The sequence below is a fragment of the Micromonospora sp. NPDC006766 genome, assembly GCF_040636055.1.
Classification (GTDB): domain Bacteria; phylum Actinomycetota; class Actinomycetes; order Mycobacteriales; family Micromonosporaceae; genus Micromonospora.
Genome location: NZ_JBEYIX010000013.1, coordinates 57672 through 113243, shown reverse-complemented (window position 1 = coordinate 113243; position 55572 = coordinate 57672). Strand labels below are relative to the sequence as shown.

The 55572-nt window shown below is 71.1% G+C and carries 56 protein-coding genes, 1 tRNA gene and 1 riboswitch (2 of these 58 running past the window's edge); of the genes, 26 read left to right on the top strand and 31 right to left on the bottom strand.

Annotated features, from left to right (window positions below; genetic code table 11):
• Positions 1 to 549, top strand: the 3' portion of a protein-coding gene (gene dcd, locus ABZ671_RS15035; protein ID WP_357857087.1) for a dCTP deaminase. 30 nt of this gene lie to the left of the window's left edge; the window shows 549 of its 579 coding nt (coding positions 31-579); its start codon lies off the left edge, out of view; the stop codon is at positions 547 to 549.
• Positions 550 to 618: 69 nt separating this feature from the next.
• On the opposite strand, the gene ABZ671_RS15030 is transcribed toward dcd, so the two are convergent.
• On the bottom strand, positions 619 to 1653 hold the full coding sequence (locus tag ABZ671_RS15030) for an NlpC/P60 family protein (RefSeq protein WP_357857084.1): 1035 nt from the start codon (positions 1651 to 1653) through the stop codon (positions 619 to 621).
• 12 nt (positions 1654 to 1665) lie between these two features.
• A riboswitch (cyclic di-AMP (ydaO/yuaA leader) is annotated at positions 1666 to 1803 on the bottom strand.
• A gap of 236 nt (positions 1804 to 2039) precedes the next feature.
• Here ABZ671_RS15030 and ABZ671_RS15025 point away from each other — a divergent pair.
• Entirely contained in the window at positions 2040 to 4082 is a 2043-nt protein-coding gene (locus ABZ671_RS15025) for a peptidoglycan recognition family protein (protein ID WP_357857081.1), read from the top strand.
• Between the two features lie 56 nt (positions 4083 to 4138).
• Here ABZ671_RS15025 and ABZ671_RS15020 read toward each other — a convergent pair whose 3' ends face one another.
• From ABZ671_RS15020 to ABZ671_RS15010, 3 genes are all read right to left on the bottom strand, one after another.
• On the bottom strand, positions 4139 to 5143 hold the full coding sequence (locus ABZ671_RS15020) for an NlpC/P60 family protein (RefSeq protein ID WP_357857165.1): 1005 nt from the start codon (positions 5141 to 5143) through the stop codon (positions 4139 to 4141).
• A 326-nt stretch (positions 5144 to 5469) separates the two neighbouring features.
• Entirely contained in the window at positions 5470 to 7668 is a 2199-nt protein-coding gene (locus ABZ671_RS15015) for a (Fe-S)-binding protein (protein WP_357857078.1), read from the bottom strand.
• A gap of 366 nt (positions 7669 to 8034) precedes the next feature.
• Positions 8035 to 8298: a cell division protein CrgA gene (locus ABZ671_RS15010; RefSeq protein ID WP_357857075.1), complete on the bottom strand. Its 264-nt coding sequence runs from the start codon at positions 8296 to 8298 to the stop codon at positions 8035 to 8037.
• 230 nt (positions 8299 to 8528) lie between these two features.
• On the opposite strand from ABZ671_RS15010, the gene ABZ671_RS15005 reads away from it, so the two are divergent.
• The 4 genes from ABZ671_RS15005 to ABZ671_RS14990 are packed head-to-tail and all read left to right on the top strand — an operon-like array spanning position 8529 to position 11758.
• Complete coding sequence (locus ABZ671_RS15005) at positions 8529 to 9326, top strand: DUF881 domain-containing protein (protein ID WP_357857071.1); 798 nt, start codon at positions 8529 to 8531, stop codon at positions 9324 to 9326.
• On the top strand, positions 9323 to 10822 hold the full coding sequence (locus tag ABZ671_RS15000) for a class E sortase (RefSeq protein ID WP_357857068.1): 1500 nt from the start codon (positions 9323 to 9325) through the stop codon (positions 10820 to 10822). Before ABZ671_RS15005 ends, ABZ671_RS15000 begins: the two co-directional genes overlap by 4 nt.
• A 2-nt stretch (positions 10823 to 10824) precedes the next feature.
• On the top strand, positions 10825 to 11103 hold the full coding sequence (locus ABZ671_RS14995) for a hypothetical protein (RefSeq protein ID WP_357857065.1): 279 nt from the start codon (positions 10825 to 10827) through the stop codon (positions 11101 to 11103).
• A 4-nt stretch (positions 11104 to 11107) separates the two neighbouring features.
• Positions 11108 to 11758 (top strand): aminodeoxychorismate/anthranilate synthase component II, encoded by a 651-nt coding sequence (locus ABZ671_RS14990; protein ID WP_357857062.1) that lies wholly within the window; start codon positions 11108 to 11110, stop codon positions 11756 to 11758.
• Positions 11759 to 11848: 90 nt separating this feature from the next.
• On the opposite strand, the gene pknB is transcribed toward ABZ671_RS14990, so the two are convergent.
• The 7 genes from pknB to ABZ671_RS14955 are packed head-to-tail and all read right to left on the bottom strand — an operon-like array spanning position 11849 to position 20811.
• Positions 11849 to 13651, bottom strand: coding sequence for a Stk1 family PASTA domain-containing Ser/Thr kinase (gene pknB / locus ABZ671_RS14985; protein ID WP_357857059.1), 1803 nt, complete (start codon positions 13649 to 13651; stop codon positions 11849 to 11851).
• Positions 13648 to 15033: a protein kinase gene (locus tag ABZ671_RS14980; RefSeq protein ID WP_357857056.1), complete on the bottom strand. Its 1386-nt coding sequence runs from the start codon at positions 15031 to 15033 to the stop codon at positions 13648 to 13650. Before ABZ671_RS14980 ends, pknB begins: the two co-directional genes overlap by 4 nt.
• Before the next feature lies 1 nt (position 15034).
• Positions 15035 to 16537: a penicillin-binding protein 2 gene (locus ABZ671_RS14975; protein ID WP_357857053.1), complete on the bottom strand. Its 1503-nt coding sequence runs from the start codon at positions 16535 to 16537 to the stop codon at positions 15035 to 15037.
• Positions 16534 to 18024, bottom strand: coding sequence for an FtsW/RodA/SpoVE family cell cycle protein (locus tag ABZ671_RS14970; RefSeq protein WP_357857050.1), 1491 nt, complete (start codon positions 18022 to 18024; stop codon positions 16534 to 16536). Before ABZ671_RS14970 ends, ABZ671_RS14975 begins: the two co-directional genes overlap by 4 nt.
• A 28-nt stretch (positions 18025 to 18052) precedes the next feature.
• The gene (locus ABZ671_RS14965) at positions 18053 to 19534 is read right to left on the bottom strand and encodes a protein phosphatase 2C domain-containing protein (RefSeq protein ID WP_357857047.1); all 1482 of its coding nucleotides are present in this window, start codon (positions 19532 to 19534) and stop codon (positions 18053 to 18055) included.
• Positions 19531 to 20016, bottom strand: a complete 486-nt coding sequence (locus tag ABZ671_RS14960) for an FHA domain-containing protein (RefSeq protein ID WP_357857044.1) — start codon at positions 20014 to 20016, stop codon at positions 19531 to 19533. The genes ABZ671_RS14965 and ABZ671_RS14960 overlap by 4 nt, the downstream gene beginning before the upstream one ends.
• 6 nt (positions 20017 to 20022) lie before the next feature.
• On the bottom strand, positions 20023 to 20811 hold the full coding sequence (locus ABZ671_RS14955; protein ID WP_357857162.1) for a DUF3662 and FHA domain-containing protein: 789 nt from the start codon (positions 20809 to 20811) through the stop codon (positions 20023 to 20025).
• A gap of 208 nt (positions 20812 to 21019) precedes the next feature.
• On the opposite strand from ABZ671_RS14955, the gene ABZ671_RS14950 reads away from it, so the two are divergent.
• The 3 genes from ABZ671_RS14950 to ABZ671_RS14940 all read left to right on the top strand — a co-directional run bounded on the left by ABZ671_RS14950 (position 21020) and on the right by ABZ671_RS14940 (position 23090).
• Positions 21020 to 21105, top strand: a tRNA-Leu gene (locus tag ABZ671_RS14950).
• Between the two features lie 108 nt (positions 21106 to 21213).
• A complete protein-coding gene (locus ABZ671_RS14945) occupies positions 21214 to 22287 on the top strand; it encodes an NAD-dependent epimerase/dehydratase family protein (protein ID WP_357857041.1) in 1074 nt (357 codons plus the stop codon).
• Positions 22284 to 23090 carry a WecB/TagA/CpsF family glycosyltransferase gene (locus ABZ671_RS14940; protein ID WP_357857038.1) on the top strand — a complete coding sequence of 269 codons (807 nt, stop codon included), beginning with the start codon at positions 22284 to 22286 and terminating at the stop codon, positions 23088 to 23090. The genes ABZ671_RS14945 and ABZ671_RS14940 overlap by 4 nt, the downstream gene beginning before the upstream one ends.
• A gap of 201 nt (positions 23091 to 23291) precedes the next feature.
• On the opposite strand, the gene ABZ671_RS14935 is transcribed toward ABZ671_RS14940, so the two are convergent.
• From ABZ671_RS14935 to ABZ671_RS14925, 3 genes are all read right to left on the bottom strand, one after another.
• Positions 23292 to 23696 (bottom strand): hypothetical protein, encoded by a 405-nt coding sequence (locus ABZ671_RS14935; protein ID WP_357857035.1) that lies wholly within the window; start codon positions 23694 to 23696, stop codon positions 23292 to 23294.
• A 160-nt stretch (positions 23697 to 23856) separates the two neighbouring features.
• Positions 23857 to 24078: a DUF397 domain-containing protein gene (locus tag ABZ671_RS14930; RefSeq protein WP_357857032.1), complete on the bottom strand. Its 222-nt coding sequence runs from the start codon at positions 24076 to 24078 to the stop codon at positions 23857 to 23859.
• Entirely contained in the window at positions 24048 to 24929 is an 882-nt protein-coding gene (locus ABZ671_RS14925) for a helix-turn-helix transcriptional regulator (RefSeq protein WP_357857029.1), read from the bottom strand. Before ABZ671_RS14925 ends, ABZ671_RS14930 begins: the two co-directional genes overlap by 31 nt.
• Before the next feature lie 685 nt (positions 24930 to 25614).
• Here ABZ671_RS14925 and ABZ671_RS14920 point away from each other — a divergent pair.
• Positions 25615 to 25899: a hypothetical protein gene (locus ABZ671_RS14920; RefSeq protein ID WP_357857026.1), complete on the top strand. Its 285-nt coding sequence runs from the start codon at positions 25615 to 25617 to the stop codon at positions 25897 to 25899.
• A gap of 109 nt (positions 25900 to 26008) precedes the next feature.
• Positions 26009 to 26434, top strand: coding sequence for a hypothetical protein (locus ABZ671_RS14915; RefSeq protein WP_357857023.1), 426 nt, complete (start codon positions 26009 to 26011; stop codon positions 26432 to 26434).
• A gap of 3 nt (positions 26435 to 26437) precedes the next feature.
• On the opposite strand, the gene ABZ671_RS14910 is transcribed toward ABZ671_RS14915, so the two are convergent.
• Positions 26438 to 27148 carry a PASTA domain-containing protein gene (locus tag ABZ671_RS14910; RefSeq protein WP_357857020.1) on the bottom strand — a complete coding sequence of 237 codons (711 nt, stop codon included), beginning with the start codon at positions 27146 to 27148 and terminating at the stop codon, positions 26438 to 26440.
• A 188-nt stretch (positions 27149 to 27336) separates the two neighbouring features.
• On the opposite strand from ABZ671_RS14910, the gene ABZ671_RS14905 reads away from it, so the two are divergent.
• Positions 27337 to 28488: a hypothetical protein gene (locus ABZ671_RS14905; RefSeq protein WP_357857018.1), complete on the top strand. Its 1152-nt coding sequence runs from the start codon at positions 27337 to 27339 to the stop codon at positions 28486 to 28488.
• A gap of 11 nt (positions 28489 to 28499) precedes the next feature.
• Here the strand turns inward: ABZ671_RS14905 and ABZ671_RS14900 are convergent, their stop codons facing one another.
• Complete coding sequence (locus ABZ671_RS14900) at positions 28500 to 29978, bottom strand: glutamate--cysteine ligase (RefSeq protein ID WP_357857015.1); 1479 nt, start codon at positions 29976 to 29978, stop codon at positions 28500 to 28502.
• Positions 29979 to 30228: 250 nt separating this feature from the next.
• Entirely contained in the window at positions 30229 to 30810 is a 582-nt protein-coding gene (locus ABZ671_RS14895) for a YceI family protein (RefSeq protein ID WP_357857012.1), read from the bottom strand.
• A gap of 102 nt (positions 30811 to 30912) precedes the next feature.
• Here ABZ671_RS14895 and ABZ671_RS14890 point away from each other — a divergent pair, with 102 nt between their 5' ends.
• Positions 30913 to 31422 (top strand): MarR family transcriptional regulator, encoded by a 510-nt coding sequence (locus ABZ671_RS14890; RefSeq protein ID WP_357857009.1) that lies wholly within the window; start codon positions 30913 to 30915, stop codon positions 31420 to 31422.
• A 257-nt stretch (positions 31423 to 31679) separates the two neighbouring features.
• On the opposite strand, the gene ABZ671_RS14885 is transcribed toward ABZ671_RS14890, so the two are convergent.
• From ABZ671_RS14885 to ABZ671_RS14870, 4 genes are all read right to left on the bottom strand, one after another.
• The gene (locus tag ABZ671_RS14885) at positions 31680 to 34265 is read right to left on the bottom strand and encodes a helix-turn-helix domain-containing protein (RefSeq protein WP_357857006.1); all 2586 of its coding nucleotides are present in this window, start codon (positions 34263 to 34265) and stop codon (positions 31680 to 31682) included.
• Positions 34266 to 34415: 150 nt separating this feature from the next.
• Entirely contained in the window at positions 34416 to 35564 is a 1149-nt protein-coding gene (locus ABZ671_RS14880; RefSeq protein ID WP_357857003.1) for an acyl-CoA dehydrogenase family protein, read from the bottom strand.
• An 80-nt stretch (positions 35565 to 35644) separates the two neighbouring features.
• A complete protein-coding gene (locus tag ABZ671_RS14875; RefSeq protein WP_357857000.1) occupies positions 35645 to 37177 on the bottom strand; it encodes an acyl-CoA carboxylase subunit beta in 1533 nt (510 codons plus the stop codon).
• A 132-nt stretch (positions 37178 to 37309) separates the two neighbouring features.
• Positions 37310 to 37951, bottom strand: a complete 642-nt coding sequence (locus ABZ671_RS14870) for a TetR/AcrR family transcriptional regulator (RefSeq protein ID WP_357856997.1) — start codon at positions 37949 to 37951, stop codon at positions 37310 to 37312.
• A 35-nt stretch (positions 37952 to 37986) separates the two neighbouring features.
• On the opposite strand from ABZ671_RS14870, the gene ABZ671_RS14865 reads away from it, so the two are divergent.
• Entirely contained in the window at positions 37987 to 38325 is a 339-nt protein-coding gene (locus ABZ671_RS14865) for a rhodanese-like domain-containing protein (RefSeq protein ID WP_357856994.1), read from the top strand.
• 80 nt (positions 38326 to 38405) lie between these two features.
• Here ABZ671_RS14865 and ABZ671_RS14860 read toward each other — a convergent pair whose 3' ends face one another.
• From ABZ671_RS14860 to ABZ671_RS14850, 3 genes are all read right to left on the bottom strand, one after another.
• Positions 38406 to 39326, bottom strand: coding sequence for a hydroxymethylglutaryl-CoA lyase (locus ABZ671_RS14860; RefSeq protein WP_357856991.1), 921 nt, complete (start codon positions 39324 to 39326; stop codon positions 38406 to 38408).
• 64 nt (positions 39327 to 39390) lie between these two features.
• The gene (locus ABZ671_RS14855; RefSeq protein ID WP_357856988.1) at positions 39391 to 40728 is read right to left on the bottom strand and encodes a biotin carboxylase N-terminal domain-containing protein; all 1338 of its coding nucleotides are present in this window, start codon (positions 40726 to 40728) and stop codon (positions 39391 to 39393) included.
• A gap of 42 nt (positions 40729 to 40770) precedes the next feature.
• The gene (locus ABZ671_RS14850) at positions 40771 to 41394 is read right to left on the bottom strand and encodes a TetR/AcrR family transcriptional regulator (protein WP_357856986.1); all 624 of its coding nucleotides are present in this window, start codon (positions 41392 to 41394) and stop codon (positions 40771 to 40773) included.
• A 134-nt stretch (positions 41395 to 41528) separates the two neighbouring features.
• On the opposite strand from ABZ671_RS14850, the gene ABZ671_RS14845 reads away from it, so the two are divergent.
• Positions 41529 to 42836 carry an MFS transporter gene (locus ABZ671_RS14845; RefSeq protein ID WP_357856983.1) on the top strand — a complete coding sequence of 436 codons (1308 nt, stop codon included), beginning with the start codon at positions 41529 to 41531 and terminating at the stop codon, positions 42834 to 42836.
• A gap of 29 nt (positions 42837 to 42865) precedes the next feature.
• Positions 42866 to 43306 carry a hypothetical protein gene (locus ABZ671_RS14840; RefSeq protein ID WP_357856980.1) on the top strand — a complete coding sequence of 147 codons (441 nt, stop codon included), beginning with the start codon at positions 42866 to 42868 and terminating at the stop codon, positions 43304 to 43306.
• Here ABZ671_RS14840 and ABZ671_RS14835 read toward each other — a convergent pair.
• The 3 genes from ABZ671_RS14835 to ABZ671_RS14825 form a co-directional block, all read right to left on the bottom strand.
• Positions 43278 to 44918: a hypothetical protein gene (locus ABZ671_RS14835; protein ID WP_357856977.1), complete on the bottom strand. Its 1641-nt coding sequence runs from the start codon at positions 44916 to 44918 to the stop codon at positions 43278 to 43280. The two genes, ABZ671_RS14840 and ABZ671_RS14835, sit on opposite strands and share 29 nt — an antisense overlap.
• Positions 44919 to 45017: 99 nt before the next feature.
• Positions 45018 to 45920, bottom strand: coding sequence for a sulfurtransferase (locus tag ABZ671_RS14830; protein ID WP_357856974.1), 903 nt, complete (start codon positions 45918 to 45920; stop codon positions 45018 to 45020).
• A gap of 87 nt (positions 45921 to 46007) precedes the next feature.
• Positions 46008 to 46775 (bottom strand): SGNH/GDSL hydrolase family protein, encoded by a 768-nt coding sequence (locus ABZ671_RS14825; RefSeq protein ID WP_357856971.1) that lies wholly within the window; start codon positions 46773 to 46775, stop codon positions 46008 to 46010.
• A gap of 213 nt (positions 46776 to 46988) precedes the next feature.
• Here ABZ671_RS14825 and ABZ671_RS14820 point away from each other — a divergent pair, with 213 nt between their 5' ends.
• The 6 genes from ABZ671_RS14820 to ABZ671_RS14795 are packed head-to-tail and all read left to right on the top strand — an operon-like array spanning position 46989 to position 49534.
• Positions 46989 to 47450, top strand: coding sequence for an Asp23/Gls24 family envelope stress response protein (locus ABZ671_RS14820; RefSeq protein ID WP_357856968.1), 462 nt, complete (start codon positions 46989 to 46991; stop codon positions 47448 to 47450).
• On the top strand, positions 47447 to 47785 hold the full coding sequence (locus ABZ671_RS14815) for a hypothetical protein (RefSeq protein WP_357856965.1): 339 nt from the start codon (positions 47447 to 47449) through the stop codon (positions 47783 to 47785). The genes ABZ671_RS14820 and ABZ671_RS14815 overlap by 4 nt, the downstream gene beginning before the upstream one ends.
• Positions 47786 to 47801: 16 nt before the next feature.
• Complete coding sequence (locus ABZ671_RS14810; protein WP_357856962.1) at positions 47802 to 47984, top strand: hypothetical protein; 183 nt, start codon at positions 47802 to 47804, stop codon at positions 47982 to 47984.
• The gene (locus ABZ671_RS14805; protein ID WP_357856959.1) at positions 47981 to 48409 is read left to right on the top strand and encodes an Asp23/Gls24 family envelope stress response protein; all 429 of its coding nucleotides are present in this window, start codon (positions 47981 to 47983) and stop codon (positions 48407 to 48409) included. Before ABZ671_RS14810 ends, ABZ671_RS14805 begins: the two co-directional genes overlap by 4 nt.
• A gap of 13 nt (positions 48410 to 48422) precedes the next feature.
• Positions 48423 to 48959: a DUF6286 domain-containing protein gene (locus ABZ671_RS14800; RefSeq protein ID WP_357856956.1), complete on the top strand. Its 537-nt coding sequence runs from the start codon at positions 48423 to 48425 to the stop codon at positions 48957 to 48959.
• Positions 48959 to 49534, top strand: a complete 576-nt coding sequence (locus ABZ671_RS14795) for a hypothetical protein (RefSeq protein WP_357856953.1) — start codon at positions 48959 to 48961, stop codon at positions 49532 to 49534. Before ABZ671_RS14800 ends, ABZ671_RS14795 begins: the two co-directional genes overlap by 1 nt.
• A gap of 28 nt (positions 49535 to 49562) precedes the next feature.
• Here ABZ671_RS14795 and ABZ671_RS14790 read toward each other — a convergent pair whose 3' ends face one another.
• From ABZ671_RS14790 to ABZ671_RS14780, 3 genes are all read right to left on the bottom strand, one after another.
• Positions 49563 to 50156, bottom strand: coding sequence for a SigE family RNA polymerase sigma factor (locus ABZ671_RS14790; RefSeq protein ID WP_357856950.1), 594 nt, complete (start codon positions 50154 to 50156; stop codon positions 49563 to 49565).
• Positions 50156 to 50761 (bottom strand): permease-like cell division protein FtsX, encoded by a 606-nt coding sequence (locus ABZ671_RS14785; RefSeq protein WP_357856947.1) that lies wholly within the window; start codon positions 50759 to 50761, stop codon positions 50156 to 50158. Before ABZ671_RS14785 ends, ABZ671_RS14790 begins: the two co-directional genes overlap by 1 nt.
• Before the next feature lie 210 nt (positions 50762 to 50971).
• Complete coding sequence (locus tag ABZ671_RS14780) at positions 50972 to 51739, bottom strand: class I SAM-dependent methyltransferase (RefSeq protein WP_357856945.1); 768 nt, start codon at positions 51737 to 51739, stop codon at positions 50972 to 50974.
• A 178-nt stretch (positions 51740 to 51917) separates the two neighbouring features.
• Here ABZ671_RS14780 and ABZ671_RS14775 point away from each other — a divergent pair, with 178 nt between their 5' ends.
• From ABZ671_RS14775 to ABZ671_RS14760, 4 genes are read left to right on the top strand one after another with little or no spacing between them, the layout of a single operon-like run.
• A complete protein-coding gene (locus tag ABZ671_RS14775) occupies positions 51918 to 53687 on the top strand; it encodes a proline--tRNA ligase (protein ID WP_357856942.1) in 1770 nt (589 codons plus the stop codon).
• Positions 53688 to 53737: 50 nt separating this feature from the next.
• On the top strand, positions 53738 to 54100 hold the full coding sequence (locus ABZ671_RS14770; protein WP_357857159.1) for a CBS domain-containing protein: 363 nt from the start codon (positions 53738 to 53740) through the stop codon (positions 54098 to 54100).
• Between the two features lie 14 nt (positions 54101 to 54114).
• A complete protein-coding gene (locus ABZ671_RS14765; protein WP_357856940.1) occupies positions 54115 to 54540 on the top strand; it encodes a SufE family protein in 426 nt (141 codons plus the stop codon).
• A gap of 20 nt (positions 54541 to 54560) precedes the next feature.
• Complete coding sequence (locus tag ABZ671_RS14760; protein ID WP_357856937.1) at positions 54561 to 55193, top strand: DsbA family oxidoreductase; 633 nt, start codon at positions 54561 to 54563, stop codon at positions 55191 to 55193.
• Between the two features lie 40 nt (positions 55194 to 55233).
• Here the strand turns inward: ABZ671_RS14760 and ABZ671_RS14755 are convergent, their stop codons facing one another.
• Positions 55234 to 55572, bottom strand: the 3' portion of a protein-coding gene (locus tag ABZ671_RS14755) for a YbaK/EbsC family protein (RefSeq protein WP_357857156.1). 210 nt of this gene lie beyond the right edge of the window; only the last 339 of its 549 coding nucleotides appear in the window; its start codon lies off the right edge, out of view — the gene reads right to left on this strand; the stop codon is at positions 55234 to 55236.

Sequence of the window (55572 nt, the reverse complement as noted above, 5' to 3'; positions counted from 1 at the left end):
GAGATCGAGTCGGGCACGCTCGCGCTGGAGCCCTTCGAGCCGGCGCTGGTGCAGCCGTCCAGCATCGACGTACGCCTGGACCGGCTCTTCCGGGTCTTCAACAACCATCTCTACACCCACATCGACCCGGCCGCGCAGCAGGACGACCTGACCTCGATGGTGGAGGTGCCCGAGGGCGAGCCGTTCGTGCTGCACCCGGGCGAGTTCGTGCTCGCCTCCACGCTCGAGGTGATCTCGCTCGGCGACCAGCTCGCGGGCCGCCTCGAAGGGAAGAGCTCGCTGGGCCGGCTCGGGTTGCTCACCCATTCGACCGCCGGCTTCATCGACCCGGGCTTCTCCGGGCACGTCACGTTGGAGCTCTCCAACGTGGCGAACCTGCCGATCACCCTCTGGCCGGGCATGAAGATCGGTCAGCTCTGCATCTTCCGGCTCTCCTCGCCGGCTGAGCACCCGTACGGCTCGGCGGTCTACGGCTCGCGCTACCAGGGGCAGCGCGGCCCGACCCCGAGCCGCTCCTGGCAGAACTGGCGCACCTGGCCGACCCGCTGACGGCCAACGAGGTGTTAACAGGGGCCCCCTCCTCTACCGGAGGCGTTAACAGGGGCCCCTGCTTACACCTCAGGCGGGGCGGCCGTAGCTGTTGATCTGACCGTCGTCGGCGCGTTTCATCGTGATCGGCTTGCCCGACTCGGAGGCGTGCACCACCCAGCCGTCGCCGACGTACATCGCCACGTGGTGGATGTCGCTGTAGTAAAAGACCAGGTCGCCAGGGCGCAGGTCGGCGCGGCTCACCCGCTGGGTGACGTCGTGCTGCTGTCTGGCGTTGTGCGGCAGGGAGACGCCGGCCTTGGCCCAGGCCGCCATCGTCAGGCCGGAGCAGTCGTAGTGATCGGGGCCGGCGGCCCCCCAGACGTAGATCTTGCCGATCTGGGCGCAGGCGAACTTGACCGCCACCCCGGCGGGACCACCCGGGTAACCGGCGGGGCAGGGCGCCGGGCGCAGCGGGCCGCCGCCGCCGTTGCCGTACACCTTGAGCCGCAGCTTCTGCAGCCGGGCGATCTCGGTGTCGATCTGCTTCTTGCGGGCCGCGAGCTGGGCCTCGGTCCGGGCCAGCTGGGTGATCATGTCGTCCAGCGGCTTCTTCTTCGCGGCCAACTGATCGCGCAGGTCGGCCACGGCCTGCACCTGCTGCTGCTGGCGGTACGCGAAGCGGTCGAGCAGTTCCAGGCCGTCGACCAGTTCGCCGGGCGTTCGGCTGCCCAGCAGTGCGTTGACGGTGGAGATGGCGTCGCCCTTGTACGCGTTGGCGGCGAGACCGCCGACCTGCCCGAGGGCCTCGTCGACCTGGGCCTGCAGCGGGGCGATCTGCTTGGCCAGCGCGGCGGCCTGCTTGCGCTTGGCGGCGAGGTCTTCGCGGGTGGCGTTGACCTGCTCGATGATCGGTTCGAGCTTGTTCCAGTCCTGGTCGATCTGGCGCTCGATCTCGGTGACGGATGGATCGGCGTGGGCCGCCGTGGCGCCACCGGTCAGGACGACGGTGGTGCCGACCAGTGCGGCGAGGGCGGTGGTGAAGCGGGACCAGCGTGAACGCGGCGCAGCCGTCGACCGGTCGACCGACCGGACCGACGGTGGCCGCGGGGCATGGTGTGCCACCGGGCTCCGTACTCCTTCTTCCCTGACCGCCTACCGGGTTAGCTGACGGGTTCGGGCGGGAAGGGAGTCGCCCTACCGCACCGCGGTGCGGATTCACCCCAGGTACCTGGGTCCCCGGCTCGCCCGGAGGCGACTCGGCGGTGTCCGACCGTCACCGCCCGGGTTGGACGGTGGACCTACCGGTCGACGATTGACCAGAGTAGGGATCGTCGTTATCAATCCGCAACCCGCGACGCCGTGACACACCGTACGCGAATTTTCGATCACGAACGGAGAGAGTGAAGATTTCCTACGGGCTGCATCGTTATCCGGAAAGGTATTGACCGGAAGCCAGGTGCGGAGTGAGGGTGGACAGGCAGTGACCCCCATCTCTATCTGGAGGTTCGATGCACCTCACAGTCCTACCATCGCCCCGACGGGTGCTGTTGGCCGCCGCCGTCGCGGCGGCCACTGCCCTCGCGACCGGCGGCCCCACCGCGGCGGCGCCCCGCACCCCCGGGACCATCGACACCCAGGACCGCCAGCAACAGTACGCCGCCGCGGCAGCCGAGTACGGCGTGCCGCAGAGCGTGCTACTCGGCGTCTCGTATCTGGAATCCCGCTGGGACACCAACCCGGGCCAGCCCAGCACCAGCGGCGGCTACGGCCCGATGCACCTGACCGACGCCGTGCAGGTCGCCTCGACACCGTCCAGCGCCCACGTCGACGAGGACGAGGACCCCCGGGGCGACGAGTCCCGGCCGCTCACCCTCGACCCGGCGATCGCGGCCCGGCCGAGCGGCGACCTGCTGCCGCAGGCGTCGCTGCAGACCCTCGATGCCGCCGCCGACCTCACCGGCGAGTCGAAGGAGACGCTGCGCACGGACGCGGCGACCAACATCCGGGGCGGGGCGGCGCTGCTCGCGTCGTACCAGCGGCAGCTGGGTGGGCCGGTCGGCACCGGCAGCAACCCGGCGGCCTGGTACGGCGCGGTGGCCCGGTATTCCGGCGCGGACACCGAGGATGCCGCGGCGGCCTTCGCCGACGAGGTGTACGACCAGCTCGGCCAGGGTGCCAGCCGAACCACCGACGACGGCCAGCGGGTGACCCTCGCCGCCAAGGCGGTACGGCCGGACCTGTCCTGGCTGTTCCGGCTCGGGCTGCGCCGCGCCGAGCGGCCGGACGGCCTGGAGTGCCCGGTCCGGCTGGCCTGCGAGTGGATTCCCGCACCGTACGCGCAGCTCAGCGCGGATCCGGGCGACTACGGCAACTACGACGTGGGCAACCGGCCCGCCCAGCAGAAAATCGAGTACATCATCATCCACGACACCGAGGGCTACTTCGGTCCCAGCGTCGACCTCGTCCAGCGAGCCGACTACCTCGGCTGGCACTACACGCTGCGCTCAGTGGACGGCTACATCGCCCAGCACATCAAGGCGAAGAACGTCGGCTGGCACGCCGGCAACTGGTACGTCAACGCCAAGTCGATCGGCATCGAGCACGAGGGCTTCGCCGGCCACGGCACCTGGTACACCGAGGCGATGTACCGAACCTCGGCCAAGCTGGTCCGGCACCTGGCGCTGAGCTTCGGCATCCCGCTGGACCGGCAGCACATCCTGGGCCACGACAACGTCCCCGGCATCACCGCCGGGAATGTGGCCGGGATGCACTGGGACCCGGGCCCGTACTGGGACTGGTCGCACTACTTCGACCTGATGAAAGCGCCGTTGAAGGGTACCGGGACCTCGCACACCGGGCTGGTCACCATCGACCCGGACTACGCCACCAACCAGCCGGCCTTCACCGGCTGCAACCAGCAGCCGCCGGGCGTCCCGAAGCCGACGCCGCCGGCCGTGCCGTGCCCGCTGCGCGGCTCCTCGTCGGTCATCTTGCGCACCGCACCGAGCGCTGACGCGCCGCTGGTCAATGATCTCGGGCTGCGGTCGAACGGCACGCCGAACACCATGTACATCTCCGACCACGGCGCCCGCGCCTCGGCCGGCCAGACGTACGCCCTCGCGGACCGGCAGGGGGACTGGACGGCGATCTGGTATCTCGGCCAGAAGGCCTGGTTCCACAACCCGGCCTCCGCACCCACAGCGAAGTGGTCGGTTGGCTTCGTGGTGACCCCTAAGCCGGGGAAGAGCACCATCCCGGTGTACGGACGGGCCTACCCCGAGCAGGCGGCCTACCCATCCACTATTCCGTACCAGGCCATCTCCCCGCTGCAGTACACCTTCAAGGCGGGCCAGCGGTACGCGGTCGGCGGCGTCCTGCCGGGGGAGTACTACCGGGCCGTATCGTTCAACGGCTCAGCACCGGGTGACCGGACGGTCGTCCGCGGCAAGATGCAGTACGTGCAGATCCAGTTCGGCCACCGGATCATGTACGTCAACCTCGACGACGTGCAGATCGTGCCGTCGCCCCTGGGGGCCCCTGGTAACCCCTGACGACACGGAGGCCCTCGGTCCAGTCGGACCGAGGGCCTCCGTGCTGGTCGACCAGATCAGTAGGGCCGGCGGAAGCCGGCGACCGGCTGGTAGGCGATCTGCGCCACCTTCACCGGTTGCCCGGGCTGTGGCGCGTGCACCATCAGCCCGTTGCCGAGGTAGAGCCCGACATGGTGCAGGTCGCTGTAGAAGAAGACCAGGTCACCGGGGCGCGCCTCGGCGCGGGACACGGCCCGGCCCTCGTTCCACTGCGCACCGGTGAAGTGGGTGAGGTAGATGCCCGCCGCCTTGTAGGCGAACTGGGTGAGGCCGGAGCAGTCGAACGAGTTCGGGCCGGTGGCACCCCACACGTACGGGGCACCGGTTTTGCTGCAGGCCGTCTTGATGGCGATCTGGGCGGCGGCGGCGATCACGCCGTCGATCTTCGGGCAGCCTTCGACCCGCACCGACGATTTCGGCAGCATCGCCTTCAGCCGCGTCATCTCGGCGTCGATCTGCTTCTTCTTGGCCGCCAACTCGTCGCGCTGCTTGATCTGGGTGGCGATCAGCGCGTCCAGCTTCTGCTTCTGCGCGTTGTACTTGTCGCGGACGGCGAGCACTTTGGCGATCTGCTTGCGCTGCTGCTGGGCCAGCCGGTCGAGGATGACAAGTTGCTCGGCGAGGGTGCCCGGCTGGGTGTTCACCAGCAGGGCTCCGATCTCCTGCGACGGGCCCGTCATGTAGGAGCGGGCGGCGATGTCGCCGACCTTGTTCATCGCCAGGGCCGACTCCAGCTCCAGCGGCACCATCTTCTTTTCGAGCTCCGCCGACTTCTTCTGGTTGACCTTGAGCTGGGCGCGAACCTTGTTGTAGTTCTCAATGGTTGGCTCGAGCTGTTGCCACTGCTTGTCGATCTGCGCGTCGATCTCGTCCACCGACGGCGGCGCCGCGTGCGCCGGGGCCGCCAGCAGCCCGGCGCCGACCGCGACCGCCGCGACCATGGTGAGGAGACGACGTACGACCCGGCGCGCTCCGAACGGTCGAAGCGGGGGATGGCTCGGGGCGTGACGATCGGGAGGCATGGTTGCCACCGCACGGACTCCTTTTGCACTCGACCGCCGGGCGCCTCGGGTGAGGGAGAATCGAGGCAGACGACCACAGCGGTCGGTGCCTCACCTTAGGGAAGGCGACCGGGTGGAATCAAGGCGGCCGCTTACTCAGTCACGTTTGCGCTATCGCTCGCACACAAGGAGTATTCATTTTTGTTGCAGCCATTGCCGTCAATGCGCCATCAAGGGACGCCGCAGCGCACGCGAGCCGCGGTCGCCATCGCGCTACCTGACCGCGACGGCGGCGACACCCACGCAGGTGCCACCGCCGTCGTGGTCGCCCAATCCCGGTGTACGCCTCAGCCGGCGACCGGCTCGGTCTCCTTGTCGCCGGCCGTGGTCTCCGGTTTGACCGAGCGGAGCAGCACGCTGGCCACGTCGACGACCTCGACCTGCTCACCGGCGCCCTTGCCGTTGACCCCGTCGCTGAGCATCGTCGAGCAGAACGGGCAGCCGACTGCAATGGTCTTCGCCCCGGTGGACATGGCCTCCTCGACCCGGTCCACGTTGATCCGCTTGCCGATCTTCTCCTCCATCCACATCCGGGCACCGCCGGCGCCGCAGCAGAAGGAGCGCTCGCTGTTCCGCGGCATCTCGGTGATCTCCCCGGCGATGGCGCTGCTGAGCACCTCACGCGGCGGGGTGAAGACCCGGTTGTGCCGGCCCAGGTAGCAGGGGTCGTGGTAGGTCAGGCCGCCCGCCACCGGTTGCACCGGGGTGAGCTTGCCGGTGGCGACCAGGTGGGCCAGGAGCTGGGTGTGGTGCACCACCTCGAACTCACCACCGAGCTGGCCGTACTCGTTGCCCAGGGTGTTGAAGCAGTGCGGACAGGTGGCGACGATCTTGCGCTTGCTCTTCTCCCGGCCCTCGAACGCCTCGTTCAGCGTTTCGACGTTCTGCTGGGCGAGCATCTGGAAGACGAACTCGTTGCCGATCCGGCGGGCCGGGTCACCGGTGCAGGTCTCGCCCTCGCCGAGGATGGCGAACGTGACGCCCGCCTCGTTGAGCAGCGTGGCGACTGCCCGGGTGGTCTTCTTGGCCCGGTCCTCGAACGCACCGGCGCAGCCGACCCAGAACAGGTACTCGAAGTCCTCGACCTCGCCGACCCGCGGCACCTCGAAGTCGAGGCCCTTGGTCCAGTCCTCGCGGGTGTTCTGCGGGGCGCCCCACGGGTTGCCCTTGTTCTCCAGGTTGCGCAGCATGACGCCGGCCTCGGAGGGGAAGCTCGACTCGATCAGCACCTGGTAGCGGCGCATGTCGACGATGTGGTCGACGTGCTCGATGTCCACCGGGCACTGCTCGACGCAGGCGCCGCAGGTGGTGCACGACCAGAGCACGTCCGGGTCGATGATGCCGCCCTCGGCGGCGGTGCCGATCAGCGGCCGGTCGGCCTCGGCCAGGGCCAGCACGTCGACGTTCGCGAGCTGCTCCTCGGTGGCCTTCTCCTCGCCGGTCAGGTCCTTGCCGCCGCCGGCGAGCAGGTAGGGCGCCTTGGCGTACGCGTGGTCCCGCAGGCTCAGCACGAGCAGCTTCGGCGACAGCGGCTTGCCGGTGTTCCAGGCCGGGCACTGCGACTGGCAGCGACCGCACTCGGTGCAGGTGCTGAAGTCCAGCAGGCCCTTCCAGGTGAACTGCTCGACCTGGGCGACGCCGAACTGGTCCTTCTCCGGGTCGGCCTCCTCGAAGTCGAGCGGCTTGCCGTCGCTCATCATCGGCCGCAGCGCGCCGAGGCCGGAGCCGGCCGCCTTCTCCGGCTCCCGCTTGAAGAAGATGTTGGGGAAGGCCAGGAAGCGGTGCCAGGCGACCCCCATGGTCACGTTCAGCGAGATCACGATGAGCCAGGTCATCGAGATGACGATCTTGACGAGGGCGGCGACGCTGACGCCGTCCGCCCAGGTCGGGAGCGCGCCGCCGAGGGCGTGGCTGACCGGGGTGGCCCAGAGCGGGTACTCGAACTGGTCGGTGGCGACCTTGAAGCCGCGGATCAGGAAGCCGAAGATCAGGACCAGCAGCACGACCCACTCGACGAAGTAGCCCTGCCACATGGTGGAGCCGGTGAACCGGGACCGGCCGCCGGGCCGGGTGGGCCGGTTGCGCAGCCGGATCGCCATCAGCACCAGGATGCCGACCAGGCCGAGGACACCGATGATCTCGGTGGCCAGGCCGAAGACCGTCCAGTGCCCGATGATCGGCAGCCCACCGCCCGGCGTGACCACCTCGAAGTACGCCTCGAGCACCAACAGCGACAGCACGATGAACGCGACCATCACGAACCAGTGCGCGGCGCCCACCACGCCCCACTTGAGCATGCGGGTGTGACCGGCGGTCTCCACCAGCATCTTCTTCGTACGGGTGCCCTTGTCGGCGAACCGCTCCGGTGCCGGTTGCCCGAGCCGGATGACTGCCACCAGCTTCATGACCGCGCGCACCGCAAGCCCCACCGCCACTGCGGTGATGGCGGCCGCGAGGATCGTGGTGACGATCTGGACGCTGCCCATCGAGTTGGCCTCCCGGTCTGCTGCCTGGTCGAGCGGCTCGGCGACCGGGACCGGTTCCGGGTGGGGGCCGGCGCTCCGCCGCTACCGCCCGCCCCGGCCCAATCGGCCGATGACCTCGCTCCGCTCGGTCATGCAGTGCAGCCTACGCGCAACGTTACCGATCAGTAACGTGAATCATCTCGCACCCGGCCACGCCGCCCTGCCGACACCTTAGGTGGACCGGGCGTGCTACGGCGAGCAGGGGCGGGCAGGGGTGACGTACATCCATGCCACCGGACCTGGTGGAACCGACCAGCGGCGGCCGACCGGGGGAACAGGTCGACGGCCCGGCCCCCACGCGAGGAAACCGGGCCGACGTCGACCAGGTCAGCGCCAGCGAGAAAGCAGGATCAGCGAGGCGACCATCCCGCCGAAGCCCACCGCGAGGTTCCAGTAACCCCACGACATGACCGGGTACTCCTGCTCGGAGAGGTAGTACACGACCAGCCAGCCGATCCCGACGACGATCAGCGACACGGCGGTGATCGGCAGCCAGACCGGGCTAGGCTTGCGCGTCGCCGCCGTTGCGGTCGGACGCACGTCGGTCGGGGGGGTGTACACCTTCTTCTTGCGGACCTGAGACTTGGGCACGGCGCTCTCCAGAGGGGGGTACGACCTCGTCCGGCCTGACAACCGGGCGCGAAGGCGACGGTCCATGGCCAATAATGTTCGAGAGCTAGCGTAGTCCCGACTGACCGTCCAGGCCACGAATGGGGTCAGGCCGGTGCGCGGTGTGACCGAAAAGGGTGGGACTTTTCGGGTCGAGCACACCGGTTCGCGTCGTCGCGGGCCGCAACGAGACGACGAGAAGGGGAGGGCCGGTGGAGTACACGTCCGGTGCCGCCTCCTGGCGGAAAGTTCTCCGTCGGGCGGTCGGCGTGCTGCTGCCCCGCCGTCGGCGCCCCGGCTGGTCGGTGGGCGTACCCCTGATCGCCGCCGCGGCCGGGCTGCTCTTCACCACCACCGCGACCACCGCCGGCGGCACCCCGTTGCGGGAGGACCGCCGACCCCAGCTCACTCAGTTGATCGAGGACCGGCGCGACCAGGTCGCGGCGAGCGAGAAGGAGGCCGCCCGGCTGCGGGCCGAGGTCGAGGAGCAGACCGCCACCCTGGCCGACACCGACGGCCCGATCAAGGCGCAACGGGACCGGGCCGTCGCCAGCCGGCAGGCCGCCGGCTTCACCGCGCTCACCGGCACCGGGCTCATCGTCGAGCTGAACGACGCGGTCCGACGGCCCGACCAGCCGCTACCCAAGGGCGCCAGCAACGACGACCTGGTCGTCCACCAGCAGGACGTTCAGGCGGTCGTGAACGCGCTCTGGGCCGGTGGGGCCGAGGCCATGTCGATCATGGACGTACGCGTGCTCAGCACCAGCGCCGTGCGCTGTGTCGGAAATACCCTGCTGCTGCACGGCCGGGTGTACTCCCCCCCTTTCAAGATCGTGGCAATCGGTGACCCCACCGCCCTTCAGCAGTCGCTTTCGGTGTCGGCGGGGGTCCGGGAGTTCAGACAAGCAGCCGCCGACTACCAACTCGGATACAAGGAGACCGTCAACACGGTCACCGTGCCGGCGTTCGAGGACTCGACGGCTCTCCAGTCCGCGAAGGCCCTTCAGTGACATCGAACGAGCCCTGGGATCGGCCCGGCCGCCACCACGACCACGGTGACGAGGGCACCGCCTTCATCCCACCGGTCGACCGTACGGCTTCGGCCCCACCCCGCGCCGGGGTCGAGCTGCCCTGGCCGGACCCGGCCGAACCCCGCCCGGCGGCTGGATACCCGGACCCGCCGCCGCCGTGGCCCGGCACCCAGGCGCAGCCGCCGACACCCGGCGGTCCGGGGCGGCCCGCAGCCGCCCGCCCCGCGCAACACCCGTCCGGGCCCGCCCCGGCGGAGCGGTGGCGATCCGACCGCCGACCGGAGCCGGCCGGGCCGGCGCACCGCCGCCACCCGGAACCGGCCGGGCCGGAAACCGCCGCGGAGGCACCCGGCCGCCCGGGCGCCGGCGGGCCCACCGCCCGCCCGCCCGCCGGTCCGGTCGCCCCGGTACGACCGGCCGCTCCGACTGACGGGCCCACCGCGTTCATCCCGCCCCTGGGCGACCGGCCCGAGCGTCGCGGCGCCGGGCACCCCACCGAGGGCCACAGCGCGCCTCCGGCCGACGGCGGTCCGGCCCGGCCGGGGCGTACCGGCGACACTGCGGCGGACCCGGCGGCGACCGCCCTGCTCCCGACCGTCAGCCGTCGCCCGGCGCGCCCTCCGGCCCTGGATTCGACCGCGCTGATGGGCGCCGTGCCCCCACTCAGGGACGCCGGTGACGGGGACGGCTCCGACTCTCCGGCCGAGCCGCCACGCCCCCGGCGCGGCGAGCGCGTGGTGCACCTCCGCCCCGAGCAGACCGGCGAGGGCTACAAGAGCGTCTACTCCGAGCTGACCCGGCCCACCGTCGGCTCCCGGCTGCGGACGATCGTGCGGGCCGCCGGCGAGGTGCTGATCACCTTCGGCCTGGTGGTGCTGCTCTTCGCCGGGTACGAGATCTGGGGCAAGACGGTGATCGTCGACGCCCACCAGAACGACCTGAACAGCCAGCTCGAACAGGAGTGGGGCAACGATCCGACGGTCGCCCCGACCGGCCCCACCCCGAAGCCCACGCCACCGGCCGAGGGCAAGCCCGTCGCCGGGCTCTACATCCCCAAGTTCGACAAGCACTGGATCGTGGTCGAGGGGGTCAGCCCGGACGACATCCGGTACGCCCCGGGCCACTACCCGAAGAGCGCCCTGCCAGGCCAGGTCGGCAACTTCTCCGTGGCCGGGCACCGCATCCGGGCCACCTTCTGGCGACTGGACGAGCTGCACCCCGGGGACGACATCGTCGTCGAGTCGCAGACCGAGTGGTTCATCTACAAGGTCTACCAACAGCGGATCGTCCGACCGTCCCAGGACGAGGTGGTGGCGCCCGTGCCGGGCAAACGGGGCGCGAAGCCGACCGAGCGGCTGCTGACCCTGACCACCTGCAACCCCAAGTTCGACAACTACCAGCGGCTGATCATCCACGCCCGGCTCGACCACGTACAGCCGAAGTCTGAGGGCCGCCCGGCCGAGTTGGGGGGCTGACGATGTACGCGTGGATCTGGCGCAGGCTGCCGTTCGGGACGATCGGCAAGCTCGTCGGCTCGCTGCTGCTCGCCACGACGACGGTCGCCCTGCTCTGGTTCGTGGTCTTCCCCTGGGCGGAGCCCCTCCTCCCCTTCTACGACAGCCAGGTCGATGACTCGGGCGTGCCGGGCGGCGACCCCGCTGGGCAGTTCAACCTGCCCAGCGGGTCGCCCCACGAGGAGGAGATCCCGTACAGCACGGAGACCAACAACCCCCCGCCCACCACCCCGAACAGGTGACCCGATGCGCGTCCTGGTGATCGACAACTACGACTCGTTCGTCTTCAATATCGTGCAGTACCTCGGCCAGCTCGGGGTGGACTGTGAGGTCCGGCGCAACGACGAGATCGATGTCGCCGAGGTGGGCCGGCTGGGGGCCAGCGGCGTGCTGTTGTCGCCCGGTCCGGGCAGCCCGGACCGCGCCGGCATCTGCCTCGACGTGGTGCGGGAGTACGCCGGCAAGCTGCCCCTCTTCGGGGTCTGCCTCGGCCACCAGGCGATCGGCGAGGCGTTCGGCGCGACGGTGGCCCGGGCGCCGGAGCTGCTGCACGGCAAGACCTCCGAGGTGAGCCACCACGGCGTCGGGGTGCTCGCCGGCCTGCCCGACCCGTTCACCGCCACCCGCTACCACTCGCTCGCCGTGCTGCCGGAGACCCTGCCGGAGGAGCTGGAGGTCACCGGCTGGACCGGCTCCGGCGTGGTGATGGCCATGCGACACCGGACCCTGCCCATCGAGGGGGTCCAGTTTCACCCCGAGTCGGTGCTGACCGAGGGTGGGCACCTCATGCTGGCCAACTGGCTGGCCGTCTGCGGCTACCCGGAGGCGCTGGAGCGGGCGCCGGAGCTGGCCGCCGAGGTGGACGCCCGCCGCCGGGCCGCCTTCGCCGCCGCCTGACCCGCGCCGCCCGGCATTACCTTCGGGTACGCGACGGTGCGGTGTCCCGGTCACCCGGGCACCGCAACGTCACGTATGTCGTGGTCGGCCCTACCGGATGAGCTGCCGCGACGGCGACGGGTCCGGGAGAGGGAAACCGCCACCGTTCCCAGGTGACGAGGGCTGGCCGGTGGGCGTCGGGTCCGCGGTCTCGGTCGGCTCAGGCTCCGGAATGTCGACGTAGATGGTGACCTGCTTGTCCTTGGGCAGTTTGGTGCCCGCCTTTGGGGTCTGGGCGCTCACCTTGCCGGCCTCACCCGCCGGTTTCTCGTCACCGTCCCGAACATTCACGTTGTTGTACCCGGCCAGCTTTAGCGTTTTGATGGCCTCGTCCTTGGGGTAGCCGAAGACGTTCGGAACCTCACTGACGTTGCCGTTGGAGACCTTCACCTTGATGGTGGTGCCTTCGTCCACCGCAGTGCCCTGCTTGGGGTCGGTGCCGAGGACCGTGTCCTTGGGCGCGCTGTCGTTGGCATAGACCGGATCGACATGGAAGCCCAGGCCCTCCAACTGCTCCTTGACGTTGTCGTACCGGCTGCCGACCACCGGGGGGATCTTAATCTTGTTCGGGCCGCCGCAGACCTGGTACGTCACGTTCTGGCCCTTTTCCAGCGCCGTACCCGGCTGCGGACTCTGCTCGACCACCTTGCCCTTCTCGCAGGTGGCGTTGAGCACCGGCTCGCCGGGCACCGGTACGAGGCCCAGCCGCTGGATCTCGCTGCTGGCGTCCGCCACGCTCATGCCCTGCACCCTTGGCACCGACACGCTCTCGGGGGCCTGGTTCATCAGCAGCGCGCCGACCAGGGCGATCACCGCGAGGACGCCGAGCCCGGCGAAGCTGGCGATCACCCAGGCGGAGCTGCGGCGCTTACGCGGGTCACCGACCCGGGCCGGGACCTGCTGCCGGGCCTGCGGCCCCATGACCTGCGTCTGGTAGCCGGCCGCCGCGGCGGCGGGCGCCATCGGCATGGTCTCCTCGACCGGCATAACCGGGGTGGCCAGCACGGGCCGCCCGGCGGCGGCGCGGAGCAGGTCCGCCCGCATCTCGCCGGCGCTCTGGTAGCGGTTCAGCGGGTTCTTCGACAGCGCCTTGAGGACGATGGCGTCCACCGCCGGGTTGACGTCCGGGTTGATGTTGCTCGGCGTCGGCGGCGCCTCCCGTACGTGCTGGTAGGCGACGCTGACCGGGCTGTCCCCGACGAACGGCGGGTGCCCGCAGAGCAACTCGAACAGCACGCAGCCGGCCGCGTACACGTCGGAGCGGGCATCGACCGCCTCGCCGCGCGCCTGCTCGGGAGAGAGATATTGGGCGGTGCCGATGACCGCGCTGGTCTGGGTCATCGTGGTGGCGCCACTGGCCAGCGCCCGGGCGATGCCGAAGTCCATCACCTTGACCTGGCCGGTCTGGGTGAGCATCACGTTGCCGGGCTTGATGTCGCGGTGGATGATGCCGTGCCGGTGGCTGAACTCCAGTGCCGCGCACATGTCGGCGCAGATCTCCAGCGCCCGGCGCGGCTGGAGCCGCCCCTCGACGCCCAGCACCTCCTTGAGGGTCCGCCCGTTGACGAACTCCATCACGATGAACGGCAGCGTCTCGCCGGTGGGCGCCGTCTCCTCGCCGGTGTCGTACACGGCGACGATGGCCGGGTGGTTGAGCGAGGCGGCGTTCTGCGCCTCGCGGCGGAACCGCATCTGGAAGGTGGCGTCCCGGGCCAGGTCCGCCCGGAGCATTTTGATCGCGACGTCCCGACCGAGCCGGAGATCACGACCGCGGTGCACCTCCGCCATGCCGCCGTAGCCGAGCAGCTCGCCGACCTGGTACCTGCCACCGAGCAGGCGGGCCTGCGCTGTCATCGCGTCTCTCGTCCTTTGCTCGTTGTCGTGTCGCCGCCAGCCGGCTGGAGCTGTACCCATCGACGGTACGGCGTCCGAACCTGATCGTCTCCTCCGTGAACCCGCATCGCGCCGGAGGTTACGCGCGCCGGAGCGAGCGCGCCGGGGTCGCCGGTCGCCGCATACGCCCGGTAGTAGTAGGAAATCACGCCCGAGCACAGAACGACCAGTACGGCCAGCGCGATGGCGGCCAGCCACAGCCCGGGCCGGCTGCGGCGGCGCGGGGCTGGCAGCGGCGGAGCCGAGGCGACCGGCGGCCGGGCGTACCCGAGGGGGTTCTGCTGCCGGGGCGGTGGGACCGCGGCGGCCGCGCGTGGGGCAACCGGCGGGTACGACTGCGGGGCGACCGGCGCCGCCACGGGCGGGCGCGACGCGACCGGTGGACGGGCGACCGCCACGGGCGGGCGGGGCTGCGGTCGGGCCGCCGCCGGGACCTGCGCCCGGGCCGCCACCGGCGCGGCCGGCGAGGCTGGCGAGGACGGCGCGCCGGAGATCGGGCGCGGCTGGCCACCGCGTGCCTGCTGGGACAGGGCGAGCTTGGCCTGCCGGGCGACGCTGGCCAGGGCCGCGGCGCTCGGCCAGCGGGCCCCCGGATCCTTGGCCATGGCCCGCTCCACGATCGCCTTCACCGGCGGCGGGATGTCGGAAGGAAGTGAGCGGGGCGCCTCGGTCACGTGCTTCATGGCGATTTCAAGGGGGTTGTCCCCCTCGAAGGGCCGACGACCGGCGAGGCACTGGTACGCGACCACGCCGAGCGCGTACACGTCCGAGGCGGGGGTGGCCACCGCACCGGTCGCCTGCTCGGGCGAGATGTACGACGCCGTGCCGAGCACCGAGCCGGCGGCGGTGAGCTGGCCCACCAGGTCGGAGCGGGCGATGCCGAAGTCGGTGAGCACCAGCGTGCCGTTCGGGCGGACGAGCAGGTTGCCCGGCTTCACGTCGCGGTGCACGATGCCCTTCTCGTGGGCCGCGTGCAGGGCGTCGGCGGCCTGCGCCAGCAGGGCCATGGTCCGCGCCGGGGTGAGCCGTCCGACCCGACTGAGCGTCGACGAGAGCGCGTCGCCCTCGACGTACTCCATGACGAGGAAGGCGATCTGCTGGTCGTTGCCGAAGTCGTAGACGTCCACCACGCCGGGGTGGTTGATGGTGGCCATGGTCCGCGCCTCGCCCCGGAACCGCTCGGCGAAGCCGGGCTCGTCGAGCAGTGCGGGCAGCAGGCTCTTCACCGCGACGGTACGACCCAGCACCTGGTCGGTGCCGCGCCACACGTCACCCATGCCGCCGCTGGCGATCCGCTCGTCGAGGCGGTAGCGGTTGCCGAGCTGCACTCCCGGGCTGAGCATGTCAGCGGCCTCCGGAGTCGATGACCGCCGCCATGATCCGACCGGCGATCCGGGCCGCCTCGGCGCTGCCGCCGCTCCCGGCCCGCTCCAGCTCCACGCAGACGGCCGAGATCGGGGTGCCGTTCTTGTCGAGCACGAAGCCGATGAACCAGCCGTGGTCGGGGGTGCCCGGGCCGGACTCGGCGGTACCCGTCTTGCCGCCCACGGTGTATCCGTCGATGGCGGCCTTCCGGCCGGTCCCGTTGCGGACCACGTTGACCATCATGTCCCGCAGGTCGCCGGCCACCGGGCCGCTGACCGGCCGGCGCAGCTCGCGCGGGTCGGCGTTGTAGTAGCTGGTGGTGCGGTCCGGCGCGAGCAACTGCTTGACCAGGTACGGCCGCATCTGGCTGCCGTCGTTCGCCACTGCGGCGGCGATCAGCGCGCCCTGCAGCGGGGTCATCCGCACGTTGTTCTGCCCGATGGAGGACTGGGCCAGCGCGGCGGGGTCGGTGCTGCCGTCCGGGTTCTGCATGTCGCCGGTCCGGCTGGCCGCCACCGGTAGGCCGCCCTTGCCGAGCTGCCCGACCGTGAGGTCGTCCTGCTCGAAGCCGAACTGTTGGGCCTTCTCCTTGATCTTGTCCGCGCCGAGCCGCACGCCGAGCTGGGCGAAGCCGGTGTTGCAGGAGTCGGTGACGGCCTGCTTGAGGGTCACCTTGGCCTGGGGGCAGATCGAGTCCACGGCGTTCGTGATCGGATGGCCCGCGGTCGGCGGGGTCCAGCTTCGCCCGGCCGGGATCTGGGTCTGCTGGCCGACGCCGTTCTCCAGCGCCGCCGCGGCCACCACGATCTTGAAGGTGGAGCCCGGGGGCAGGGTCTCGTTGAGCGCCCGGTTGGCCAGCGGCCGGTCCGGGTCCTCGTCCAGTTTTTCGTACGCCTTCTTGGCGGCCTCGGTGTCGTGGCTGGTCAGCGGGTTCGGGTCGAAGCTCGGCATGGAGACCAACGCCTGCACGGCACCGGTACGCGGGTCGATCGCGATGGCCGCGCCCCGGGTCGCGCCGACCTGGTTGTTCTGGAGCTGCTTGTACGCCGTCTCCTGGGCCCGCTTGGAGAGGGTCAGCAGCACGTTGCCACCGGCGGTCTCCTCGCCGGTGAACATGTCCTTGATCCGGTCACCGATGAGTTGGTCGCTGGTCCCGGCGAGGAACTCGTTCTCGAGCCGCTCGATGCCGATGTCGCCGAGGTTGACCGGCTTGTAGCCGAGCACGTGCGCGTAGGTCTCGCCGCCCGGGTAGGTGCGCTGGAACTTGAGCTCGCCGCCGGTGTCCTTGCTGATCGCGACCGCGGTGCCACCGACCTCGATGTTGCCACGCTTGCGGTCGTACTCGGCGACCTGGACCCGGCGGTTGTAGTCACTGTTGCGGTATTCGTCCGCCTTGTAGGCCTGGATCCAGTTCAGGTTCGCGAAGAGCAGCCCGAAGAGGACCATCACCACCACACCGACGCGGCGCAGGGGAGCGTTCACGGCCGGATCACCTCCGTGGGGGCACCGCGCAACTGCTCCGGCGGACCACCGCTCGGCCGAGAGGCCGCCGGCCCGCCGGGGGTCACCGGCCGGCTGGCGCCGTCGGAAATCCGGAGCAGGATCGCGATGAGCAGCCAGTTCGCCATCAGCGACGAGCCGCCGGCGGAGAGGAACGGGGTGGTCTGGCCGGTCAGCGGGATGAGCTTGCTGATCCCGCCGACGATGACGAAAATCTGGAACCCCAGGGTGAAGGCCAGACCGCCGGCGAGCAGCTTGCCGAACGAGTCCCGCACCGCCAGCGCGGCCCGCAGCCCCCGCTGGACGATCAGCAGATAGATCACGAGCAGCGCGGAGAGGCCGAAGAGGCCGATCTCCTCGCCGATGCCGGCAAAGATGAAGTCGGTCTGCACCTCGGGCAGCAGCGTCGGCTGGCCGGCGCCCGGCCCGGCCCCGAAAAGGCCACCGGTGCCGAGGGTGAGCAGGCCCTGGACGATTTGGTAACCCCGGTCGAGCGGCTCGGCGAACGGATCCAGCCAGATCTGCGCCCGGTCGTAGAAGTTGAGGAACGGCCCGCCCACGGTGCCGCCCAGGACGTACGCCAGGTAGGCCCCGCCGAAGAAGAGAATCAGGCCGATGAGCAGCCAGCTCACCCGTTCGGTGGCGATGTAGAGCGTCACCACGAACATGCCGAAGTAGAGCAGCGAGGTGCCCAGGTCCTTCTCGAAGACCAGGACCAGGATGCTGATCATCCAGATCACGAGGACCGGGCCGAGGTCCCGGCCGCGCGGGAAGTCGATGCCGAGCACCCGCCGGCTGGCCAGCGACAACACCTCACGCTTGCGAACCAGGTAGTAGGCGAAGAAGGTCAGCAGGGCGAGCTTGGCGAACTCACCCGGCTGGATCTGGAACCCGCCGAACCGGATCCACAGCTTGGCGTTGTTGACCTCGGAGAACTCCCCGGGCAGCATTGCCGGGATCATCATCAGCACGAGGCCGGCCAGCCCCAGGGTGTACGCGTACCGGGAAAGCGAGCGGTGGTCCCGCATGATCGCCAGCAGCCCGGCGGCGAGGACCACCGACGCGAGCGTCCAGGCCAACTGCCGGCCACCGGTGCCGGCGAAGATGGCCAGCTCCGCCCGGTCGGCGGCCTCGGCCTCGGCCAGGTCGTAGCGGCGTAGGAAGCCCACCCCGATGCCGTTGAGCAGGGCGACCGCCGGCAGCAGCGCCGGGTCGGCGAAGGGCGCGAGCCAGCGGATCGCCAGGTGCAGGGCGAGGAAGACCAGCCCCAGCACTGCGGCCGGGACCCAGAAGTCGGGGGTGACCGTGTCCAGCACGTTCGCCTCGACCGTCGCCCCGTACGCCGCCACCAGCAGGATGGCGAGCAGCAGCAGGGACAGCTCGGCGTTGCGCCGGGACCGGGCCAGGCGTACGCCCGCCTGCTCGCCCGTGGCGGCGGGCGAGACGGCCGGTGCGGCGGCTGCGGTCACGGTCGGTTCCTCGGGGTCGAGCCGACGCTCACTCCGGCGACCGGCAGCCCGCCGGATCGACCGGCGGAACGGTGTCGGAGACGACGGCGTCGGGCGCGGTGGTCGGCTCAGGGGTGATGGTCGGCTCGGGCGTGCCGGTCGGCTCGGGCGTGCCGGTCGGCTCCGGCGTGCCGGTGGCCGACGGCAGCACGTCCGCGCTGGCCGTCGTGGTCGGGGTCGACGCGCTCGCGGTGGTGACGGGGGTCGGGTTCGAACTGGTCGCCGCGGCTGTCGGACTGGGCGGGCAGAGCGGCTTGAGGTTGGGGTTGGTCGGGTCATCGCTGATCAGCTCGGCCAGCCGGCGCTCGGCGTCCGGCTCGCTCTTGGCCTGGATGCCCTGCTTGACCTGCTCCTGTGCGGCCAGGGTGAGGTCGTCCAGCTTGGCCTCGCTCCGGGCGTGCACGCTCGACAGGTCGAGCCCGGCGATCCGGCCCGGCACGCCGCGGAAGACGGCGAGCTGGCCGTCCTCGGTGGCGCCCACGTAGTACTGGCGCTGGGTGTAGCTCCACCCGCCGAAGACGCCGCCGCCGAGAATGACCAGGAGCGCCAGCAGCATCGCGGCGGTACGCACCGGCCGGTGCCGGCGCCGCTCCGGCTCGTCGTCGTGGGCGTCCACCGGCTCCTCGGGCGCGGGCGCCCGAGGGGCGGACAGTGCCGAGGCGCGGGCCGCCGGGGTCGAGACGTCGGCGGAGGTGGCCATGCCCCGGTCTCGGGACGCGGCGCCGCCGACGATGGGGGTCGCCTCAACGATGTCCTGGTCGGTGGCGTCGGCGATGATCACGGTGATGTTGTCCGGGCCGCCGCCCCGCAGGGCGAGCTGCACGAGGCGCTCCACACACTGCTGCGGGTCGGCGTACTGGCGCATGGTGTCGGCGATGGTCTCCGCGCTGACCACCCCGGAGAGGCCGTCGGAGCAGATCAGATAGCGATCGCCGGGAAGCACCTGCCGGACGCTGTATTCCGGGTCGATGTCGCGGCCGTCCAGCGCCCGGGTGAGCAGCGAGCGCTGGGGGTGGCTGCTCGCCTCCTCCGGGCTGATCCGGCCCTCGTCGACGAGCATCTGGACGTACGTGTCGTCCTTGGTGATCTGCGCGAACTCGCCGTTGCGCAGGAGGTAGGCCCGCGAGTCACCGATGTGCACCATGCCGATCTTGCTGCCCGAGAAGAGGGTCGCGGTGAGCGTGGTGCCCATCCCCTCCAGCTGCGGGTTGGCGTCGACGGTGTCGCGGAGCTGTTGGTTGGCGGTGCCCACGGCCGAACGCAACGCGTCGACGAGGGCGTCCCCGGGGACATCCTCGTCGAGCGGCGCCATGGCACCGATGACGATGTTGCTGGCGACGTCACCGGCGGCCATGCCGCCCATGCCGTCGGCGACGGCGAGGAGCCGCGGCCCGGCGTAGACGGAATCCTGGTTACCGTCTCGGATCAGACCGCGGTCGCTGTGGGCCGCATAGCGCAGGGTGAGAGTCATGGCCGTAATTCGAGGGAAGTGCGGCCGATTCGAATCGGCACGCCGAGGGGGACGGGGGTTGGTCCGGTGACCTTAGCGCGATCCAGGTAGGTGCCGTTAGTCGATCCGAGGTCCTCGACGAACCACTGTCCGTCGCGCGGCACAAGTCGGGAATGCCGCGCCGAGGCGTAGTCGTCGGTGATCACCAACGTCGAATCCTCGGCCCGACCGATGGTGATCTGGGATTCGCCAAGGGTGATACGGGTGCCGGCCAACTGGCCGGCGGTGACCACGAGTTGGCGTGCGGCTCTGCCCCGCTTCACCTTCGCCGGTTTCGCCGCCTGCCCGGTCGAGGCTCCGACCGCGCGGGGCGCGGCCACCAGCCGACCCGACCGGGCCCCCGCGAAGAGGTCCCGGCGGATCACCCCGACCACCGTGAACACGAAGATCCACAGCAGGATGAGGAACCCGAACCGGGCGACGGTGATGACGAGTGCCGGCAACGCTGGTCAGCCGTCCACGCGGAAGGTCAGGGTGGTGGTGCCGAGCTGGATCATGTCGCCCGGGTTGAGGGCGACGGCGGAAACGCGCTGGCCGTTGACCATCGTGCCGTTGGTGGAGCCGAGGTCGGTCAGCACGACCTGGCCGCCGTCGAAGTCCAGCCGGGCGTGCCGGCGGGAGATGCCGACGTCGGGCAGGCGCAGGTTGGCCTGGTCACCGCGACCGATCACCGTCGAGCCCATCTGGAGCGGGTAGGTGCGGCCGTCACCGGAGACCAGCCGGACGTTGCGGCCGCCGCCGTGCCCCGGCGGCGGGCCGTAGCCGCCGCCCTGGTCGTACGACGGGTAGGCCGGGCCGGCGTCGTAGCCACCGGGCGCGGCGACCGGGGCGACGTCGCCGCCGGTGTAGACCTCCGCGGTGACCCGGAACATGCCGGTGTCCAGCCCTTCGCCGCGCTCGACCTCGACGATGACGTCGCCGTAGACCGTCCAGGCCTGCTCGCCGATGAACTCCGCCTGCGACTGGGCCAACTCCTGGGCCAGGGCAGCGGCGTAGGGCGCCAGCCGACTGTGGTCGTACGGCGAGAGATCGATCACGTAGCGGTTGGGCACCAACGTGCGCCCACCGGCCAGGATCGCCTTGTGCGCCTCGGCCTCCCGCTGCATGGCGTTGAGGATCTCCACGGGGTGGACCACCCCTTTGAAGACCTTGGCGAAGGCCCCTTCGACCAGGCCTTCCAGACGCTTCTCGAAGCGTTGCAGCACGCTCACCGGCTCCTCCTCGGGTCCCGAGGCAATGATGGTATCCGGACACCGCCTCCGCAGCTCACATGCCGCTCGGCCGGCCGCCGGCGGCCCGTTCGTAGGGAGTCCTGCGACCGTGTTACAGTTCGTCCGCCACGAACGGTAATCGCTCGTGGCGATGACCAGAAACAGCGTAGTATGTCGGAGCCCCCGCCGCCGATGCCGGGCCCGGGATGAGATACGGTGTTCGAGGTCAAGCCACGGGGAAGTGGCGGAATGGCAGACGCGCACGGTTCAGGTCCGTGTGCCCGAAAGGGCGTGAGGGTTCAACTCCCTCCTTCCCCACCATCACGAGGGCTCCGCAGCTTGCGGGGCCCTCGCGCCGTATTGGGGGCCGTGCCGAGCATCACGCTATGCTCCGATGGTTTCCCTGCCCCGATGAGCCAGGAGTGGCGTGTGACTGTCGCGTTGGTGACCGGTTCGGGCGGTCTGATCGGCTCCGAGGCGGCCCGGCATTTCGCCGGCCTCGGGCTCGACGTGGTCGGCATCGACAACGACATGCGGCGATACTTCTTCGGCGAGGACGGCTCGACGTCGTGGAGCCTGGAGCGGCTCACCGCCGACCTGGGTGCCGCCTACACCCACTTCGCGGTGGACATCCGAGACCGGGACGGCTTGGAGCAGGTCTTCAAGAAGTACGGCTCGGACATCGCGGTCGTGATCCACAGCGCCGCGCAGCCCAGCCATGACTGGGCCGCCAAGGAGCCGTACACGGACTTCGACGTCAACGCGGGCGGCACCCTCAACATGCTGGAGAACGCCCGCCGGCACGCCGCCGACGCGCCCTTCATCCACTGTTCGACCAACAAGGTGTACGGCGACCGCCCGAACAGCCTGCCCCTGGTCGAGTTGGAGACCCGCTTCGAGCTGCCCGAGGACCACCCGTATCACCAGGGCATCACCGAGGACATGTCGATCGACGAGTCACTGCACTCGGTCTTCGGCGCCTCGAAGGTGGCCGCCGACGTGATGGTCCAGGAGTACGGCCGGTACTTCGACATGAAGACCGCCTGCTTCCGGGGCGGCACCCTGACCGGTCCGGCCCACTCGGCGGCCGAGCTGCACGGCTTCCTGGCCTACCTGATGCGCTGCGTGATGGAAGGTCGCACCTACAACCTCTTCGGTTACAAGGGCAAGATGGTCCGGGACGCGATCCACTCCCGGGACGTGCTGACCGCGTTCGAGGCGTTCTTCCGCGCGCCACGGTCGGCCCAGGTCTACAACCTGGGTGGCGGTCGTCACTCGAACACCTCGCACATCGAGGCGTTCCGGATCGCCGAGGAGATCACCGGCCGCGCCGCGAACATCAACTACGTCGAGCAGGCCCGTACCGGCGACCACCAGTGGTACGTGAGCAGCATGGCCCGGTTCGAGGAGCACTACCCCGACTGGAAGATCACCTACGACGTGCCGATGATCCTCCAGGAGATCTACGAGGCGAACGTCGACAAGTGGGTGCCGAAGGCATGACCGCCGGCACCAAGCGGAACGTGCTCGGCGTCCTCGTCGACGCGACGGACTACGCCCGGGCGACCGAGGCGGTCGTCACGGCAGCGCACGAGCGTCACCCGCTGGCGCTGACCGCGCTCGCCGTGCACGGCGTGATGACCGGGGTGCTCGATCCGGCGCACAACGCCCGGCTCAACTCGTTCGACGTGGTCACCCCGGACGGCCAGCCGGTCCGCTGGGCACTCAACCTGCTACACGGCGCCGGCCTCCACGACCGGGTCTACGGCCCGGAATTGACGCTTCGGGTGCTGCACCGGTTCGCCGACGAGGGCCTGCCGGTCTACCTGTACGGCTCGACCGAGGAGACCCTGTCCCGGCTGGTTCCGACGCTGGAGCGAAAGTTCCCGGCGCTGAAGATCGCCGGGGTCGAGCCATCGAAGTTCCGCTCGGTGCAGCCGGGCGAGGACGTCGAGATCGCCAACCGGATCAAGGCCAGCGGCGCCCGGCTCGTCCTGGTCGGGCTGGGGTGCCCCCGCCAGGAGATCTTCGCGTACGCCATGCGGCCGCTGCTGGACATGCCGCTGATGGCGGTCGGCGCCGCGTTCGACTACCACGCCGGCCTGCTGCGTAACCCACCACCCTGGATGCAGCGCGCGGGGCTGGAGTGGTTCTGGCGGCTCGGCCTGGAGCCGAAGCGGCTGTGGCGGCGCTACGTCCTGCTCAACCCGGCCTACCTGGCCCGGCTGACCGCCCAGAAGGCCGGCCTGTGGAAGGCCACCCCGCCGCCGGCGGCCACCGAGCGTCCCGCCGCCTTCGACGTCTGAGCGGCGGCCACCCTACGACGCGCGGCGGCCACCCCAGAAGGTGACCGCCGGACGCCGGTGGGAAGGTTGCCTCGACGACCGCCTCGCAGCGGTGTCGAGCCGAGCGTAGGCCGCCGGCCCGGTTCCCGGGTACATGCCGAAAGCCCAATAACGCCGGGCGGATGACCCTCACGGGGGCGTGCTACGGAGCTGCCCACCGGGTCAGCGCGGGTGGTTGGCCCCCGGTACGTACAGCAGCTCAAGGATCGCCCGGGTCGCCTCGAACCAGCGGTCCAGCCAGCCGGGCGGCGGCACGCTGCCCCGCGGTGGCAACTCCAGCAGCAGACCCCGCAGGAGCGGATGGTCCACCAGGGAATCGGCCTGCTCCACCGGCCAACCGGCCGGGGGGAACGACGGCTCGGTGAGCGGGTTGGAATCCAGGGACGGCAGGCTGAGCGGCGGAGAGGCCTGCTCCGGGGCGGCTGCGTCCCGGCCGCCGCCGAGCTCGGTGTCGACGGAGACCACCTCGGTGAGGACGGTGTCCCGGCGCGCCCCGCGGTACTTGCCGCCGAACCGCTCCGGTTTGCCCGGGCCGGTGGTGAGGTTCTCTGAACCGATCGTCGTCATCCGTCTCGCCTGCCTCGTTCGGTTGCCGATCTGTGCGGTTCAACGAGGCGGAACGGAAGTGGCGACGGGTGGACCCGGCCGACCCCGCGGGGGCGTACGAAATGGTCCCGCCCGGCCGACCGGCCGGACGGGACCACGCACACAATCCGGGTTCGCCGGATCAGCCTCGGGCGAACCCACCGCCCCGGGCACCGGCGACGAAAGCGTGCCAATCACCTGGAGCGAAGACCAGGGCAGGGCCCGTCTTGTCCTTTGAGTCTCGGACGCCGACCGCCCCGGTCACGTACGCGACCTCTACGCAATTGTCGCAGTTCGGCCCGCTCTTCGAGCTCTTGAACCACGTCGCCTGCGTCAGGTCCACGGGGAACTTCTTGGTCGCCATTTCCACAACGGCTCCTCTGCCAGTTTTGCGATGTGAGCGATGGACTCCTCCGGACGTATGGCCGCTGCTCGAATGTGATCGAAGATGAAGCTGTACTTCTGCAGTTCGTCGCTCTTCTCGAGGAAGAGCCCACCCGTGGCGTTCTCCGCGTACACGACATCAGGATCACTGAGTTCGGGGAAGCTGAGGATCGTGAAGGTCCCGTCCATGCCGGCGTGCGCACCCACCTCGAAGGGCAGGACCTGCACCGTCACGTTCGGCAGTTCGGCCACCTCCACCAGCCGCTTGAGCTGGTCACGCATCACCGCGTCACCGCCAACCGGCCGGCTCAGCACCGCCTCATCGAGCACCACCCATAGATCGACCGGATCATCCTGAGTCAGCAACGACTGGCGATCACGACGGACACGGACACGTTGTGCGACTTCCTCGGCGCTGATGTCGGGCCGGGCGGCCCGGATCATCGCGCTCGCGTACTCCTCGGTCTCCAGCAGTCCCGGCACGACCTGCTGCTCGTACGCCCGAATCGAGCTGGCCGCCGACTCCAGCCCCACGTACGCCCCGACCAGCACGGTGGTGTAGGGATGCCACCAGCCCTTCTGGCGGGCCTCGCGGGCGATCTGCACCAGCTCGTCGCTCTCGGCGCCGACCACCCCGTAGATCCGAAGCATGTCCCGCACGTCGCGCGGGGTGGCCGTGGTGTGGCCGGTCTCGATGCGGGAAATCTTGGAAGCTGAGCACTCCAACTGCTCGGCGACCGCCTCGATGGTGATGCGGGCGGCCTCCCGCTGGCGACGGAGCTCCGCCCCCAGGCGTCGACGTCGGATGGTGGGACTACGCCGCTCGCTCACGATGCCGCTCCGCAGGTTGCTGGACGACGGCTCCAGGTCGCAGCACGGCGGCAGACGCGCCGGGCTGGAGTGGTCGAACGGGGATGACGGCTCCTCGCGCTCACCCGACTACCTCCGGTCGATCGCGCCCGGTTCGACACCCGCCGGGGGCGCGAACCGTCGTGCGGCGGGCGATCGTTCGCGGCATGGGGGGTGGTGCCGGTCGTCGACCGGCCGCGACGGGCGAAACCGGCGTCCAGTGTGCCGCCCCGGCACCTACGGCTTCAAGCATTCCGTTCACGTGTTGTGCTCACGTATCGGCAAAAGTCGACGTGCAACTTGCATGAAGCACGTCCCTGGTGCACTCTGTCGGTATGGCACGGGTTACTCACCGTCTCCGCATGATCTCTCGACGTGGTGATCCCACCGAACGTGGTACGGCGAGAGGCGAGCCGTCCCGTGCCCCACGACCTGCCCCGGCCTGAGTGCCTCGCCGCTGCACGCCAGTGTGGCTGCGGCGGTGGGAGCGACAACCGGGAGCAGCCGGGTGTCGGTCGGGTGTCGGCCCGCGACCGCGGGTTCGGCCCGACCGCCACCGAGCACCTGATCAGCCGGTCCACGAGGCACGACCCCTGTCACCGGGCCGACCTGTCCCCCGATCAGCCTTCGCCGGCTCGCCCGCCGGCCGAACCTTCCAGGAGCCCAAGTGCATCCCCGCTCCGGTGACGTACTGCACGTGAATCGCGCGGCGAGTGTCCAGTTCCTCCGACCGATCATGTTCCGGGTGATCCGGGTGCTGGACTGGCCGACCTATGACGGCTGGCTCTGGCTCGACGGCTACGAGCTGAACGCGGCGGGGGACGCCGTCAGCCGACGCTCGATCTTCGTGCAGCGGGCGGGGCTGCGGCAGTTGCAGGCCGCCCCGACACCGCGTCAGCACACCGTCCGAGCCCGGCGTCCGGTCGCCCGTACCCCGGTCCGGGTCGGCTGACCCAGGCAATTGCCCAGCCGGGGGCGGGCCGCCGCTTTAGAATCGGTAACGCCCACCCCGGCAACGTTTCCACCCCGCGCGTCCCGGACCACTGAACCTGGGATGGTCCATGGTCAATCTGCCCGCCGCGCGGCGGCACCACCGGTCCCCTGTCGGCTACGCCTTCGGGCTTCTCGCACTCCTCGGCGCCACGGTCGCACTCGTGCTCGTGGTCCGTCACCCGGCCTACTCCGCCACCGACCAGTTCACCGAGCCGGTACCGGCTCCCGAAATCACCGTGGCCGGAAAGAACCCCGGGCGGGCCACCGACCCGGAGGACGAACCGGGTTGGGCCGGTTCGGGCGCGGCCGCCTTCGGCGACGAGGTCGACGCGCCACCCGACCGAGCGGGTGGCGGCACCGGCGAGGAAGCGCTGGCCGGCGGCGCACGGGACACCACCGACGTCAGCCGGTCGCTGTTCTATTCGGGGCTGCTGGGCCTCGCCATCTCGCTGGCCGGGCTCGGTCTGGTCGGCACCAGACGCCGACAGTGGTGACGGTCAGGGGGTTCGTGCCGCCGTCGGGCCGAGCGTCCCGGTGCTCGCCGCGGTCGTCGCCTCCCCGGCCTCGGCCACCACGATCGTGACCTCGGTGCCACCGGCGATCAACCCACCGGCGACCGGATCGGTCTCGATCACCGTGCCGGCCGATTTGTCCGACGGCCGCCGCTCAACCTGGTAGGGCACGTCCAGCAGGTCGAGGGCCGCCCGGGCGGCGGCCTCCGGCAGCCCCACCAGGGGCGGCATCGCCACCTGGGGTGCGGCCATCGTGGTCGGCGGGATGCTCGGCGCAGTGGTCGGCGGCGAAGTGCTCGGCGCGGTGCTGGTCGACGCGGCGCTGGTGCCCGGGGCGGTGGTCGGCGCGGGCGAGGGTGCGGGAGGCGATCCCGGATCCCGCTGTGCCGCGCGCAACGCCAGCCAGACGCCCAACCCGATCAGCGCGACCAGCGCCAGGGCGAGGATGCCCAGCAGAATCGGCATCCACCAGCGGCGATCGGACTGCTCCTCGGCGTACCACTCGGCGCCGGTCTCGGCATAGCCGGACCGCGGCGGAGGCACCCCCGCCCGCCCGGACCAGACCGGCGGGACGGCCGGCTCACTGACTGTCTGGTTCCCGGGTTGTTGCCGCACGGTGGCGTCCCCGGTGTCATGGGGCAGCGGACGGGTGGCGTCGGGGTCCTCGGCGGGTGGTTCCGGGCGGTTGTCGCTCATGGCAACTCCTCTCGCCACCGGGACGGGCGCCCTGGCCCTCGACTGTCCACGGTAGCGGTCCGGGGTGCCATCGCCAGATACCAGCACGGCGAGCCACCGGTCACGACCGCCGCTGCCCGGCCCGTCGCACGGCGGGCCGGCGCTCGCCCGGCTCGCCGCATCGATCGGCGGGCGCTACGCTCCCCGGCATGGCCAGACGGGGCTGGGGAGCATCGGTCGCCGCCGCGCTCGGCGTCGCCGCCGGTACGGGGGCCGCGCAGCTGGGCATCGGATACGGGCTCGGCATCATCAACTGGGCACCGGCCGGTGCCGTCCGGGGCGAGGCGGCCTGGCTCGCGAGCCTCGCCTGGGCCACCTGGATCTCTGCGACCTCGGTGGTCGCCGGCGCGGTCTGCGTCCACCGTCTGCAGGGCGGGCACGACGAGGATCCGGGCGGCCCGCTGCGAAAGCTCGGCCTGGCAGTCGGCGCCACGGTCGGTGCGCTGATCACCGTGCTGCTGGTTGCCGTCCCGGCCCGCGCGGCGCGGGTGCCGGACACGTCCGCGCCGCAGGCCGTCGCCGCCGGGTATGCCGCCGCCGGGCTGCTGCTCGGGCTGCTCCTGGCGATCTGGGCGCTGCACACCCGGGCGGTCGCGACCAACCTCGTCGCCACCACCGGCTGGCTCTGGCTGCTCGCGGTGGTCGCGGTGGTCGACGGGGTGCTCTCCGGGCGCGGGCTGACCACCGCTCAGCTCGGCAGCTGGCAGATCAACACGGACAGCGAGCAACTCTGGATTCGGGACTACTGCTACTGGCCCGGAGCCCTCCTCTCACTGGGCGCCGCCCTGGTGATCGGCGCGCTGGCGGCCCGGCGCACCGCCCAGGTGCCGCAGTGGCGGGTCGGGACGGCGGCCTCCGGGGCGGCCGGACCGTTCCTCGTCGCGCTCGCCTACCTGCTGGCCGTGCCGAGGCTCGGGGCGATCACTCCCGAACAGTTGTCGGCCCACCTGATCGCTCCGTACGCGGTGATCGCCGGGGTCGGGGGCTCCGTGCTGGTGGCCATGCTGGCCCAGCGAGCCGAACATCGGAATGCTACCCACGCCGAGGTGTCCCTGCCCCGGCAGCGCACCGACGAGCCCGCCCCCGCCACCGACGAGGTCGACACCGCCGATGAGGTCGACCGACCTGCTGTTGACCCGGTCGTCCAACTGACCGCCGACAGCACCGAGACGCCCACGACACCTGAGGGCACCTCCGACAGCCCGGCGCCGGACGCCCTGGCCGGGACCGCCGGAACCGGCGACGCGGATGACGCGGGTGACGGCGGGCGGGCAGCGAAGGGACGCCGTCGCGGTCGCTGAACCGCGGAAGATCAGTCGATCGGCCAGGTGTGGACGGGCTCGTTGGTGCGCTGGAACTCCGCGTACCGCTGGAGCATGTGGTGCAGCGCGGCGCGCCGGCCCATGCCCCGGTGCCGCTCGGCCGCCCACACCATCTCCGTCTGCCAGGCGGCACCATTACGACCGGTGCGGCAGCGCTGCTCAATGACGCCGAGGAGGCGGTCCCGCTCGGCCGGGGCGACGCCGAACCCGTCCAGGCCCTGCGCGGCCAGGGGTAGCAGGACGTCAAGCACGAGCTTGGTCACCGGCACCTCGCCGAGCCGGGGCCAGTGCAGTACGGCATCCATGCCTCGCCGGGCGGCGGCATGAAAGTTCTCCTCGGCGGAGCTGAAGGTGACCTGACTCCAGATGGGACGGTCCGCCTCGGCGAGGGCCCGGGCGAGCCCGAAGTAGAAGGCACCGTTGGCCAGCATGTCGACCACGGTCGGCCCGGCCGGCAGCACCCGGTTCTCCACCCGCAGGTGCGGACGGCCGTCCATGATGTCGTAGACCGGCCGGTTCCAGCGGTAGACCGTGCCGTTGTGCAGCCGCAGTTCAGACAGCTCGGGCACCCCGCCGGCGTGCAGTACCTCGACTGGGTCCTCGTCCGCACAGATGGGCAGCAGCGGCGGAAAGTAGCGGACGTTTTCCTCGAACAGATCGAAGATCGAGGTGATCCAGCGTTCCCCGAACCACACCCGGGGGCGTACGCCCTGGGCCTTGAGCTCGTCCGGTCGGGTGTCGGTGGCCTGCTGAAAGAGGGCGATCCGGGTCTCCGCCCAGAGCTGCCGGCCGTAGAGAAACGGCGAGTTCGCGCCCACCGCCACCTGAGGGCCGGCGATGGCCTGGGACGCGTTCCAGTAGTCGGCAAAGCTGTCCGGCGCGACCTGCAGGTGGAACTGGAGGCTGGTGCAGGCGGCCTCCGGGGCGATCGAGTCGTTGTGCGTCCGGAGCCGCTCTACGCCGCGGATGTCCAGCTCGAAGTCCTCGCCCCGGGCGCCGACGATCTGGTCGTTGAGCGCCCGGTAGCGCTCGTTGGTGGAGAGGTTGTCGGCGACGAGGTGCCGCTCGGTGAGGGTGGGCAGGATGCCCACCAGCACGATCTTGGCATCCGACCGGGCGGCTCGGTCGTCGGCGCGGGCGAGGCTGTTGCGCAGGTCCCGCTCGTAGTCGCCGAAGCCGGTGCCCTCGATGAGTCGGGGCGGGGCGTTCAACTCCAGATTGAACTGCCCCAGTTCGGTCTGAAAGAGCGGGTCCGCGATGTCGGCGAGGATCTTCTCATTGCGCATGGCCGGCTCTGCGGCGGAGTCGACCAGGTTCAGCTCGATCTCCAGCCCGGTCATCGGGCGGTCGGCGTCAAAGCCGAAGTCGTCCAGCATCAGCGCGAAGACATCCAGGCAGCGCCGGACCTTCTGCCGGTAGCGAACCCGGTCCTCCCGGGAGAAGGCGCCCTGCTCGACGTCCCTGCCCATGTGTCCTCCCGGCGCGAGGCGTAACGGAACCGTACCGTTCCGGAACGCATTGTGAACCATTCACGTTAAAACCGCCCGGCACACCGGTACCAGGGGCCGGGCGCAGGTCTGCACTTCTACCCAGCCCGCGCCCGCCGCACCCCTGGTCGCCCGAGTTCAGGACGTGACGGATCTCGCCCCGGGTCCACGTACGACGAAACGGCCCGCGCCGTCGGCGACGGCGCGGGCCCACAAAGGTCGTACGGGCGGGTCAGGCCTGGCGGATGGCCTCGCCCTCGATCTCGATCTTGATCTTCTTGCCGACCAGGACGCCACCGGTCTCCAGGGCGACGTTCCAGGTCAGGCCGAACTCCTCACGGTCAATCTCGGTGCTCGCGGAGAAGCCGAAGATGTCCTGGCCGAACGGGCTGCGGCCGACACCCTCGAACTCGACGCTGAGCTCCACCGGGCGGGTGACGTCCTTCACGGTCAGCTCGCCGGTGAGGACGAACTCGTTGCCGTCCCGGGACTTCACGCCGGTGCTGCGGAACTCCAGCGTCGGGAACTTCTCGACGTCCAGGAACTCGGGGCTGCGCAGGTGCCCGTCGCGGTCGGCCTGGGCGGTGTTGATGCTCGCCGCCTGGATGGTGGCGGTCACCGAGGACGCCATCGGGTCCTCGGCGATGGTGATCGTGGCGGTCGCCTCGGCGAACTCACCGCGCACTTTGCTGACCATCATGTGCCGCGCGACAAACCCGACCCGCTTGTGGGCCGCGTCCAGCTGGTACGTGCCGGCCGACGGGATGGTGAGGCCTGCCCACTCGCGGGTAACCGTCTCGGTGCTGCTGGTCATGGGTGCTGTCCTCCAGGGAAGAGTGGTTACTAACCCAACGATTGACTGAGCAACTATAAACTCAACAATATTCCCCGTGTCAAGTATTGCTAGGATGGTGGCGTGGACCAGAGCGTGTTCGACGACCCCCGGATCACCGCCGTCGGCCTTCTCGTCGAGGCGTACACCGGCCTGTCGGCCCGGTTCGCCGCTCAGTTCGAGGAGCATGGCCTTTCCCCGGTCGAGTTCGAGGTGCTCACCCGGCTCGCCCGCTCGCCCGGCAACCAGCTACGAATGACCGATCTGGCCGCCCAGACGTCCCTCTCCACCAGCGGGGTGACTCGGGTCGTCGACCGGATGGAGCGCGACGATCTGCTCTGCCGTCGCGCCTGCCCATCCGACCGGCGCAGCTCGTACGCGGCGGTGACGGCCACCGGGCTGGCCCGGCTCGACGAGACCCTGCCGGGGCACCTCCGGATCATCGAGGAATGGTTCACCGGCCAGCTCGAACCGGCCGCGCTGGCGGCGCTCCTCGACGGCCTACGCCGGGTCCGCGACGCGGTCTACCCGGGTGCCACCGCCGGAAGCACAGACCCCGCCCCGATCGACGAGGCCGACGAGGCCGGCTGCTGAGGTGCCCGGGCGCGCTCGCCGGACACCGGCAGAAAGACCGGCAGAACCCGTAGAGGACATGGATAACTATCGCAAATAGGCCTAAATGGCCCACACTTCGGGGATAGGCTTCCCGGCAAGCGGGGGGTGGCACCGGGGGGTGCCGGCGCGAGCGATGAGCGAGGGGCGACACCAGGGGGCTGTTCGCTCGCGCCACCCCGCCCTGCCTCATCGCCTTCACGACCCGCCTGGGGCGGGCCGCCGGAGGTGTCCTCCGGTCAGCCCTGGCGGCTGAGCCGCCCGCGACGGGCCACCAGCGCGTAGAGCAGACCCTCCTCCCGGGGCAACAGCTCAATCCCGCTGGACCGCCGCACCCGGTCAAGCCGGTCCAGCACAGCCAGGTCGGCCGTGCTCGCCGCCAGGCCCACCAGCGCCTCGATCAGGTCCCGTCGGTTCCAGCCGTCGCCCGCCGCCGCCGCCGCGTACCACTCGGCCGCCAGATCACGGTCGCCCCGGTACAAGGCGAGGTGTCCCTCGATCAGTGCGCAAATCGCATCCTCCGACCGGCGAATGGCCTCCCGCCCGGCACCGAGCGGATCCGCGCCCTCCCTGGGCCGCAGCTCGGCGATAACCTCCAGCGCCTCGCCGGCCTGCCCCGCCTGGGCCAGCGCCAGGCCGACCGTGCCGAGCACCCGACGGCGGTGGCCCGGGTCGCCCAGCTCGGCGAGGGCCGCCGCCGCCCGCCGCCCCTGCTCCACGGCGTCGACGTACCGGCCCTCCAGGCGGGTCACCTCGGCGAGGCCGACCCACGCCAACAGCCGTAGCCGCTGCTCCCCGGACTGGCCCGCGAGCCGCTCCACGACGGCCAGTCGGCGCCGCGCCCCGGCCAGCTCGCCCATTCGTACGTCGTGCCAGGTCAGATACGCCTGGGCGGTGGCCAGGTCGCGGAGCCGGCCATGCCGGACGGCCAGCTCCAGCGCCGCCTCAGCCTGCTGCCGGGCCTCGTCGTGCTCACCGACGGCGGGCAGCAGCGCACCGAGCGTCAGGCGCGCCGACAGCTCCCCCGCCACCTCCTCGACATCCTGAAAGGTGACCAACGCGGCGCGCGCCGCGACCAGTTCCTCCGCGCCGGCGTCGTGCTCCACGGCCAGCTGGGCCGACCCGAGCTGCGCCCAGGCCCGCAGCACCGGGTCGGCGTCGACGGTACGCGGATCAGCCAGCAACCGACGCAGCCACTGGCGTCCGGAGACGTCGCGGCCCCGCAGCCGCCACCATTCGGGCAGCGCCGCCGCCAGCCGCAGCGCGGTCAGCGGATCGTCGTCGGCGGCGTGCATCAGGGCCGTGGTGATGTCACTTGTCGCCTCGTCCAACAGGTGCACCGCGGTCGGCAGGTCCGCACCGGCCAGCTTCGGTGCGACGCGGACCACCATCGCGGTGACCACGAGCGCGTGCCGGTGTCGGATCCGGCTCAGCTCGCCCGCACCGACGGCCTGCTCCCCGGCGAAGTCGCGTACCGCGTCTAGGAGACGGAACCGGAACGGACCGTTGCCCCGGACGCTGAGCAGGCCGAGCTCGAGCAGCCGGTCCAGCAGCGGCACGACGTCCTGATGCTGGCCGCCGTCCGCGACCAGCTCCTCGGCCAGCTCCAACGACCAGCGGTTGCGGAACGCCGAGAGGCGGCGCAACGCCGCCCGCTCCTCGGGCGCGAGCAGCCGATAGCTGGTCGCCACCGCCTCACGCAGGGTCACCGTACCCGCCGCGCCGTCGGCGGACGCCCAGCCCGTGCAGTGGCCGGTGGCGAGGTCGAGGACCCGGTCGCCGTACCGGTCGAGCAGCTCGGTGACGTCGAGGAGCCGCCCACGCGCGGCCATCAGCTCGATGGCCAGCGGCAGGCCGCCGAGGCGACGGACCAGCGCGGCGAGCGCCGGCAGCTCGGCCAGGCTGGGCGGCTCGCGGCGCACCAGGGCGAGCCGGTCGATGAACAGCGCCGCCGCAGGCCAGCAAGCCAGCTCGGCCGGTTCCGCCGGCACCGCCCCGGCCGGCGGTACGTCGAGTGGCGCGACCGGCCGGACCAGTTCGCCGGGTAGGCCGACCGGGCGGCGGCCGGTCACCAGCACCCGCAGCGTCGGTGCCGCGGCGACCAGCGCCCGTAGCGCCTGCGCCACCGACTCGGGTGCCCGTTCCACCGCATCCATGATCAGCAGCGCCGGTCGGCCGGCGAGCCGGACGGCGAGGTCGGCGAGCCGGTTCACGCCGAGCACCGCCGCCGATGCGGCCAGCACGTCGGCGGCGTCCGAGCCCTCGCCGACCAGCACTCCGGCGACACCGGCCGGATGCTCGGCGGCCACCGCGTACGCGGCGGTGAGGGCGAGCGCGGTCTTGCCGACGCCGGCCAGGCCGACCAGGCTCACCACCGGGCGCTCGGCGCTCAGCAGGGCGGCCACCTCGGCGACGTCCCGGTCCCGGCCGATCAGCGGGCCCGGTTGCGGCAGCGCGATCGGCGTACCGAATCCGGGGGCGACAGAACCAGCCACCGGAAGGTGCCGCGCGGGCGGGCGCGGCGCGTCGGCGGTGAGGTGCCGCGCGGCCGGGCCCGACGCGGACGGGACCGGCCGGGCCGCGGCGCGGAACGCCTGCCGGGCGTCGCCGGCCAGGCCGAGGGCGTCGGCGAGCAGGTCGACGGTGGTGCGCTGAGGCCGCGCCGACCGGCCCCGCTCCAGATCACGGACGGTCCGCACGCCAACGCCGGCCCGACCGGCCAGCTCGGTCTGGGTGAGACCGGCGGCGAGCCGGTGCCCACGGAGCAGCGCGGGCAGCGGGATACGACCATCCGGGCTCCGCGAAGGGTCATGATCCGGAGTCATGGCCACGAAGAGTACGGACGGGGCGCAACCGTCCACAGCCGACCGTCGCCCAACCGACCGCGCGGATATCCGACAGGGCATCGATCCTGGCGGCGGGTGTTAACCGGGGCCCCCTGCTATGCCTGAGGCGTTAACAGGGGGCCCTTCCTTTCACATGCCCAGGTCGCGGGCGATGATCATGCGCTGGACCTCGCTGGTGCCCTCGCCGATTTCCAGGATCTTGGAGTCTCGCCAGAAGCGGGCCACCGGGTATTCGTTCATAAAGCCGTAGCCGCCGTGGATCTGGGTGGCCTCGCGGGCGTTGTCCACCGCGATGGTGCTGGCGTACAGCTTGGCGATGGCCGCCTGCCGCTTGAACGGCTCGCCGGCGAGCATCCGGGCGGCGGCGTCGTAGTACGCCAGCCGGGCGGTGTGCGCCTTCATCTCCATGTCGGCGATCTTGAACTGGATCGCCTGGTAGTTGCCGATCGGCTGGCCGAAGGCCTGGCGTTCCTTCGCGTACTTGATCGACTCGTCGACGCAGCCCTGGGCGAGGCCCACGGCCAGGGCGGCGATGGCGATCCGTCCCTCGTCGAGGATGCGCAGGAACTGCGCGAAGCCCCGACCGCGCTCGCCGAGCAGGTTGGCCGCCGGCACCCGGCAGTCGTCGAAGATCAGCTCGTGCGTGTCCGAGGCGTTCCAGCCGACCTTGGAATAGGCGGGCGCGACGGTGAAGCCGGGCGTACCCGACGGGACGATGATGGTGGACAGCTCCTTCGAGCCGTCCGGCCTCGTCCCGGTGACCGCGGTGACCGTGACCAGCGCGGTGATGTCGGTGCCCGAGTTGGTGATGAACGCCTTCGAGCCGTTGATCACCCACTCGTCGCCGTCCAGCACGGCGCGGGTCTGGGTGCCGCCGGCGTCCGAGCCGGTGCCCGGCTCGGTCAGCCCGAAACCGGCCAGGGCCTCACCGCTGAGCAGCTTCGGCAGCCACCGCGCCTGCTGTTCGTCGGTGCCGAACCGGTAGATCGGCATCGCGCCGAGGGAGACCGCTGCCTCCAGGGTGATCGCCACGCTGGAGTCGACCCGGGCCAACTCCTCCAGGGCCAGGCAGAGCGCGAAGTAGTCGCCGCCCATGCCGCCGTGCTCCTCGGGAAAGGGCAGGCCGAACAAGCCCATCTTGCCCATCTGGCGGACGATCTCGTACGGGAAGGTGTGCTTCTCGTAGTGCTCGGCGATGGCCGGCGCCACCACCTCGCGGGCGAAGTCCCGCACGCTCTCCCGCAGCGCCTCTTGTTCCTCGCTGAGCCGGAAGTCCATCTGATCCTCCTGTCTGGATGGGCCGCCGGGCGCTGGTGACGCCGGGACGGGGTCGCTGATCGGGCCGGGTCGCGGCCGGGTCAGACCGGGGTGACGCCGTGCCGGCGCCGGGAGAAGTGCCGCTCCTTGCCCCGCGCGGCGGCGAGGCGACGGACCAGCTCGGCGCGGAGCTCGTGCGGTTCGACGATCGCGTCGACCACCAGCTCGCTGGCGAGCCGGACGATGTCGATGTCCCGCTCGTACTCCTCGCGCTTCGCGGCGACGAAGGCGGCCCGCTCGGACTCGTCCTCGATGGCGGCGATCTTGTTGGCGTAGACCGCGTTGACCGCGGCCTCCGCGCCCATCACCGCGATCTTGGCGGTGGGCAGCGCGATCGTCGCGTCCGGCTCGAAGCCGGGTCCGGCCATCGCATAGAGGCCGGCACCGTACGCCTTGCGGACCACCACGCAGATCTTGGGTACGGTCGCCTCGGAGATCGCGGTGATCATCTTGGCGCCGTGCCGGATGATGCCCTGCTTCTCCACCGCGCTGCCGACCATGAACCCGGGCACGTCGGAGAGGAACAGCAGCGGCACGTTGAACGCGTCGCAGAGCTGCACGAACCGGCTCGCCTTGTCGGCCGAGTCGACGAAGAGCACCCCGCCCTTGAACATCGAGTTGTTGCCGACCACGCCGACGACCTCGCCGTTCAGCCGCCCGAAGCCGATGGTCAGCTCCTTGGCCCAGAGCGCCTGGATCTCGAAGAAGCTGTCCTCGTCGAGCAGGCCCTTGACGTACCGGCGCATGTCGAACGCCTGCCGCTCGCTGGCCGGCACCAGCGCGGCCAGGTCGGCCTTCTCCGGCGCGGGCACGGCCTCGGCGGTCGGCGGCTGCTGGGTCCAGTTCGCCGGCAGGTAGGACAGGTAGCGCTTGACCACGTCGAGCGCCTCGGCCTCGGTCTTGCAGAGAAAGTGCCCGACGCCGGACTCGGCGCAGTGCACCTTGGCCCCGCCCATCGCTTCGAGGGTGGTCTTCTCGCCGGTGACCATCTCGACCATCCGGTCGGAACCGAGGTACATGCTGGCGTTGCCGTCCACCATGGCGACCACATCGCAGAACGCCGGGATGTACGCCCCGCCGGCCGCGCTGGGCCCGAACAGGGCGCAGACCTGCGGGATCGAGCCGGAGGCGCGTACCTGGTTCCAGAAGATCTTGCCGGCACCGCGCCGGCCGGGGAAGAGCTCGACCTGGTCGGTGATCCGGGCCCCGGCCGAGTCGACCAGGTAGACCATCGGCACGCCGGTCGAGTACGCCCGCTCGATGATTCGGATGATCTTCTCGACGGTACGCGCGCCCCAGCTGCCGGCCTTGACCGTGGAGTCGTTCGCCATCAGGCAGACGGGGCGGCCGTCGATGGTGGCCGTGCCGGTGACCACACCGTCGGCGGGCAGCCCCTCGGCCGTCGCGTTGGCGTAGAGGCCGTCCTCGACGAAGGAGCCCTCGTCGACCAGGAGAGCGACCCGCTCGCGGGCGAAGAGCTTGCCCTTGGCGGCGTTCGCCGCGTGGTACTTGTCCGCACCACCGGCCTTGGCACGCTTGCGCAGCTGCTCCAGAGCCTCACCGTCGAGCGTCACGCCGACTCCCTCGCCACCAGCCGCCTCGCGAGCGACCCACCGACCTGAACGATCGTTAGGCTAGCGCATCCCGGCCAGCTCCGGCGAACCAACAGGTGGCAACCGCCCTGGCCATCGGCAGCCAGCCGAAAGTCAGCCGGTGAGGGCGTCAGCGAGGGCCAGCACGGCGATTCGCAGCCGCTCGTCGCCCAACTCGTCGCGCACCGCGTGCACGTGCTCGGCGGCGAGGGGGGCCAGCAGCGTGTGCGCGTCGGCCGCCGGGTCCGGGCGCCCAGCCAGCAGCAGCGCGACGTGCTGGTGCCAGAAGCGGTAGGAACCGACCCGGTAGCGGGCGCCCGGCGAGGCCGTCTCCGACATCCGAACCAGGTCGAGGTGGGCGAGCAGGTGGTCGAGGTAGGCGGCGACAAACGCCCGGAGCCGGTCGCGCGGGGACGACGCCGCGCCGGCCCGGCCGGGCCCGAGCGGGGCCGGGCCGAAGAGGATCGCCTCTTGGAGGGCGCGCTCCTGCTGGTCGAGCAGCGCCACGGCCAGACCGGCCTTGTCCCCGAAACGGCGAAACAGCGTCCCCTTGCCGACCCCGGCGGCGGCGGCCACCGCGTCCATCGAGACCGCCGCCACCCCGTGCTCGCGGAAGAGCGCCGCCGCCGCATCCAGGATCGCCGCCCGGTTGCGCGCCGCGTCGGCTCGCTCGCGAGGAGGTGACGTACGCAACTCCAGCAGTTGCCGGGGTGGGGTGGCAGAAGCGGACTGCGGTCCGCTAGTGTTCGGAGACATAACCGGACTGTAGTCCTTTTCTTTGGGAGGATGCCATGACCGCTCTCATCACTCGAGACGAGCTGCGCGCCGCGATCGACTCCGGCACCGTGACCGTCGTTGACGCGCTCGGCGGGGCGTACTACGCCCGGCAGCACCTGCCCGGCGCGATCCCGCTGGTCGAGGCCGAGGTGGCCGAGCGGGCCGGCGAGCTGCTGCCGGACCGGGACGCACCGATCGTCACCTACTGCTCCAACCCCGCCTGCCCGAACAGCGGCCGGGTCGCCGACCGCCTCACCGCCCTCGGCTACACAGCCGTACGGAAGTACGCCGAAGGCATCGAGGACTGGGTGGCCGCAGGCCTTCCGACCGAGTCCGGCAGTCTCGCCCGCTGATCCGCCCGGCCACCCGTTGATCAAGAGGTTTGCGCCCGGTCCCTTGCTGGGCGGACACAAACCTCTTGATCAACGCGTTGTCAGGCGGGGAGGGGCGTGAGGCGGGTACGCGGGCCGGCGCGGAGTACACCGCTCGGGAGCTTCTTGCCGATCAGCTCCTCGGCCAACTCGGCCGCCTCGATCAGCGCGTCCAGGTCGATGCCGGTGTCGATGCCCATGTCGTGCAGCATGTGCACGGCTTCCTCGGTCGCCAGGTTGCCGCTGGCACCCGGGGCGTACGGGCAGCCGCCGAGGCCACCGACGCTGGCGTCGAACTCGGTGACGCCCAGCTCCAGGGCGGTCAGCAGGTTCGCCAGGGCGGTGCCCCGGGTGTTGTGGAAGTGCAGCAGCACCGGGATGTGGGCGTTGCGGTCGCGTACCGCGGTGATCAGCTCGCGGACCCGCCGGGGCGTGCCCATGCCGGTCGTGTCACCGAACGCCACCCGGTCGGCGCCGTCGCGGACCACCCGGTCGACGATGCCGGCGACCCGCTGCGGATCGACGTCCCCCTCGTACGGGCAGCCGAAGCTGGTCGCGATGATCACCTCAGCCCGGGCACCCGCGCCGTGCAGCAGGTCGATCAGCTCGGCGATGTCGTCCAGCGACTCCTCCGTCGAGCGGTTGACGTTGCGCCGGTTGTGCGTGTCGCTGGCCGAGACCACCACCTCGATCTCGGTGAAGCCGGCGGCCAGGGCCCGCTGCGCGCCACGCGTGTTCGGCACCAGGGCGGAGTAGCGCACCCCGTCTGCCCTGGCCGCCAGCTGCCACACCTCGTCGGCGTCGGCCATCTGCGGGATCGCCTTCGGATGCACGAAGGAGACGGCCTCGATCCGCTTGACACCGGTTCGCGACAACGCGTCGAGCAGCCGAACCTTGGCCTCGGTCGGAATCGGCTCCTCGTTCTGGAGTCCGTCCCGCGGTCCGACCTCGCGGATCGACACGGAGTCTGGCAGTTCCGCCATAAGGGGTCACCTCACTGTGACGGTCTTACGTGATGGGTGTCCCCCAGCATGTCACCCCGGCCGGTCAGCGCATGCGGGAGACGATGCCGGTGTCGTAGTCGCCGGAGAGGAACTCCTCGTTCTCCAGCAGCTCGGCGAAGAACGGCACGTTGTTCTTCGGGCCGGCGATCTCGAACTGGGCCACCGCCGCCCGCGCCCGCTCGACCGCCTCGGTGCGGTCCTTGCCGCTGACAATCAGCTTGGCCAGCAGGCTGTCGTAGAACGGGGTGACGGTGTTGCCGGCGACGTAGCCGGAGTCGACCCGGACACCCTCACCGGTCGGCTCCACCCAGGTCTTGATCGCGCCCGGGCCGGGCAGGAAGCGCTTCGGGTCCTCGGCGTTGATCCGCAGCTCGATGGCGTGGCCGCGCGGGGCGAGCGCGTCCGGGTCGAAGGCCGGGGCCAGGCCGGCGGCCACCCGCAGCTGCTCCTCCACCAGGTCGACGCCGTAGACGTACTCGGTGACCGGGTGCTCCACCTGGAGCCGGGTGTTCATCTCCAGGAAGAAGAACTCCTGCGTCGCGGGATCGAGCAGGCACTCCACTGTGCCGGCGTTGCGGTAGTTGACCGCCTCGCCCGCCCGCACCGCAGCAGCCAGGAGGCGCTCACGCAGTTCCGGGGAGACCGCCGGGGACGGCGACTCTTCGACCAGCTTCTGGTTGCGCCGCTGCACCGAGCACTCCCGCTCACCGAGGGCGACCACCCGGCCGTCGGCCAAGCCGAGGATCTGCACCTCGACGTGGCGTACCCGGGGGAAATAGCGCTCGATCAGCACCGAGCCGTCGCCGAACATCCGCTCGGCGAACGAGCGGACCTTGTCGTACTCGGTGCGCAGCGCGGCCTCGTCGGCGGCCACTCCCATGCCCATGCCGCCGCCACCGGCCGCGGCCTTGACCATCACCGGGTAGCCGATCTCCGCGGCGGCGGCCACCGCCGCGTCCAGGTCGGCCGCCGGGTCGGTGGTGCCGGGCGCGACCGGCACGCCGGCCGCCGCCATCAGGTTTCGGGCGTTGATCTTGTCGCCCATCGCGGTGATCGCGTCCGCGCCTGGTCCGACCCAGATCAGGCCGCTGGCCTCGACGGTACGGGCGAAGTCGGCGTTCTCGGACAGGAAGCCGTAGCCGGGGTGGATCGCCTGGGCGCCGGTCGACTTGGCGGCGGCCAAGATGGCCTCGACGTTGCGGTAGCTCTGCGCCGGGTTGGCCGGGCCGACGCAGACCGCCTCGTCCGCCTCGGCCACGAACGGCAGGTCGGCGTCGGCCTCCGAGTGCACCGCGATCGCGCGGATCCCCAGCCGCTTGGCGGTACGGATGATCCGGCGGGCGATCTCGCCCCGGTTGGCGACCAGCAGCGACTCGATCATGTTTCCTCCCGGCGTCCAAAGGTTGGGACGGATGCTAGGGAATCACGAGTCGGTCGGCGCAAGCAGGGCGGCAAGGGTCGCGCCGCGCAGCAGCGCGGCCCGGCGGCGGCGCTCCACCTCACCGCCGAGGAACGGAGTGGAGTTCATCAGGCCGAAGGCGGCGTGGGCGAGAACCCGCGCCTCGCCGTCCGGCAGCCCCGGGTGCAGCGCGGTCAGCACCGTCACCCACTCCTCGACGTACATCCGCTGGAGCCGGCGGATCCGGCGACGCGGCTCGTCGGGAAGGCGGTCCAGCTCGTGCAGATGCAGGGCGATCACCGCCGGATTGGCCAGCGCGAAATCGACGTGAAAGTCGATCAGCGACTCCAGCGCGCCGCGCGGGTCGTCCGGGTGGTCGGCCGCACGCTCCTGCCCGCCGGCGAGCAGGCCCTCGCTGACCGGAATCAGCGCGGCGACCAGCATGGCCTCCTTGCCGGCGAAGTGGTGGTAGAGGGCGGGGCCGGTCACCCCGGCGGCGGCGCCGATGTCGTCCATCGACACGCCGTGGTAGCCGCGGGCGGCGAAGAGCCCCACCGCGATTTCCAGGATCTCGTCCCGCCGGGACCGGCGTCGACCCGTACCCGTCGCTCCGCTCGCCGCACCCCGCGATCGCTGTCCCACCGTCACCGGGCCAGCCTAGACCTCGGACGGGAAGAGGTGCAGCCTCGGTTACCCGCCGGTCGCTTCACCCCGCTGCCGCGCGGTCGTCCGTCCCAGCCGGCTTGACCCTCGACCCGGTGCAGGCCGCAAGGTCCATCGGCATGACCGCTCCCGTCCTCGGCCGCGACTACCGGCTGCTCTGGTCCGCCGCCGTTTCCTCCCGGTTCGGCGACGCCCTGCGTACGCCGGCCCTGGCCCTGCTCGCTGCCACGCTGACCCGCGATCCGCGGGCGATCGCCGCGGTTGCCGTCGCCGGGCAACTCCCGCCGCTGCTCCTCGGCCTGCTCGGCGGCGCGTACGCCGATCGTTGGGACCGCCGCCGGACGATGGCGGCGGTGGACGGGGCGCGGGCCGCCGTGGTGGCCGTCCTGGCCGTGCTGGTGGCCACCGGGCGGGCCGGCGTCACCGCCCTGGTGGCGGTCGCGTTCCTGCTCGCCGCCCTCGGCACGCTCTTCGACTCGGCCTCGTTCGCCGTGCTGCCGTCGCTGGTGCCCCCGGCCGCACTGCCCACCGCCAACGGCCGCCTCCAGGCCGGCACCTCGGTAGCCGGCGGCTTCCTCGGTGCCCCCCTCGCCGGCCTCCTCTTCGCCCTGACCGCCCCCCTGCCGTTCGCCCTGGACGCCCTAACCTTCGCCCTGGCCGCCCTCCTCGTCCTCGCCCTCACCCCCGTCCCGCGGCCGTGCACTTTCGGTCGACCCAGAGGCACCCAAACAGGGCAAATGGCCGACCGCAACCGCAAGATCGGCGCGGGTGGGCGGGGGTCGCTGTGGGGCGAGGCGTGGGCGGGGATGCGGTGGGTGTGGGGGGATCGGGTGTTGTGGCGGGTCGGCCTCGCCGCCGCGGGGTCGAATCTGGCCATCAGCGGGCTCATGGCGGTGTTGGTGCTGTACGCGCTTGAGGTGCTGCGGGTGCCGCCGTCGGCGTACGGGCTGTTCGCGGCGGGAGTGGTGGTCGGCGGGCTGGCCGGGGCGCTCACCGCCGGACGGCTGGCAGGCCGCTTCGGCACGCTTCCCGCGCTGCGCGGCGTGCTGCTCGGGCAGACAGTGGCGCTGACCGGGTTCGCGCTGGCCGGGTTCGCGTTGGCCGGGCAGCCGCTGGCCGGGGGCGTCGCCCTGGCCTGCTTCGCCGCCGGCACGACGATCTGGAACAGCCTGTGGTCGGCGTACGGCCAGCGGCACGTGCCACCGGAACTGCTCGGCCGGGTCGGCGCCGCGCAGCGGGTGCTCGGACTGGCCGGCGCACCGGTCGGGGCGGCACTGGCCGGGTTCGCCGGGGCGGCCTACGGGGTGGCCCCGGTGATCTGGGCGGTGGCCGCAATCTTCGCCCTGGTCACCGCAGGTGCGTGGCGGACGCTACGGGGCGCTACCGAGCAGGCCGAGCGTCGGGTGGAGCCGGCCGTCCGTATCTAGGCTGAGTAGACCGGCGGGAGGGGTGCGGGGTGACGCAGCACGACGAGGACGACGCGCGCCTCAGAAACCGGCAGCGGATGCTGGCGGGCCTCCTGCTCGCCGGGGGCGGGCTGTTCGACGGCCTCGCCGGGGTGAGCGATCTGCGCGAGGACAAGTACGTGGTGGAGAGCCAGGAAGGGCTCCATCACCTCGACCTGACCGGCTGGTCGTGGGCGCACGAGGCGACCGGGGTGCTGATGGTGGTGGCTGGGATCCTCATTCTCTTCACCGCCCGGCCGTGGTCGGTCCGGCTCGCCGCGGTGGCCGCAGTGGCCGCCATCGTGCTCCACCTGATCACGTTTCCGTTCGAGCCGTTCTGGGCCGTGGTCGTGATCGGGCTGGCGGTGGCGGCGTTGCGGCTGCTCTGGCTGTGCCGGCGACCAAGGCGCTCGGCCAACGCCGTCAGCTCTGCTGACAGATCCTCCCGGTAAAGGCCGGGTCGGGCAGTTGCTGCCCCTGCCACACCGGGTTGAAGCTGATCGGCAGCGGTGGCGCCTGCCAGGCTGCGGAGACGTCCTGGATCAGGTTGTAACCGGGTTCGGGCGCACTGACCGGCTCCCCGGCGAGGAAGTCCACCAACCGTGCCTGGACCACCGGCCGGGCCAGCAGGCCACCGTGCACGGCCGGCATCTGGAAGACCGGTACGCCGGCGTACTTGCCCGGTGGAGCCTCGGTGGCGGTGGTGGTCGGCAGGAACGCCACGATCCGCACGCCGGAGATCGGGCACATCAGATTATTTCGGTAGAAGGGAGCGTGATCAAGGATCGACCGGACGAACGGCTCCTCCGGACCGGTGCCGCTCTTCGCGATGAGGTCGGCGAGACCGAAAATGACTCGCAGTTCCCAGCCGGCGGCGAGGCCCCAGCCGGCGGAGGCCCCGACCGGCGGGTAGTAGGACCGGCCCGCGCTGACCAGTGGGCTGAACATGGCCAGGATGTTCACCGGCGAGTGCGGCCGGTCGGCCAGGTAGGTCCGGGAGACGAGGGCCCCCTCGCTCTGCCCGACCAGCGCCACCGGCAGGCCGGTACGCCGGTGCAGCAGCTCCACCTGGGTGTCGAGCAGCGCCACGCTGGACTCGATCGACTGGTAGGTGTCCCGGACCCCGAACGGCCGGGGCCGGCCCTGCGCATCCAGGCCGCGGTAGGAGAACCACTGCACGTTCGGGTCGACGGGCGGTTCCCCGTCGTACGCGCTGCCGTGCCCGGCGACGAAGATCACCACGTGCCGGACGGTGGGCGGCAGCGGTTGGTCAAGCAGCAGGATCCGCGGCGGCTTGCTCGACGTGCTGGTCACGGCCGCCAGCGCCGGCTGCACCACGACCGGCACGATGAAGGCGAGCAGAATCGCCAGCGGCGCGGCGGGCACCCGCGCCCAGCGGACCGGTCGGCGCGGCAGCAGGGCGGCGGCCACGGTGCGCTGCCAGAGCAGCCCGTTGATCGCCCCGGCGATCGCCGCCACCGGTGCCGTCCACCCGATCGGCACCCCCCAGACCAACGCGCCACCGATGGTGAGCACCACGAAATTGAGCAGGGACCAGCCGACCAGCTCGATCGAGGGCAGTCCGCGCCACCAGGAACTCACCACTGCGGAGCGTTGCAGGAACGGCGCGAGCAGGAACAGCGGCAGCAGCGAGGCGGCCAGCAGCCAGGTGAGGGCGACCACCGAGGCGGCGATCGACAGGGCCGCCCAGGGCGACACCACCACGACGACCAGCACGGTCAGCGCGAGGTTCCGCCGAGCCAGCCAGCGCACGCTCGGCCGGGGCAACTGCCGCGGCCAGGACAGCAGGACCAGCCCGGTGGTGAGCGCCGCCCGGAGCAGAATGAGCCCGACCAGTCCGATGGCGAAGATCAGCCACGAGTCGTGGTAGACGAACAGCCACCGCAGGTCGTGGTAGGTGTCGTACGGCCAGACCGCGGTGACCTGCGCGGGCAGCCCGTCGGCGGCGCGGAACCCGAACGCGTCGAGGACAACGCCCTCGACGGCGGGCGGCAGCGCGGCCAGCACGAGCAGCGCGACGAACCGCTTGTCCGGGCGTTTCACGCCCCCTCCCTCGGCTGCTCCGACGACCGCTTACCCAGCCAGCCTGCCGCGTCGGGACCGGGGGGCAGGGTAAAACGCGGAACCGACCCCCGGTCGGGCTCAGCCGGCGAGGCCGCCCGGCTGGTCGCCCTTCACCACGGGAGCGCGGACCAGGTTGCCCCACTCCGTCCACGAGCCGTCGTAGTTACGGACCTGCGGGTAGCCCAGCAGGTGGTGCAGCACGAACCAGGTGTGGCTGGACCGTTCGCCGATCCGGCAGTACGCCACCACGTCGTCGGACGGGCTCAGGCCGAGCTGGTCGGCGTAGATGGCGCGCAGCTCGTCGGCCGACCGGAAGGTGCCGTCGTCGTTCGCGGCGGACTTCCACGGCTTGTTCACCGCGCCGGGGATGTGCCCGCCGCGCAGCGCCCCCTCCTGCGGGTAGTCCGGCATGTGCAGCATTTCGCCGGTGTACTCGCCGGGCGAGCGGACGTCGACCAGCGGCCGGCCGGCGGCGACGTGCGCCATCACCTGCTCCCGGTACGCCCGGATCGGCGCGTCGTTCCGGTCCGGCACCGGGTAGTCGGCGCGCGGCCGGGTCACCTTCTCGCGGGTCAGCTCGCGCCCCTCGGCGATCCACTTCTGCCGGCCGCCGTCGAGCAGCCGCACGTCCGGGTGGCCGAAGAGCGAAAAGACCCACAGCGCGTACGCGGCCCACCAGTTGAAGTTGTCGCCGTAGAAGACCACCGTGTCGTTCCGGCCGATGCCCTTGGCGGCGCACAGCTCGGCGAAGCTCTTCGCGTCGAGATAGTCCCGGGTGACCTGGTCGTTCAGCTCGGTGTACCAGTCGACCTTGACGGCGCCGGGAAGGTGACCGGTGTCGTAGAGGAGCACGTCCTCGTCGGACTCGACCACGACGAGGCCCTCGTCGCCCAGGTGCTCGGCCAGCCACCCGGTGGTCACCAGGCGCTGCGGGTGGGCGTACGACTGGAGGCGGGGATTCGGATCGCTCGGCACAGGCATGAGCCCCAAACTACGCCCGATCCCGTGACCAGGGCCGGTCAACGGCGGGCGATCAGGCTCGACGGTGCGCCAACCGGCCCCGCATGGTCAGTCCACGATCGGACCGAGCACCGGCCGCTTCGCGGTGACCAGGTCGCCGGAGGAGCGGCCAGTCAGTCGCCGCTTGATCCACGGGGCCAGGTGCTGCCCGGCCCAGCGCAGGTCGGCGGCGCGGGCGGCCAGCCACGGGGTCGGTGCGGGGTGCGGCGGCACCAGCAGCCACTCCTCGTCGCAGCCCACCCCGAGCGCGGTGAGCACCTGCCCGGCGACCCGCCGGTGCCCGGCCGCCGACATGTGCAGCCGGTCGGTGCTCCACAGCAGCGGGTTGAGGTAGGTGTCGTCGGCGTACAGGTCGACCAGGATGGCACCGTGGCGCTCGGCGACCTCCCCCACCGCCCGGTTCAGCAGGTGCACCCGGGGCGCGACGAGTCGCTGCCCGGGAAGCCGGGCCATCACGTCGGCGAACCGGAAGAGGATCACGTCGGCGCCGCTGGCGCGCAGCTCACCGATCACCGCATCGAACCGGGGGACGAACAAGTTGGCGTCGAAGTTACGTCGCAGCACGTCGTTGCCGCCGGCCGCGAAGCTGATCAGGTCGGGCTTCATGGCCACGGCGGCCGGCACCTGCTGGGCGACGATGTTCGAGAACAGGCGGCCCCGGATCGCCAGGTTGGCGTACCCGAAGTCGGGGCCCGCCTCGGCGGCGAGCCGGGTCGCCACCAGATCCGCCCAGCCACGGTAGGTGCCGTCCGGATAGGCGTCGTTCATGCCCTCGGTGAAGCTGTCACCCACCGCCACGAAGCTGCGCCAGCGCACCGCACCTCCCTCTGACGTCCCGGCCGAGTTGCATCGCTCAGTCTGTCACCGTGCCGGGCCGTCCCGAAGGACGGCCCACCCGGCCTGAACCGCGACGCCGACCGCCGTTGACCCGAACGGAGGAAGTCTCGGTCGAACGGCCTGCGGATCGTCGCAGGGCCCGCACTCTTAGAAAGCGCCGGATCGACAAGCAGCCGAAGGAGTGCACGCCGCATGAGCCAGGTGACCAAAACCGAACAGGCTGGGCACGCGGGTGGCATGCAGTCAGCCCGCCAGAACAAGCTCAGCAACGAAGACGGCAAGATCATGATTGCCGAGAACGTGGTGCAGAAAGTCGCCGGGATGGCATGCCGGGAAGTGGCAGGCGTGCATGCCATGGGTACCGCCGGCACCCGGGCGTTCACCGCCATCCGGGAACGGATTCCGGGCAGCAGCGGGCCGAACGTGTCTCAGGGGGTCGGCGTCGAGGTCGGCGAGAGCGAGGCCGCGGTCGACCTCGACGTGATCGTCGAGTACGGGGTCAGCATCGCCGATCTGGGGCGGAACATCCAGCGCAACGTCAAGTCGGCCGTCGAACGGATGACCGGCCTCAACGTCGTCGAGGTCAACATCAGCGTTGATGACGTGCACCTGCCCGAGACCGACGGCCAGCGACAGGAGACGCGGGTGTCATGACCACCATTGTTGGACAGCGCGACGCGGTGGTCGACGGTGTCGACGTGGACGCCGTCGCGGCTGCGGCCCGCGCCTGCCCGGACGTGGTGGACCTGACCGCGGGTTGGACGGGTGGCCGGGCCACCTACCTGCCCGGTCGCCGGGTCGAGGGCGTGGCCGTCGATGCCGACGCCGTGGTAATCCAGGTCCGGGCCCGGTGGGGGATGACGGCCCGAGCACTTGCCGACGAGGTCCGGGCGGTGGTGGCACCGCTGGTTGCCGGCCGTCGGGTCGATGTGGTCATCGCCGATCTGGAGGAGCCGCCTCCGGCCGGAATGGCTGTCCGTACAGCATGATGGAGAGAGCGACAGCATGATCAAGTTGATAGGTGTCGGCACCGGCCTGGCGTTGGGTTTCGCCGTGGCATTCGGCAGCTTCGGTCAGATGGTGATCGTCGCGTTGTTCGCGCTGATCGGCTGGGCGGTGTCGAAGTTCTTCGCCGGCGAGGTCAATCTCGCCCCGTACGTCCAGGGCCGCCGGCGGAGCACCCAGTGACCGCGGTGACCGACGCGACAGCGGTCGGGCCGGGCCGGTCGGTGCACGAGGAACTCGGCCGGCTGAACATCCACGACCGCGTCGTGGAGAAGATCGCCGCCCGGGCGGCGCGGGAAATCGCCGAGGCGGGCAGCGCGACGCCGCGCGTTCTCGGGCGGTCCCTGCCCGGAGCAGGGCGCTTCGGTATCCGACGGTCCGACCTGGACGCCGCCGCGCAGGCGTCCGCCCACATCGAGGGCTCGGTGACCAGGATCGAATTGTCCATCAGCGTCCGCTGGCCGGCGTGCATACCGGAGGTCACCGCCCAGGTCCGCGACCGCGTCCGGACCCGAGTGTCGGACCTGACCGGGCTGCGGGTCCAGGAGGTGGGGATCACCGTCACCGACCTGGTCACCGACCGCCCGGCCGACAGCCGGGTGCGGTGAATCGAGGCCCGGGATGAGAATCACCAACCGTCTGCTCGCGTTCCTGCTGAGCCTGGGGCTGACCCTCGGCGCCGTACTCGTGTTGATCGAGATCGTCGCCCACCTGGTCGGGGCGAAGCCGATCGTGCTGGACTGGCCCGGCCTGTACCGCTGGGCGTCCGGCACCACCTGGGGCAGCGCGTTGGTGCGGCTGATCGGTGTGGTCCTCGCCGTCGTCGGTCTGCTTCTGCTCGCCGCGCAGCTCAAGCCCCGTCGGCCCGACCGGCTGCGGCTGCAGCCCGTCAATTCCGCCACCGACGCCGCCATCACCCGTCGCGGCCTGGCCCGAACGTTGCGCAACGCGGCCATCGAGGTCGACGGCGTCCAGGATGCCCATGTCATGGTCGGCCAGCACCACGTACGCGTCCGCGCCGAGGTCCACGACGGGGCAGCGCCGGTGGACACCCTGCACGAGGCGGTGGCCTCGGCCGCCCAGCACCGCCTCGACGCGCTGCGCCTGGCCACGGCACCGGCCCTGACCGTACGGATCGACAAGGAGGAGCATCGCTGATGCGCGCCGACCGCACCCACCGAACGCTGCTCACCGTCCTCGCGCTGGTCCTGCTCGCCGCCGGCATCACGATCCTCCTCGCCGGCACCAACCTTTTCGGCCCGAACCATGGCGGGCAGCGTCTGCTCGACAATCCGGCCGCGCGCTTCGTCAGTGCTCACGCCGGCTGGTTCTGGCCGGTGGCGGCCGTGGCTGCCGCGATCCTCGCGCTGCTCGGCCTGCGCTGGCTGGCCGCCGTCGTCACCATCGAACCCGGCCAGCGGCGCATCAACATCGGCGCCGACGGCGACACCGAACGCACCGTGCTCGACTCCGGTGCCCTCGCCACCGCCGTCAACGCCGAAGTCGAGAACTGGCCGGGTGTGGACGACGTCGACACCCGGCTCTGGGGCAGCCCGGACGCTCCCCGCCTGGCGTTGAAGGTCACGGCCGATCCCGACATCGACATCGCCGCATTGCACGAGCAGCTCGAAACCCTCGCGCTGCCCCGCATCCGGTACGCCGTCGGCAGGCCGGACCTGCCGGTCACCCTCGACCTCACCTACAGCCGCCACCGGAGCGCTCGGGTCAGCTGATCGGTGGCTGTCGGTGGCACGAGGGCCGTCAGGTCCGCACGAAGTCCTCGCCCAGCACCGCTCGCAGCCGGCTCAGAGCGCGGGCGTTCTGCATCTTGACCACCGACACGGACACGCCGAGGATGCCGGCGACCGTCTCGACGCTCTGATCCTCCCAGTGCCGCAGCACCACGATGGCCTGGTCGCGGACGGGCAGGCTGGCCAGGGCCCGCAGCAGGGCGACATGCAGTTCCACGGTGTCGTCGGGCCGGTGATGAGGTGCCTCGGGTAGCTCGGCGAGCACCAGCTCGGAGTCGCTACGCCGCTTCTTCTGATCGAAGATGGCGTTCACCAGCACGCGGCGGCTGTACGCCTCGGGATTCGTGGTGCGCCGGATCCTGCCCCACGATGCGTACATCTTCGCGAAGGTGATTTGGGTCAGGTCCTGGGCGAGGTGCCAGTCCCGGCACATCAGATAGGCAGTACGCCGAAGCCTCGGCGCGGTGGCCGCCACGAACGCGGTGAACTCCGCCTGCCGGTCGGCCTGCGCACGCCGTCGGGCCGCTCCCCACCGGGCCACCAGACCATGCCGGGCCTCGCCGGCCGTTGCTTCCATGACGGGGGCGGTCCGGGCAGCTGCCATCACCTGTCCGTCCAGGCGTTCGCCCCGGCAGGGCAGTAGGTGCCAATCATCTCGTCGACCCCGGGCATGCGCCTGAAGCGAGCCGCCAGATCGGCGTACTGTGAGCGTCCAGACAGCTTTATCCGAAACGACTCCGGCAGCTGGCTGGCTTGGACGCCGGCGACAAGTTCCGGCTGGTCCTCGTACGCCTTCCTGAACCTGGCGAGGGCTTCTTCGCGGCTTACGAAGACTATGGTGCGGACTGCCGAATTCTCCTCCAGCGCTCGCTCCACCGCGCTGCGCTGCTGATCGGTGACATCCGGGGTCAGGAAGATCGAGACATCGGTTGCGACGCCGCGGACCACCGGCCGAATGCATGCCGGGTTCACCAGCCTCGCGAACCCCGCTGGCACCGTCTCCGATGGCGCCGAATCCGGTGGTGTCGCCACGCTCACCACCCCCAACCCCGCGATGGCGACAACGCCCGCCACCCCCGCTGCCGCCAATCGGTGTCGGCGGCGCAGGCTCGTACCGGTGGCCATGGCTTGGCCGGCCAGGTCACCCAGCGGCGGCTCGGGCTCGTCAGCCAGGGCGCGGTCGAAGAGTAGGCGCATGTTCTGGTCCAAGATTCACTCCCGTGGTCCGGTGGGCTGTCATCTGTGATGACTGGTTGGGACACCGGATCGGTCACATCGGCCCGGTGCGCGGGCGGGATTGACCACGCCATCAAGTTCGTAGCGCCTCAGGGAACCAAACGCCCTCGGGCCAGACCGGCCCCCACGCCAGGCCCCGCTGGCCTGTCAGCGCCGTGTGCCCCGACGGTGTGGCGTAGCACCTCAGCGCGCAGCCGTGATGAGGACGGCGTGCTTGCGTACCCGGAAAACGCCCTCGGCGTCGATCCGGGCCTCGATGAGGTCGCGGGCGGCCGACCACTGCTCGGGCGTGAGCGGCTCGCCGGGCATGCTGGCGAGATACGCGAGGATCGGCTCCGACGTGGGGATATCGAGGTCGCACGGGTATCGCTCGACGCTGACGTCGGTGAAGTGGCTGGCCATCCACCCCGGCGCTGTCTCGGCGGTGGCGTCATTCTGGTTGAACCCGAGCGCCACGTCTGGCCGGCCGATGGCCGAGCCGATGGCGTTGAGCTCGTCGAGATGGTCGCGGCCGTTGACGGCGACGGCGAGCCGACCGCCGGGGCGGAGCACCCGGGCGAACTCGCGCAGCGCGGCGACCGGGTCGTCGAGGTGGTAGAGCATGTGGTTGGCGATGACCGTGTCGAAGCTCGCGTCGGAGAACGGCAGGTTGGTGGCGTCGCACTGCTGGACGCAGGCACCGGGGATCGTCAACAGTTGCGTGCACATGGCGGGCGAGAAGTCCGTCAGGGTCAGGTTGAGCCCTCGACCGAGGTGATCGACGTGGCCCCACAGCTTGCCGGTGCCGGCCCCGACTTCGAGGACATCCCCGGCCAGGGGCAGCCGCTCGTCGAGCCAGTCGAACCATCCCTGCGGGTTGGTGCCGTAGTCGTGCAGCGCGATACGCGTGGCGAGGTTGCGGGTCGTCGTCGCGTACTGGCTGGTGGCATGGGCCGACGGAGTCATTCGCATTGACGAATGCTAGGCCAACCCGGCACCGCGGCCGCCTGATCCGACGCCGGAGTACCCAGCCGGATCTCGATGGCCTCTACAGCCATACGCGCACGAGCTCGCGGCGCTTCCGCCTGGGCCAGGATGCGTGACCCGAAAAGGATCGCGCGCCCAGCCACGCTCGCCGTACGCTGCGGCAATGCTGCTGCGCATGTCGACCCTGCTGCTCCGGACCCTGCGTGAGGACCCGGCCGACGCCGAGGTGCCGAGCCACCGGCTGCTGCTCCGCGCCGGCTACATCCGCCGCGCCGCCCCGGGCGGCTACACCTGGCTGCCGCTCGGCAAGCTGGTGCTGGACCGGGTCACCGAGATCGTCCGGTCGGAGATGGCGGCGATCGGCGACCAGGAGGTGCACTTCCCGGCGCTGCTGCCCGCCGAGCCCTACCGGACCAGCGGGCGGTGGACGGAGTACGGCGACGACATCTTCACCCTGGCCGACCGGAGGGGTGCCGAGCACCTGCTCGCCCCGACCCACGAGGAGATGGCCGCGCTGCTGGTGAAGGACCTCTTCAGCTCGTACCGGGACTTCCCGGTGACGCTGTTCCAGATTCAGACGAAGTTCCGGGACGAGGCGCGGCCCCGGGCCGGTGTGCTGCGCGGGCGCGAGTTCCTGATGAAGGACGCGTACTCGTTCGACCTGGACCATGCAGGGCTACAGAAAGCCTACGACCGGCACCGCCATGCGTACACGAAGATCTTCGAGAGGCTCGGGCTGGACTTCACGGTGGTGCGCGCGATGTCCGGCGCGATGGGCGGCTCCGCGTCGGAGGAGTTCCTGGCCGCGACCCCGGTCGGCGAGGACACCTTCGTCGGCTGCACCGCCTGCGGCTACGCGGCCAACACGGAGGCGGTGGCGACCCGCGCCCCGACCGCCGGTGACCCCGACGCGCGCCCGACCATGGAGGTGCACGACACCCCGGAGACGCCGACCATCGCCTCGCTGGTCGAGCTGGCGAACGCCCGCGCCCTCGGCGGCCGGACGGGCTGGACCGCCGCCGACACCTTGAAGAACGTGGTGCTGACCGTACGCCGGCCGGGTGCGGAGACCGGCGAGCTGCTGGTGATCGGCCTGCCGGGCGACCGCGAGGTGGACCTCAAGCGGGTCGAGGCGGTACTCGCCCCGGCCACGGTGGCGGTCTTCGAGGACTGGGCGGACCATCCCGAGCTGGTCCGCGGCTATATCGGGCCGCAGATCCTCGCCAAGCACGGCGTCCGTTATCTGGTCGATCCACGCGTGGTCCCCGGCACCGCCTGGCTGACCGGGGCGAACGAGCCGGGCCGGCACGCGGTCGACGTGGTCTGCGGGCGGGACTTCACCCCGGACGGCACGATCGAGGCGGCCGAGGTGCGCCCCGGCGACCCCTGCCCGGCCTGCGAGACGGGCGAGCTGACCATGCGGCGGGGCATCGAGGTGGGGCACATCTTCCAGCTCGGCCGCCGCTACACCGACGCGTTCACCGTCGACGTGCTCGGCCCGGAGGGCAAGCCGGTCCGGCCCACCATGGGCTGCTACGGCATCGGCGTCTCCCGGGCGGTGGCCGCGGTCGCCGAGCAGCACCACGACGACCGGGGGCTGGTCTGGCCGGCGGCGGTCGCGCCGTGCCACGTACACCTGGTGGCGGCCGGGAAGGGGCCGCAGCTCGACGCGGCGCTGGAGCTCGGCGAGCGCCTCGCCGGCGCCGGCCTGCGGGTGCTGGTCGACGATCGCACCCACGTCTCGGCCGGGGTGAAGTTCACCGACGCCGAGCTGGTCGGCATCCCGCGCGCCGTCGTGGTCGGCCGCCGTCTCGCCGAGGGGTACGTCGAGCTGCGCGACCGCGCCTCCGGTGAGCGGGTCGAGCTGCCGGTCGCCGGCCTGGTCGAACGCCTGCTCGACGAGGTACGCGGGGCGCACCGCGCCGGGGTGTAGCGGACGCGCCATGGGGTACCGGTGTCGGATCGATGGGTACGGAGGCTCTCATGTACCGGGTCAGCGACGTGATGACCAAGCAGGTGGTCTACCTGTCGGCGGAGACGACCCTGGACGAGGCGGCCCGGGTGATGCGGGAGTCTGACATCGGCGACGTGGTGGTCACCGACGGGGCGACGCTCGCCGGCATGCTGACCGACCGTGACATCGTCGTCCGGGCGGTGGCCGAGCGGGCCGATCCGGCGGCCACCACGATCGGCTCGATCATCACCCGGGAGGTGGTAATGATCGAGCAGCACTGCACCACGAGCGAGGCAGCCACCCTGATGCGGAAACGCAACATCCGTCGGGTACTGGTCTGCGACAACGAGCGCAAACTGGTCGGCATCGTCTCCCTCAGCGACCTGGCATGAAAGGAAGGCAGGGGATGCCCGAAATGCCGAGCAAGCTGGCCGAGATCGTCGACGAGTTCGCCGCCGCACCCCGCGACGTGGTGCTGGAGATGCTCCTCGAGTACGCCGACATCGTGCCGCCCCTGCCGGCCGAGTTGAACCGGGCGGAGCTGGAACAGGTCCCCGAGTGCCAGACCGCCTTCTTCCTGCGCGCCGAGGTCGAGCCGGACCGGACGGTGCGTACGATCTTCGACTGCCCGCCGGAGGCGCCGACCACGCGCGCCTTCGCCGGCATCCTCGCCGAAGGGCTGGCCCGGGCGAGCGCCGAGGAGGTGCTGGCCGTCCCGGACGACCTCTACCAGCGGATGGGGCTGGCCCAGGCGATCAGCCCGTTGCGGGTACGCGGCGGCAACGCGATCCTGGCCCGACTCAAGCGCCAGGTCCGGGAACAGATCTCCTGATCGACGGGTTGTCTCCGATCATGGAGATTGAGATCTACGCCGACGTCGTGTGCCCCTGGTGCTGGATCGGCAAGCGCCGGCTGGAGCAGGCGCTGGAGTCGTACGAGGGCGACGTGACCATCCGGTTCCGACCGTTCCAGCTCGACCCCACGCCGGTGACCGAGCCGAAGCCGCTGGTCGAGGCGATGGCCGCCAAGTTCGGAGGCCGGGAGCGGGCCGAGGGGATGTTCGCGCACGTGACCCAGGTCGCCGCCGGCGTGGGGCTCGACCTGCGCTTCGACCGCGCGGTGCAGGCCAACACCTTCGAGGCGCACCGGCTGGTCCGGTACGCCGCCGAGCGGGGCCGGGCCGCCGAGCTGGTCGAGGCCCTCTATCGGGCGCACTTCCACGACGGCGTGGCCGTCGGCTCGACGGACGCGCTGGTCAAGCTGGCCGCGGAGGTCGGTCTGGACGAGGCCGAGACCCGGGACTATCTGACGTCGAACCTCGGCCGGCGCGAGGTGGCCGCCGACCTGGCCGCGGCACACCAGCTCGGCGTTTCCAGCGTGCCGACCTTCGTGCTGGCCGGAAAGTACGCCGTCACCGGCGCCCAGGAGCCGGAGACCCTGCTCGCCGCCCTCCGCGAGGTCGAGCAGCGCGAATCGGCCGAGTGACTCTGGTTCCACGTGAAACAAGATCGATGATGCTGGCTGGCTAGGCGGGCCTGGCCAGGTCCTCCACCACCGTCGCCCCGGGCAGCACGCCGAGCGCCGGCCCGGGCAGCGCGATCTTGCTGTGCCGTACGCCGGACCCGATGATCACATGCGGGGTGGCGATCACCCGCGAGTCGACCAGGATCGGCCACTCCGCCGGCAGCCCGATCGGGGTTATCCCGCCGTACTCCATCCCGGTCAGCTCGACCGCGTCGGCCATCGGCGCGAAGCTCGCCTTGCGCACGTCCAGCATCCGACGGACCACTCCGTTGACGTCGGCCCGGGTGGTGGCGAGCACGACGCAGGCCGCGTACCGGGTCTCGCCGCCCCGCTTGCCGGC

Bases quoted from the DNA above. Each gene is read 5' to 3' on its own strand.
- ABZ671_RS15025 (WP_357857081.1), top strand. From the start codon at position 2,040: ATGCACCTCACAGTCCTACCATCGCCCCGACGGGTGCTGTTGGCCGCC.
- ABZ671_RS15020 (WP_357857165.1), bottom strand. From the start codon at position 5,143: ATGCCTCCCGATCGTCACGCCCCGAGCCATCCCCCGCTTCGACCGTTC.
- ABZ671_RS15015 (WP_357857078.1), bottom strand. From the start codon at position 7,668: ATGGGCAGCGTCCAGATCGTCACCACGATCCTCGCGGCCGCCATCACC.
- ABZ671_RS14995 (WP_357857065.1), top strand. From the start codon at position 10,825: ATGTACGCGTGGATCTGGCGCAGGCTGCCGTTCGGGACGATCGGCAAG.
- ABZ671_RS14990 (WP_357857062.1), top strand. From the start codon at position 11,108: ATGCGCGTCCTGGTGATCGACAACTACGACTCGTTCGTCTTCAATATC.
- pknB (WP_357857059.1), bottom strand. From the start codon at position 13,651: ATGACAGCGCAGGCCCGCCTGCTCGGTGGCAGGTACCAGGTCGGCGAG.
- ABZ671_RS14980 (WP_357857056.1), bottom strand. From the start codon at position 15,033: ATGCTCAGCCCGGGAGTGCAGCTCGGCAACCGCTACCGCCTCGACGAG.
- ABZ671_RS14965 (WP_357857047.1), bottom strand. From the start codon at position 19,534: ATGACTCTCACCCTGCGCTATGCGGCCCACAGCGACCGCGGTCTGATC.
- ABZ671_RS14940 (WP_357857038.1), top strand. From the start codon at position 22,284: ATGACCGCCGGCACCAAGCGGAACGTGCTCGGCGTCCTCGTCGACGCG.
- ABZ671_RS14935 (WP_357857035.1), bottom strand. From the start codon at position 23,696: ATGACGACGATCGGTTCAGAGAACCTCACCACCGGCCCGGGCAAACCG.
- ABZ671_RS14930 (WP_357857032.1), bottom strand. From the start codon at position 24,078: ATGGCGACCAAGAAGTTCCCCGTGGACCTGACGCAGGCGACGTGGTTC.
- ABZ671_RS14915 (WP_357857023.1), top strand. From the start codon at position 26,009: ATGGTCAATCTGCCCGCCGCGCGGCGGCACCACCGGTCCCCTGTCGGC.
- ABZ671_RS14910 (WP_357857020.1), bottom strand. From the start codon at position 27,148: ATGAGCGACAACCGCCCGGAACCACCCGCCGAGGACCCCGACGCCACC.
- ABZ671_RS14905 (WP_357857018.1), top strand. From the start codon at position 27,337: ATGGCCAGACGGGGCTGGGGAGCATCGGTCGCCGCCGCGCTCGGCGTC.
- ABZ671_RS14900 (WP_357857015.1), bottom strand. From the start codon at position 29,978: ATGGGCAGGGACGTCGAGCAGGGCGCCTTCTCCCGGGAGGACCGGGTT.
- ABZ671_RS14895 (WP_357857012.1), bottom strand. From the start codon at position 30,810: ATGACCAGCAGCACCGAGACGGTTACCCGCGAGTGGGCAGGCCTCACC.
- ABZ671_RS14885 (WP_357857006.1), bottom strand. From the start codon at position 34,265: ATGACTCCGGATCATGACCCTTCGCGGAGCCCGGATGGTCGTATCCCG.
- ABZ671_RS14880 (WP_357857003.1), bottom strand. From the start codon at position 35,564: ATGGACTTCCGGCTCAGCGAGGAACAAGAGGCGCTGCGGGAGAGCGTG.
- ABZ671_RS14870 (WP_357856997.1), bottom strand. From the start codon at position 37,951: ATGTCTCCGAACACTAGCGGACCGCAGTCCGCTTCTGCCACCCCACCC.
- ABZ671_RS14865 (WP_357856994.1), top strand. From the start codon at position 37,987: ATGACCGCTCTCATCACTCGAGACGAGCTGCGCGCCGCGATCGACTCC.
- ABZ671_RS14860 (WP_357856991.1), bottom strand. From the start codon at position 39,326: ATGGCGGAACTGCCAGACTCCGTGTCGATCCGCGAGGTCGGACCGCGG.
- ABZ671_RS14855 (WP_357856988.1), bottom strand. From the start codon at position 40,728: ATGATCGAGTCGCTGCTGGTCGCCAACCGGGGCGAGATCGCCCGCCGG.
- ABZ671_RS14845 (WP_357856983.1), top strand. From the start codon at position 41,529: ATGACCGCTCCCGTCCTCGGCCGCGACTACCGGCTGCTCTGGTCCGCC.
- ABZ671_RS14830 (WP_357856974.1), bottom strand. From the start codon at position 45,920: ATGCCTGTGCCGAGCGATCCGAATCCCCGCCTCCAGTCGTACGCCCAC.
- ABZ671_RS14820 (WP_357856968.1), top strand. From the start codon at position 46,989: ATGAGCCAGGTGACCAAAACCGAACAGGCTGGGCACGCGGGTGGCATG.
- ABZ671_RS14815 (WP_357856965.1), top strand. From the start codon at position 47,447: ATGACCACCATTGTTGGACAGCGCGACGCGGTGGTCGACGGTGTCGAC.
- ABZ671_RS14810 (WP_357856962.1), top strand. From the start codon at position 47,802: ATGATCAAGTTGATAGGTGTCGGCACCGGCCTGGCGTTGGGTTTCGCC.
- ABZ671_RS14800 (WP_357856956.1), top strand. From the start codon at position 48,423: ATGAGAATCACCAACCGTCTGCTCGCGTTCCTGCTGAGCCTGGGGCTG.
- ABZ671_RS14795 (WP_357856953.1), top strand. From the start codon at position 48,959: ATGCGCGCCGACCGCACCCACCGAACGCTGCTCACCGTCCTCGCGCTG.
- ABZ671_RS14790 (WP_357856950.1), bottom strand. From the start codon at position 50,156: ATGGCAGCTGCCCGGACCGCCCCCGTCATGGAAGCAACGGCCGGCGAG.
- ABZ671_RS14780 (WP_357856945.1), bottom strand. From the start codon at position 51,739: ATGCGAATGACTCCGTCGGCCCATGCCACCAGCCAGTACGCGACGACG.
- ABZ671_RS14775 (WP_357856942.1), top strand. From the start codon at position 51,918: ATGCTGCTGCGCATGTCGACCCTGCTGCTCCGGACCCTGCGTGAGGAC.
- ABZ671_RS14770 (WP_357857159.1), top strand. From the start codon at position 53,738: ATGTACCGGGTCAGCGACGTGATGACCAAGCAGGTGGTCTACCTGTCG.
- ABZ671_RS14765 (WP_357856940.1), top strand. From the start codon at position 54,115: ATGCCCGAAATGCCGAGCAAGCTGGCCGAGATCGTCGACGAGTTCGCC.
- ABZ671_RS14760 (WP_357856937.1), top strand. From the start codon at position 54,561: ATGGAGATTGAGATCTACGCCGACGTCGTGTGCCCCTGGTGCTGGATC.